Origin of the sequence: Domibacillus epiphyticus (assembly GCF_001975785.1) — a bacterium.
Taxonomy (GTDB): Bacteria; Bacillota; Bacilli; order Bacillales; family Domibacillaceae; genus Domibacillus; species Domibacillus epiphyticus.
In genome coordinates, this window is the sequence record NZ_MSFI01000019.1 from 171,947 (window position 1) to 224,761 (window position 52,815).

Genomic DNA, 52,815 nt, shown 5'->3' on the forward strand with positions numbered 1-52,815 from the left:
TAAAGCATCTAATCCAGTTTTTTCAATTGCAGATCCTGAGAATATAACGTATATAAGCGGATATGATGGAACTACAGGTATACAGTTGGCTAATGTGGCGGAGAAAAAGACGATTACAGCGCTAATGTCAGCTCTTGAAAAAGACGCTCTCACAAGAGAAGCCGATATGTTCAGCCCATATTACTATAATTCAAGCACTCTTGAAATTTGGCTTGGCAAACAAGGAATGACATTCGTTTCCGCAAATGTGAGTCTTGATGATGAACAGAGCATTCGCGCTATTCGAGATTACATCCCCGGCGCTGAATCATTTGCATCTGTAAAAAATGTAGAGAAAGCCTTTGTTGTCACCGCAAAAACAGAAGAACAAAAAGAAGAGCTGATAGATTTTGTTTTCAATGAAGAAGGAGAAGAACCGGAATGGGAGGACATGCCGATCCCTTTTAAAGAGATAAAAGGGGAGGGTGAAATTGCGGAGCTCCTTAATCCAGCTGGTTTAACAGAAGAGAGCAGCCGATTGCTCGTGTTAAAATGGAAATATAGCGGCGGCGTTTCTTTTACTGTAAATGGATTGAAAAAGTGAAAAAACAGCTCAAACGTAACCGTGTTTGAGCTGTTTTTCTTTTAAATAATTCCTTTATTTACTGGATTTACCTGTTATAATAGAAAATGAAAGTGGAGGGGTATGATGTTTACACCGGAACATACTGGAATAATGGTAAGCAATATGGATGAATCCATCGCCTTTTATGAGGAAATATTGGGCTTTACACTTCGCGTAAAATCAAAAACGGCCACAAAAGAAATTGCTTTTTTATCGCATGATCGACTTCCTGGATTTGAAGTTGAACTGCTTCTCGATTTAGACCCAAAACACTCCTACGCAGAACAGGGAATTGTAAATCATCTGGCTTTCTCAGTAGATGATTATGATCAAGCAATGGCTGAACTGCAACGGAAAGGCATTCCTTTTTTAGCGGATCAGCCAACAATCGGTGAAGGAGGCCGCCGGGCGATCAGGTTCGCCGGACCGAATAAAGAAGTACTGCAAATAGTCGAAAAGAAAGATTAAGTTGTATACACTAGAAAAATAATAAAGTTTAATTTCTGCCCCGTTTCAGACTAGTACGTAAGAATGAAGAACCTTTTTCGGGTTCTTTTTTATTGGAGTAATGGTCTTTTTTTCTCTGTTTTCTATTCATTTTTCCGCTATAATAGAAAAGGTGCTTTTCCGTTTAAAACGGACAATTGAAAACTCATATGATATGATAAAATCTACGAATTTGGAAGGAAAGAGGACTTTTCAACATGAAGAACGAGAAGACATTTTGGCTGCTTGCCCTGGCTTTTGTCATTTGGCAGCCTGTTATAGATGTGCTCACTAGCGCGTCATTGCTTCTATTAAATGTGAACTTGACAGTCGGAGTTATTGCCCGCGTGCTGTTTATGGCCGCTTTAGTGGTAATGCTTTTACTGATGGCCCGCAGAAACCGTCTCGCAAGAAGATACACCTTGTATTTAATCGGTCTGGCGATCCTAATTATCGTGAATTTGGCCTTAAATATGAACATAAAGGACCCATATTATTTAGCCAGTGAATTAAAGTATTTTAATAAAGTCGTCTATTTTCCAATTATGTTTGTCGGTTTTAGCGTGCTGTACCTTTATTTGAAAAGAGAAAACGAACCATACAAAGAAAAAACAACCACGTATTTTCTTTACTCCTCACTCATTATTAGTGCCGTTTTCATCGTGTCATTCATAACTGGAACCAGCATGGCGAACTATTCCCATACCAAAATTGGATTTTCAGGATGGTTTTTTGCCGGCAATGAAATCGGAGCCATTATGGCGATTATTTTGCCAATTACGGCTGTATATGCAATCGAACGTACAGAGCGTTTAAAGGAATGGCGACACTGGATTCCATTTATCCTTCTGGCGTTTTCAATGCAGTTTCTTGGAACAAAAGTGGGCTATGGCGGGGTTGTCGTTGTATTAATTGCAGCTTTTTTATCGACGCTCATTCTGTATTTCACGAAAAACCGCTCAGAAAAAATGCGTTCAAACATGCTCATTTCTCTTATTTTAACAGCGGTACTGGCTGTGGCGACACCATTCACACCTATTTTCCACAATATGTTCGCGCATTTAAGCTTGTTGAACATAGATTTTTCGAATGAAGATGAAACGATCGATCCGGAAACGGGTGAAGAAGTGAACCCTGCGGATGAAGATTCTGAAATTACGGATGAGCAGATTCAAAACCTTGTTTTTAGCAGCCGGGAAAAATATTTAGCAGAAATGAAAAATGAGTTTGCGGATGCCCCAATCGAACAGAAATTGTTTGGGATGGGTTTTGCCGGGAATTATGAAGAGCCGGAGCCTGGGAAAGGTCCACGAATGATCGAAATGGACTTCTTTGACCTCTTTTTCTCCCTTGGGATTGTCGGGTTTCTTTATTTGATATCTGTTCCGCTTTACTATGTTGTTAAATTCATTATTCACTTCGTTCGTAATATTAAAGATACGTTTACACCAGTCAATGTCATGTACGGTGTATCCTTTATTCTCGGAATCGGTATTGCAGCAACAGCCGGCCACGTCTTAACAGCACCAGCTGTCTCTATTTACGTGGCAGTTGTCATGGCAATGCTTATGGTACGTGAAGGGATTATAAAAGAATAATTGAAGCCGCTCTGCAGATTGCAGGGCGGTTTTTTGTGTTTTTTCTCTATTTATGAAGCTATTGTAAGAGTTATTTTAAAGTTTGTTCATTTTATTGTTTTTTACATTTATCTGGAATATGCTTTTGGTGTGTAACCACTTTTCTGGAGGAGGAATTTTTATGAAAAAAAATTGGTTTAAGTTTATCGCAGCTGCTGCAACAGCGGCAATAAGCTTTTTATCGGCAACCGCTTCTGCTTCATCATCGTTTACAGATGTACCTGCTCAATATGCAGACGCTGTGCAGTACCTAGTGGACCAGCAAATTACCTCTGGCGTTAAAACGGGCACGTTTGGTACGGCAATGCCAATTACACGTCTAGATGCAGCGATTCAACTTGCAAAAGCACTTGGGCTTCAACCTGAAGATACATATAAAGATGCTGGTTTTATTGATGTTCCAAAACGGGGTCAGTGGGCTGTTAATGCGCTTGCTGCAGCAAAAGTAACAGAAGGAAAAAAGGATAACTATTTTGGTGCATATGACTATATTACACGGGGGGAAGCAATCAAATGGCTTGTTTCTGCGTATGAACTTCCTGTGGATGTAAAGGTAAAAGAGACCGTTTTTACAGATGTAAATGAACGGTGGGCGCCATACGTCGATGCCCTTGTGAAGGCTGGTTTAACAGACGGGAAAACACACGGCAAATTTGGTGCTGCAGATAGGTTAATCCGCGGGGAGTGGGCACTATTTTTACATCGTGGTACTCATCTTCCGTCAACATTTGAACTTTCTGTCATCCACACGAATGATACGCATGCGCACATTGAGAACGTGGCACGTAAAGCGACAGTTGTCAAAGAACTTCGTGAGCAACATCCCTCTTCTTTATTACTCGATGCAGGGGATGTTTTCTCCGGTACACTTTACTTCAATGAGTATAAAGGACAGGCCGACCTGGAATTCATGAATTTGCTTGGCTATGACGCGATGACATTTGGAAATCATGAATTTGATCTCGGTACAGAATCCCTTGCATCGTTTATTAAAAACGCAAAATTTCCGTTTGTTTCGGCGAATATAAATGCTTCAGCGGATAAAAATTTAACATCGCTAATGAATGAAACCGTCACAGACAAGCCGGCAGAGGGGAAGATCTATAACGGAATCATTAAAGAAGCAGGAGGAGAAAAAGTTGGTATTTTCGGTTTAACAACGGCGGAAACCAAAACGATTTCGTCACCGGGCGATCAAGTCGTGTTTGAAGATTATGTTGCGGAAGCAGAAAAAGCCGTCTCCTCATTTCAAGCAGCAGGTGTAAATAAAATTATTGCCCTAACCCATATCGGTTTCCAAGATGGCGGCGGCGACAACGATGTCACGCTCGCAAAAGAAGTAGAAGGAATTGATGTGATTGTCGGCGGTCACTCCCATGACCAATTAAAGGATCCATACATTGACGAGACGGGTAGAGAAGCAACCGTTATTGTACAAGCAAACGAGTATAATAAATTCGTCGGTATACTGGAAGTTGTATTTGATGAAACAGGTGCTGTTACCGAATACGCCGGGGAATTAATCGAGGTAGATGCGAAAAATGAAGACAAGAGCTATGTATATGAAGAAGATGCTTCGGTGAAAAAGATTCTTGCAGAAAAATACACGCCGGCCATTAAAGGCATAAAAGCACAAGTTGTCGGTTCAACGTCTGTTGCGCTTGATGGTGAGCGTGCCAATGTACGGACGAGAGAAACAAATCTCGGAAACTTGATGACAGATAGCATGCTTACAAAGGCAAAGTCAATTGATGCTGACACTGTCATCGCCATGCAGAATGGGGGCGGTATCCGCGCGTCAATCGATCAAGGAGATATTACGATGGAAGAAGTATTGACCGTAATGCCATTTGGAAATGCTTTGGCGATTATGGATTTAACGGGTGCTGAAATTAAAGCAGCGCTTGAACATAGTGTCAGTATGGCACCGGAGGCATCGGGCGGATTCATGCAAGTATCGGGATTGAAATTTACCTATGATTCATCCAAGCCAGCTGGTGACCGTGTAACAGCTGTGGAAGTATATGAAAATGGCGCGTTTGCTCCGCTGGATCCAGCGAAAACATATGCTGTTGCAACAAATACGTTTACAGCGAAAGGCGGAGACGGGTACACGATGTTTAAAACCGCGTATGACTCTGGCCGTGTAAGTGAACCAGGCTTTGCAGACTGGGAAATATTCACTGATTATGTGAAAGCAAATCCGGGTGCTGAACCGAAAGTGGAAGGACGCATTACAAAACAGCAGTAAAAGAAACGTAATAGCTGTCAGCCTTTTCGTGTGAGGATGAAGAGGCTGACTTTTTTATTTTCGTTAATTCCGGTTCAGAATCATATGATATATAAAACAAAACCGGGGAGGGAGAAAATGAAACATGTGTTATTGGTTTTGCTTGCTGCGGGTATAATTTATATTTTCTCGTCACAAACGTATGAGCAGCAATCTATCATTCCTATTCTTCGCATTGTGCTGCCAGGTGAACCGCTAAAAGAGCTCCTGTCTAATTTGGAACTTACATACTGGGGACGGGTGATCTCAGTGGAAACGAGAGGATATTATTATTTTCTGGAGTTTCTTATTCGAAAGTTTGCCCACCTTTTCTTGTTTGGTGTACTGGCTGTATCGTTAACATGCCTGCTCACGACGGCACGGCTCCGTTTTATCACGGCGGCATTCATCGCGCTCATCTTGACAGCTCTTTATGCAGCTTTTGATGAATATCATCAATGGCAGACTGGCGGACGGACTCCGCTTATAAACGATGTAATGCTGGATGTAGCTGGTGCTATGATTGCACTTGTCCTATTCACTCCATTTTATTGCAGGCTGCGGAAACAATGGAGAAGTTAATTAAATGACGATGATATAGATTGATTCAAAAGGAATGGTTAGTTTCTTCTTGTTTGGCATACAAAGCAGCAGTGAATCTTTCGTAACCTCTTCAACAGTACCCTGGACTACATTGTCTAGAAGTTTGATCTTTACTTTTTTATCTAATAGATCCAAGAAAAAAATAGACAGCGTCATTTTGAAGAAGATATGAAGCAGCTCGGGAGAAGAAGCCACTGTTTCCCCAAAGTTAAATGTAAGTGATCTTCTGAGGCAGGGATCAATATCGATCAATTCTGGTTCGTTAACAGGCTGGACAAAACGGCTGCGAAGTTTAATGGAAGCGACCTTTGAAAATGGAATAATAATTTCCAATTCTCTTTTTCTTAAAAGAACAAAATCACGTCCAACGATGTGAACACGTCCTGTGAGGGATTTTCTTTTTTGAACTTTCTTCTTTTTAATCACTAGTTTGCTGCTTTTAAGGGGAGTACGCACATTCCTAGCCTTCATTCTCTTGTTATATACCAGTTTTCGCCGATTTGATCTTTTCTTTCTTTTTCTTTTCTTTTTTTCTGAACTCCCTGAAGTAGTATATGAGTCGTTAAAAAGCGTTTTATCGTTTATTTTTGACTGAGCAGCCTCTTTGTCTTTGTATGTTATGAACACTTCCACCCATTGATTTATTAAACCTTCAAAAGATTCTGCTCGTCCTTCAGCGGGACGCTCATTTGATAAAGCTAAATTCAGCAGAAGCACATTCGCAGCTTCAATCTTTTCTTCAAGATCTTGAAGCGCTTCTTCTGGGAGACAAGAAGAAGGAGAGGGGAATTTCTGGGTTTCCAGCTGTTTCGGACAACAATTTTCCGGGGAGCAAAAATCATCAGCTATACCTGGAGGGACAAACTCTGGACAACAAAAATCAGCGGATTTGCGTTTTTTCTTCACTCTTTATTCCGTCCTTTCTCATTTTAAGCGATACCTATTAGTATTTTATGTGACAGGCTCGCTGGTGGTTCTCTAAAGTGAGACTATAAAGCTAAAGGTTTATAACCAAGTTTTTCATGTTGAAAAGGGGCTTTGGCTTATCCACATTAGTAAAACATACATAAAATGGTAGTAGGCTTATAAGCTGACGGAAAATAAGGAATTTTCTACGTGGTTCGCTGCAGAAGAGTATTTTTATATTAGTCAGATATAGGCAGGATTTAAATAGAAAGGAGGAAGAGAATGAGTATTCATCACCAGTGTCATTGTTTTGGCGATAATTCTCATCACCAAGATCATACGTGTGGATGCAAAGGGACTGATGGCATTAAATTTCATCACCATGATCATTCATGCGGATGCAAGGGATTTGAAGGAGTCAAATTTCAGCAGCACAACCCATCATGCGGGTGTAAAGGTTTTAGGGACAATGATTTCCCGCGAAACGACCACCACTCTTTTCATCTAAACAACCATCATGTTTGTTCGAATCATTTTCATAATAGATTTAATTCTCATTTTGGGAAACGGTGTTTGTGCGATGACCGTTTCAGTGTCCGGTTAGGTGGATTACGAAACGGGATGGCTTTTCGCCTTCGTCAATTGCTCGGATGCAACGTTAAAGTGACGTTTGATGAAGGGCAGGCGATCCGGGGGAGAATTGCTTTCGTTGGTACGGAGTTTGTAGAGATTATGGCTCTGGAAAAAAGAACGAAAGAGAATAATTGTCCGCGCAGAAAAAAATTTTTTATTATTCAATTCGATAAGATAAAAATGGTGGAAATGATAGAGAAATAAGTGTAACGTCAAAACAAAACGATGTTCAGTCTAGAACATCGCTTTGTTTTTTTTATTGGAATAAAATCAAATCTTAACGTTCAAGAATCGGTAAATGGGGCATTACTTTATCGTGTACCCGGAAGATTCCCCACATGCCTTGCTCGATGTCCCAGCGGATGTTGCCGGATCGATACATATAGTCACCTGGAATGTTAAATATTCCACCTGCACCACCGATCAAAAGTAAATCTTCCGTCACGCCCGGCACCAAATGACCGACATAAGAGTCAATTCTTGAATCAATGTCTCTAGGATCGAATTTCCAATTGTGTCCGTGCAGGTGGAAAGTGTGCGATCTTCTTCGTTCTGATGGATTTGTGAGGCGGACAACGACAGGATCACTCGGATAAGCTTCGAAAACTGGTGTTGCTGGATCGCCGAATACTTTTGAACTAAATAAGTCGCTTAAAACAGGATGTTTCCTGTAGCGGTTAATCAGTCTTTCTGTTCGGTAGTTGAAACCGCGCGAGCCAAAATCGTACGTATCCACTTCATCGTCCGGATCCGCTTCAGGAATCACACCCGCCAGTGGATCGATAATTAACTGGTCTTGCTTATCCACGAGCCGGACCCCATCGTGCATAATTAAGACAAATTCTCTAAAATCACCATTAAACGGGTGTCTTAAAATGACATTTGCACCGGTTTTGACAGGCTTTAATGTTCTTGGGTCAAGGTAAGTCGTAAACCGCGGCTCTGCAATAAACGCTCCGAAGGTTCCGAACGAACGATGGTTCCTCAAATCGGCCATATCCCACATCGCACACGTTCCTATATTCTCCTGGACATGCCATCGGTACGTAATTGTTTCTCCAGGTCCGACAGTCTGATCTGGATTAAACCCGACGGTGTCACCGCTTGATGTAGTGACATCATAGTCAAGCATGTTAACGTGCAGAGAGATACGCAAGGAAGGCGGATAAACTGCCTGTTCCTTTACCGGCGGATACGGATGAATCCCGTCTGGGAACGGAAACAAATCAAATTTCAGCCGGCTGGTCAAGGTTACTTCGACTAAATCACCGGAATTCCCTCTTAACACGAGCGGCTCTGGATTCTTTTTGCCGCAAAGAATATCTTCCACATCTTCTTCCAGGGCAAAAATAATGCCAAATGGGTCGTGATCACCAAAGGAATTATAAACAATTGGTGTTTGAAACGCGACAACACGATACCTCCTGATCGGCGGGTTATGCGCCACTTCAGGCGGCAGTGAGCACTGTGGATCGGCGGGCGCTGGTGGTTTTCCAGTTGCTTTTGGCAGCGGCTTCGTCCTTGGCGGAGGCAGCGGCCGGTCAGGCAGCGGAATCAAATTATTCACTTCTTGATCAAATGCGCGAATTAATCCCCACGTACCATTCCATACATCCTCTTCATCGCCAAAAGCCCATAAATAATCTCCCGCTCTCGGAATGTCCATTTCCAGTGTAAACGATTCTGAAATGCCGATATGCTGCTGCGAGCGGAGTTGCGAATCGTTGCTGGGACGCTCTGCTTTCCATTTCAGCCCATGCACATTAAAACTGTGCGACTCTTCGTGGGCTCCTTGCAGCAGACGGATGCGGATCGGATCCCCTTTGTAGGCCCGTAAAATAGGGGTGATCGGATCACCATTGACATAGGAGCTGAAAGAATAAGCGGGATCGCAGTTTTTTCCAAGCCGAAACTGCAGCGGTTCATTCTTGTAATTGACCGCAAAAATACCCGGATCATCCTGTGAGCCTGGAAATGGAGGGGGCTGGATCGGACAGCCGTCTTTATCAAATAGCAAAGCAAAATCCTGGACAAACAAGGCAAAATCCCGATAATCAGGAATAATAGGATGGACAACGGTTATTTCTGTACCGTGATCTACCTCTTCACCGGTTTTCGAATCGTAAAATTCGGAAAAACGGGGCTGGATAACGCAGGAGCCAAAAATGCCATGCTGCTGATGTGAAACCGGAAATAAATGGTCATGAAAGAAAAAAGCTTTTAATTCCGTGTCGGCAAACCACTCATATCGAATGGTCTCGCCCGGCAAGACGGAACTGTCATAATTCCAGCCCACATTTGCTCCATCAGAAACCAAAACATCAAATTTGACAAAATGGACGTGAAAGCCTACTTCATAGGTTCGCGTAACAAGCTGAAAAGCGTCTCCGTCGAGCAAATGAGGCATTCGATTTGTAAAATTCATTCGAATGCATGACCCGGCTGGTGCGTATAAGACAAGCGGTTCGGGCTCCTTTTTTCCAGACAGCACATCATCGAGGTGCTCATCTAAAACATAAATTCTTCCTTTCGGATCGTTCCAGCCCTGTTTATTATAAACAAGCGGCAGTTCAATGACGGATACGTTAAATTCCAAAACAACCGGGTTTCCGAGGCATGAATCAGCAAATACAGCCCCGGGTCTTGCATTTGGCACTGCAGCATTTTTTTCGAGTTCGGTCATTTCCCTGCCGCCAACAATGCCCAGCGGAGGCCTTGGCGCTTTGCAGCCAACTTTTCCCGGGATAAAGTTAGGGAAACCTGGTCTTGCTTTCGTTGGTTCCGGTGGACAAGGGCGGTCCGGCAACGGCTGAAGGGGAGCAATCGGCTTTCCGTTTGGATAACATTGGCTTCCATCTTGAAGCGTATCAAATATGCGGTTCATCCCCCACATTCCGACTTCAAAATGTGGATAGAGATGGCAATGTACAACGACATCCCCAATGGCCCCATGTAAGCTGCCGAGGCCGTATAAAGGTTGAACAGTATAGTGAGACTGGGGACTGATCGCTTGCGCGTCAACAATTTCTGAGTTCATGTTAGTTGAATCCCTCAGCCATTGATGAACATGGTAATGAAATACATGTGTTTCTTTTACACCGGCGTGAATCAGGCGGATAATGGCCGGATCGTCCCGGTAGCCGCACATGATGGGGGTGGCTGGATCGCCAAACACCCACGAATCATGATGAACTTCTTCGCCATCGCTCTCGGGAGCCACTACGCCTTCTTCAATTAATTTAATTCGATTGTGAAGCGGTTCATATCGATAATTAACACCGTGAAAAGACTCTGCTTCTTGATTGGTCAATGGATTTAGCGGACGGTTGCCGGTTAAGTCGTCCACTTCCATCTCATCGCTAAAAAACCATGCATATTCCCGGAACGAAGGAAGGAAAGGGTTATGAATATCAGCAAAAACGCCGCTGTTTAACGGTCCACCTGTTACCGGGTCCGTCCACCAGGAACCTCTTTTTTCAACGAGCAATGTACCGAAAAGACCCTGAATGCTGGAACCATCTTCCGTACTGGATACATTGCCAAGATCGGTAAAAAAACAAATTCCTTCATGCGTAGCATTTACACGATAAAGAATGGTTTCACCGCATTCCGCTAATGAACTTGGATTAAAGCCTGCATTCGTCCCATCTGACGTTAATACGTTATAATCAAGATCCTGAAAATGCATCCCTGTCGCAAACGGCAGCTGATTTTCAAACAGGATTTCGACAGTATCACCTTCATTTGCCCTGATAGTGAGGGGCTGCACGAGTTCCACTTGAGTAAACGGATTTTTACGGACAAGCTCTTTCACTTTTGATTCGTTTTCTTTTAGGACATACATCATTCCATCCGGATTGTGGTCGCCAAAATTGTTGACAACAATCCGGATCGGAATGGCCACAACGTGAAAACGCCGTATCATCACATTCCCTCCTTGTTACGCTATATCATTTAACTCGGGAATACATGGTTCACCGGGAAACTCTATATAAAACACTTCGATGTTATGAACGTGGATCAGCCACGTTCGGTTTTCTAATTGAGCAAAATGCGTTGTTTGGACCATTAGCTCTATGTGATCTTCAATGAGCGATAGTATTTCACCAATAAAAAGAAATGGATAAGATGGGGTCAGGATAAGTGCTTTATATCCGATCCCTGCCCGAAAATAATCTTCGAGTGCCTGGTCATGAATAGTGTTATAGGAATCCGAATTGCTAAATTTATGGATCATCCTTTAACTTCCTTTCTTACGGGGTTTTTAAGTGAGCGGAAATCTAGTATTGCAATCGAAACATGGTGTTAACTGAGCAATTTTTTCTAATGGGATGGATAGTGGTGTTGGGAATTGAAAAAAAGGAGCATTCAAAATTTTAATCGTAACTGGATAGATCGTCAGATGGCCAGCGTCCACCTCGATAATGGGTCCGCAAAAAATGGGTCTAAAAGTCTGCCCTAACAAATTTAATTGTGCCGCTTCGGTTATAACTAATACATTTTCTCCCATAAGCCTGTTTAATTCCCTAACTAAATCATCAACCTCGTCCTCGTCCTCGTCCTCCTCGTCCTCGTCATTCTCGTCATCCTCGTCCTCGTCGTCCTCGTCATTGTCCCCAACGTCATCGCCTCTGTCGTCGGTGTCATCAATGCCCGCGTCATCCCCGTCATTCGGTTTCTCAGTTTCTTCATCTTCATTTTGTTTTTCTGTTTCATGTGGTTTAATGTTTTTTTCTAGTGTTTCGTTTTCATCTAATATCTCGTCGATTTCGTGTTTTTCGTCGCCATCTAGTTTGTTGTCATCTACTGGTTTCTCGTTCTCTTTTGCTTTCTTGTCTTGTTTCTGTTTTTTCATCATCTCTCTCCTTTTCTGCAGAAGTGATTTCATTTAAATAACAGCTTAAGAAACCTCCTTGAAAATAATGGGATCAGACTAAGGAAACGTATGCTGTGAATGGATGTAATATTCTCTATTTTCACTTCCATTTTTTCATTAAAGAAGGAAATACGGAGTTTTTGCGGGTCTGCACCATGTACTTTTCCGTGTACGTTTTCCTTAACCGTTTGGACTTCTAACCAGAGGGATTTCCATGATTGTAAATTAGTGAATAGAGGTTCTTCATAAAAAAGCTGAATTAATGTATCCCGTTTTGATACCGTTTCACCAAAGTTAGAAAGCAGCTTTTGTTTTAAATTGTTGTCATAAATAAAATGCTGGTGAGTATTTGAAAAATTCGGTACTCCTGTTGGAATGTTTGCTGACTCAATGGCGTGATAAGGAATCCAAATCCGTTCTTTCAAGTTGGTAATCATGACAAAATCACGGCCAATCGCACTTACTTTGCCGAGCGTCTGAATGGTTCTGTTCCCATTTTTGGAATAAATGATGACTTGCTGGTTCCGCTTCATTTTAAAAAACCTTTTCAGCATTAACGGTTTTCGTTTTTCAGGAGCCGCATTCGTTATATTCAAAAGATTCGCCTGCTCCATATATTCGTTAAAAATCCTTATTTCTTCAGTAGGGCCGGCCCCTGTTGGAGAGGTGATTCCATCACTCGTTTCAAAAATTTCATTTTGGCTTTTGTCTTCATTCCGCCTTTTTTCCAGTAAAACGGGAATATACTCATCAAGTCTCATTCGAGTTTTCATCGGATTCCTCCTCATGTAAAACGTCAGGTCAATATATGCGCGGAAAAGATTTCATTATTCGTAAATAGATATATTCACGTTGTCTCATTGAGTAGCCGAATGATACAGCACAAGCGTCTTAATGAGGTGATTTTTTGTAATAATTTGAAATTGTTTTTCCGAATCTAGTCGAACTAACCATACGCTTTAAATGGTGAAATCATACCTTGTAATAACCAAGTACTTTATGACTTGGAAATTATTAAGAAAAGGGGAAATACCGTATGACTAATTGGAAGTGCAGCCACTGTAAGCACGACAACGACAAGAATACGAAGAACTGCAAACGCTGCAATTCTTATCATTCCTGGAAGGGGGATAAGCACGATGATGACAAGCACAAAAAACCAAAAAAACGTAAAAGAGTCTATACATCCGGTGTTATTGCGAATACCGATCTAGGTGGTGATCCAGCTGCTCAAAGTTTATATGTAGCGGTTACCAACTTTAGTGAGCACCCGATTACAGCAAAAGTTGAAGTGTTTAACTGGGGTGATCCGAATATTTCTGCAGGTTTGCCGCCAACTGCTATTCCTGGACTGCCTATGCCAATGGGGGAAACGAGAGTAATGGTAGCACCAGGAGAACGACTTAAAGTTCCAGATTGTAAAACACAACATTTTCATGCGGACTTAGTTGCATGTGTCGCTCCAGCCCTTTCATTTGAAGTGCGTGTCACCATCATAACGAAAGACGATGATGCCAAATTTGTATTTAACGCGGTTACTTACAGTAACGCGGATGCGGATGCGGATGCGGATGCGGAATTGCCAGTAGAGGATATTCTCGATCCAGCAGACCCGGGAGATCCGGAACCGGCAGGTGGAGCACCTCGTACAGAAGCTCTCGTCATGTTCAAAGACTTTGTACTAATGGATGATTCTAAAGACGATAAAAACTGCTGCATCTAAGAATTTAACACTACGCTAAGACCCTTTAAATAAAGGGTCTCATTTGTTTCAAATAAAGAGGAGCAGGGGCTTCCTGATTTACTCTTGGAGAGGGGATAAGACAGGTGAAAGCCATTATCGTCGGTACTTTGGTGAGTGTATGTATTATGGCTTTGTTTTTCTTCTGGTCCACAGCTTTGGAATTGCCCAAGCTTGGAACTGTGAAGGAACCATCGCTTGCAGAAGTAAGCGGAAAAGAACTTTCGATAGAGGGAAAGCCAATGCTCGTTACGTTCTTTTATACAGAATGTCCGAATGTTTGCCCGTTTACATTCCAGGATTTGAAAAAGCTGCAAAAGGTGTTAAACGATAAAAACGTCACAGAAGATCAATATCAAATTTTATCCGTCACTCTTGATCCAGAAAATGATACAAGAGAAAACATTTTACAGTATAAACAGGCGTTCGACATTTCATCTTCCAATTGGTTGTTTCTGCGGGGATCTAAAGAAGAAACGGAAGCATTCGCAAAGAATTTTCAAATGTATTACGAAAAAAGTGAAGATGGGTTTATCACGCATTCAACGACGATGTTTGTCGTGGATTCAAATCGGCAAATTAGAGCACGCCACGATATGGCCGCCGGCAGGAATAGAGTGGATGTCGAAAAAGTGGCCGACCATCTCATGCAGCTAACTCAATAACCTGTCAGTCTTGCAGACTGAACATGAAAAGGTGACTGTCATTGACAATCCCCTTTTTTTATCGACCATCAACTATTGCTTTTTTTTAAGTTTAAATGCTTTTACCAATTCTACATGCCCGCGTGCAGCATATTAGGCCACTATGATGGATCTGCTTGCTGCGTTGCTCTTAATCTTAATAATCCATTTTTCGTTATAATTGCGCTCATATTCGTTTCACATGGAAGTTTGCCTTCTTTTTTCCTCGATCTACAAGGTTATTAACCTTCAAAATTTCCTGATTCGTCCAATTTTGTCTTGCTGCTGTAACGGATGAGTTTGATAAACTAGTATGAATGAAATCTTCCTAACCATGAGTTTGCTCTTCGGTAAAAGAATTTACATGGATCGAAAGAAAGTAAGTCGCGGACCACCGATGTCCTTCGTTGGTACAAACGTTCATTTTATCTTTTACTATATAATATTCAAAAACTATTGTTTGTAGGATGAATAACCTTTTTGATTGAAACTATACTGAAAAAATTTGTTTTGCTGAGAAATGAGCAAAGCTATTTGAACGATTTAACGATAGCTTTGGTAAATGTCTTCATTCTCCAATATTTGAACAAACTTAATTCTGATTATTTCTTCTTTTTTTATGTGAACGGTGGTATAATTTTTCAGATAAAGCGGCAATTCCGCAAACATTCAGCTTAGAATGTAAACAAGCAAGGAGTGGCAAACATGATCGTATGTAAATTTGGTGGAACATCGGTTGCAAGCGCGGAACAAATTAAAAAAGTGGCTGCAATCGTTAAAGATGAACCGAAACGGAAAGCGGTTGTCGTATCGGCACCTGGCAAGCGATTCGGTGATGATATAAAAGTAACTGATTTATTAATTGCCCTTGCCCACGCTTCATTGCGTAATCAAGACGCAGAAAACGAATTGAAAGCCGTTGTTGATCGTTATGAGGATATTGCGCAAGGTCTAGGTCTTGATGATACAATTGTCAACGTAATTGAACAGGACTTGCGTGGACGTTTGCAAGAAAACCGCGACAATCCGCCATTATTTATGGATCAGCTGAAAGCAAGCGGTGAAGATAATAATGCAAAACTGATCGCAGCGTACTTTACAAGTATTGGTCTTGATGCTGAATACGTGAATCCAAAAGAAGCAGGTTTAGTTGTCAGCGATGAACCAGGCCGTGCACGCGCTCTTCCAGAAGCATATGAAAACTTGTCGAAGCTTCGTGAAAACGGGAAAATCGTTGTATTCCCAGGCTTCTTTGGCTATACAAAAGAAGGCGTCATGATGACGTTTGCCCGCGGCGGTTCCGATATTACCGGTTCCATCTTAGCCGCTTCTTTAAAAGCAGAGCTATACGAAAACTTTACAGATGTCGATTCTGTCTTTGCAGCGAATCCAAATGTTGTGGACAACCCTGCTGAGATTAAACGAATGACGTACCGTGAAATGCGTGAACTGTCTTATGCAGGTTTCTCTGTATTTCATGATGAGGCATTAATGCCGGCATTCCAGCATTCCGTTCCGGTTTGCATTAAAAATACAAACAATCCGTCAGCGCCGGGTACAATGATCGTCGCAGAACGCGAATATACGAAAAGCCCAGTCATCGGTATCGCAGCAGATGCCGGATTCTCAGCGCTTTATGTAAGCAAATATTTAATGAATCGTGAACTCGGTTTCGGCCGCCGTCTTCTGCAGATACTGGAAGAAGAGGAAGTGTCATATGAGCATATCCCATCCGGCATTGATGATCTGTCTGTTATCGTTCGCAGTCATCAATTAACAGCGGAAAAAGAAGAGCGCATTTTAGAGCGGTGCCGTGAAGAGCTGCACGTCGATAATGCCCATATTGAACACGGATTCGCGATGATCGTGCTTGTTGGTGAAGGCATGCACAACACACTTGGGCTCTCTGCGCGTGCAACTGCAGCAATTTCCCGTGTGGGTGCCAATATTGAAATGATCAATCAGGGATCATCAGAAGTCAGCCTTGTTTTCGGAATTCAAGAAAAAGATACAGACAACGTTTTACGTGAATTGTACGAAGAATTTTTCAGCAAAAGCGCTGTTCTTCAATAATTACGACTAAACCCCGTGCGAATGTGCGGGGTTTTTACCCGCAAAATAGAAAATGTCCCTGATATTGATCAGGGACATGAAAAATCAGTTTTTTAATTCATCGAGAATACTTTTGCCGGACATGCGCGTTCTGTGTGAATCGCTGTATGATTTACGCAAATTGCGTGTACTTACGCGTTCCTTTACTTTCGGGTAAACGATTGGAGCGATAATAGCACCGTACTTAATCAGCTTCTTTAAATTCATTCTCGTCATCTCCGTTCTAAAGTTCTTCATCGTACTGTCTATACCCGTCATGACATTCAATAAAACATTATGAATAGTATACCACATCTTTTAAAAATTTTTCCAATGACAAAGCGTGGTGGAAGGTCGTTTTATCCAAAAGTTGGAGGAGTTCTTCCGCTGAATGGGCGTCTATTTATCAGTATTGTTCAGTCAACAAGACATGGTTCTTCCGGATTTAATGCTGTACATCAAGAATACAATATGTTAGTCTTTAAAAGGATTAAAAACACAATATATAGTATTGCGATGAAAAATAGGTACCAGCAATGGTTTAATAGGGAATCCGGTTGAATGCCGGAGCTGTCCCCGCAACTGTAAGTGCAGACGAATGCCACGCCACTGTGAAAACGGGAAGGCGGCAGGAGGATGACGCACGAGCCAGGAGACCTGCCCGTTTTTCAGAAAGCGACACTTTCTTCGGGGGTTGAGAGGTGGAAGCGGCGGATTCCGTTTGTTTCCTCAATTTTTACCCATTCAGAGCGATAGCTCAGCCGAAGAGGCTGCACCTATCGCTCTTTTATTTTGTACATAACAGGAGGAAATCACATGACAATCACAACTATTCCAGAAATCGACCATATCCTTCACAGCCTGACAAACGAATTTGGACAGGAAAAAATCGGCCCTCTTCTCCGCGTCAGTGAACGATGGACTCAGAAGCATCCTGAAAGCGGCGTCTCCGCCTGGTCAAAAGCAATGGTGCTCGAATCGCTCAGCTTTATGGACGAAGAAGAGCCTTATTGGACATTCGTTGCCGCTCGCATTCAGCTTCGGGAAGCATACCGCGAACAGGCAGAAAAGCGGAAGACTGCGGTTGATGAAGTATACGGACATTTTACAACCCATGTTAAGAATCTAACGGAAAAAGGCTTATACGATCCGCGTTTAACGGCTTCTTATACACCATCTGAACTTGATGAAATTGGGAAGCTGATCCAGCCGGAACGGGATCAACTCTTTACATATATCGGTTTGAAAATGTTAATGGACCGCTACGTTGCACGGGATTTTGACAAAACACCAGCTGAACTTCCTCAAGAGCGCTGGCTCATTATTGCGATGACACTCATGCAAAATGAGAGCGGAAACCGTCTGGAGAAAATTGCCGAATCGTACTGGGCAATGAGCAATTTGTATATGACTGTCGCAACACCGACGTTGTCGAATGCCGGAAAACCATATGGTCAGCTGTCGAGCTGCTTTATCGACACAGTCGACGATAGTTTACAGGGAATTTACGACAGCAACACAGACGTTGCGACATTGTCGAAATATGGCGGCGGAATTGGTGTTTATATGGGGAAAGTGCGAAGCCGCGGTTCATCCATTCGCGGATTTAAAGGAGCGTCAAGCGGTGTATTGCCGTGGATCAAACAGCTGAACAATACAGCGGTCAGCGTCGACCAGCTCGGCCAGCGCCAGGGTGCAATTGCGGTATATCTCGATGTGTGGCATAAAGATATTTTTGCGTTTTTAGATTTGAAATTAAATAACGGCGACGAGCGTCTTCGCGCGCATGATATTTTTACAGGTGTGTGCCTGCCGGATGTGTTTATGGAGCAGGTTGATGCGCGTGGCGACTGGCATCTATTTGACCCGCATGAAGTGCGCACGATTATGGGCTTTTCACTTGAAGATTATTACGATGAAAAACGAGGCGCTGGTTCATTCCGCGAAAAATATGAGCAATGTGTGAACGATGATCGATTGACGCGTGAAACAGTACCGGCGATTGATATTATGAAACGCATTATGCGCAGTCAGCTGGAAACAGGCGTGCCGTTCATGTTTTACCGTGATGAAGTGAACCGCCGCAATGCGAATAAACATGAAGGCATGATTTACTCGAGCAATCTTTGCACCGAAATTGCTCAAAATATGAGTGCGACGGAATTTGAATCCGTTCATCTTGAGGATGACATCATTGTAACTCGCAAAAAACCAGGTGATTTTGTTGTTTGCAACCTGTCATCGATTAACCTGGGAAAAGCAGTACCGGCAGATGTACTGGACCGTCTTATCCGTATTCAAGTGCGTATGCTCGATAACGTGATTGATTTAAATATGATTCCAGTTCCACAAGCGGAGCGGACGAATAGCCGTTACCGCGGTATCGGACTCGGTACATTCGGCTGGCATCATTTGCTCGCCTTGAAAGGCATCCGCTGGGAAGCTGATGAAGCGGTTGAATATGCGGACGCACTTTATGAAAACATTGCGCGCCTGACAATTGAAGCATCTATGGAACTCGCAAAAGAAAAAGGGTCTTATCCTTTGTTTGCCGGATCTGACTGGGAAACAGGCGTCTATTTTGACGACCGCGGATACGTTGGTTCTGAGTGGGACAAGCTTCGTGCTAATGTACGTGAAAATGGAATGCGTAACGGCTATTTAATGGCGGTTGCACCGAATTCTTCTACATCTATTATCGCGGGCAGTACGGCAAGTATCGATCCTATTTTCCAGAAGAGCTACTCGGAAGAAAAGAAAGATTACAAAATTCCAGTGACGGTTCCTGACTTGAATACGGAGACGACATGGTTCTATAAGTCAGCGTATTTTATCGACCAGCAGTGGACGATTCGTCAAAACGCAGCACGCCAGCGTCATATTGACCAAGGTGTATCACTGAATTTATACGTTCAAAACACAATTAAAGCGAAAGAATTACTCGATTTACATTTAGCTGCGTGGGAAAACGGATTGAAGACGACATATTATGTCCGTTCCACATCGGTTGAACTGTTAGAATGTGAATCTTGCTCTAGTTAAGGAGGATGGATTATGACAATTATTGAGAAGCGTAAATTAATGGATAAAGAAGCGCCAAACCGTTCGACGGCCATTGTCAATGGGAGGTCATCCAATGTGCTGAACTGGGATGATGTGAAGTTTGATTGGGCATACCCAAAATATAAGCGGATGCTCGGCAATTTTTGGACGCCGTTTGAAATTAATATGGGGACAGACGTAAAGCAGTTTCCTAATTTGACGGATGCAGAGCGGGAAGCATTTTTGAAAACGATCGGTCTGCTGGCGCTTTTAGACAGTATTCAAACCGATTATGCGGGGAAAGTGGCGGATTACTTAACCGACTCAAGCTTGCAGGCGCTCATGATTATTCTTGCGCAGCAGGAAGTGATTCACAATCACAGCTACTCATATGTATTGTCAAGCTTAGTCCCAAAAGATGAGCAGGATCGCGTGTTTGATTACTGGCGCAGTGAGCCGGTGCTGGAGAAGCGGAATGATTTTGTCATGAAGGGCTATGAGTCGTTCGCGGAAAAACCCACTGTCGAAAATATGCTGCAGTCCATTGTGTATGACGTCATTTTAGAAGGGCTGTTCTTTTATTCAGGGTTTGCCTTCTTTTATCATCTTGCACGCCACCAAAAAATGGTCGCATCGAGCACGATGATTAATTACATTAACCGCGACGAGCAGCTGCATGTCGATTTATTTGTCAAAATTTATCGCGAACTCTTAACGGAATATCCTGAACTTGACACAGCCGAACGGGCAGCAGAAGTGGAAGCGATATTCCGTGAAGCAGCTGCTCTTGAAGTGGAGTGGGCGCGTGACGTGATCGGGGATAAAATTGATGGCTTGGATGTTGAAGATTTGGAGGCGTACATTTACTTTTACGCAAACGTACGCTGTCAGCAGCTTGGTTACGATCGCCCTTTCCCGGATTACCGGAAAAATCCATTAAAATGGATTAAAGCATATGAAGACGTTGACCTCGGCAAAACGGACTTTTTTGAACAGCGTTCACGTCAATATGTAAAAGTAAATGTGCAGGATAATGGGTTTGACGAATTATAATAAAATGGACCGGCTTCCAATGTGGAAGCCGGTTATTTTTTGTCCTCTTTCATTTTAGGATGGCGAATAAGGAAACGGAAATCGGGTATAATTTACTTGATCAAAAGAATCATTATTCCTCATTCACACACTCTTCATTGTGGACGCGGCTATAGAGGAGGAAAAATTATTTTTTATGTACAGAAAATTATTTTATTCACTTATAGCAGGCTGCGGTTTGCTTTTCTTTTTCATTGTTTTCTCTGTTCTGATCGTTAAGGCGGAAGATACAGCAGCACCGATTATCACGCATACACCGGTAGAATCGGTGTCATCTGGAACTGATGTGACGATTCGAGCAGCTGTCAAAGATGAAACGAAGATTGATAGTGTAAAAATCTATTATAGAATGACAGCAGATGGAAGCTGGCTTGAAAAAGAGATGGCAGCCGGAAATGAAGAAGGTTTCTTTGAAGCAGTGATTGCTGCATCTGAGTTTTTATCCGGACAAATAACATACAGAATAGAAGCGTTTGACGGCCAGAATACAGCCAAAACCGAAGAGTATACCGTTGTTCTTGAGGGAATGGAATATGAACCGCAGGATGTCCCAGAGCTTCTTGTAACAGAACTAGTTCCGGACTCAGCAAACGTCGGCCGTTTCGACGGGTATGAGTTTATTGAAGTGTATAATAACACCGATCAAGATATTAATTTAAATGACTATACGCTCCGTTACCGCTATCCAATGGAAGGTCCTGAAGCCGATTTGATCTGGAAATCGGATCAGAAAGATCTTATTTTGCCGTCGGGAGAAACGATGGTGTACTGGATTATAAATGCGGGCAACGAGGATAAAACGATTGATGATTTTAACAAGGTGTACGGGAGCGCCCTAGAGGAAAATGCTGCGATCGTTAAATTACGTTCAGACGGAATGGCCAATTTAAGCCATCGCGGTGTTGCCATTGCAACGAATACCGGAGAAGATATTTCGACTGCATTTTATCACGATCAGCCGAATGTGGATGATACAGAAGAGAATAAAGCCATTTTGTACACGTTCCCCCGGGGATCGGGCAACAATGAAATGAAAAAATATAGCAGTACGAAAGCAAAAGCAACGCCTGGTGTTGTCTCAAGCATGCAAGTACCTGCAATAAAAAGAAAAGCAATCGTGGATGCGCAGGCACCGACTGTAACGGATTTGACGAAAATGGCTCCGATTTCAGCCCGGCAAAATGTATCATTGTCATTTGACGTAAAAGATGATCAGTCTGTTAAAACGGTTCGTTTATTTTATAAAACAGATAAAGCGGAATTGTTCACGTACGTTGATTTGACGAAACAGGAAGAGACGGGTCTTTATTCGCATACCGTGTTTTCGCCTGATTTACTCGGGAAAATGAATCTTCAATATTATGTAAGAGTGTCTGATGGAACAAATGAAGTGGAAACCGACCAAACAGGCATTTCCATTTTAAGCGACAGCATAGAAAAAACTGGATTGAACGTAGAAAATGGCTCGCTGTTAAGCAAAACGGCTGTCATAAAATCGTTTGGATCAGACTCACGGCTTTCAATTGACGGGAAAGACGTAACGGAAAAAACGAAGCCGTCGATCCCATCACAGGCATACTTTGCTTTTGACGTGAAAAAAGTGAATTTGTATTTTAAAAACGGTGTGACAATTGATGACAAGACACTGCACATGTTTGATGACACGATCAATGCGTATACAACGATGACAGTCCCTGTTGACCCCAGCCAATTTACAAAGGACAAAGAGACAAAAATATCAATCCGTGCAGGCACGAAGGTATCGCCTTTTGATACGAACTCAGAAGAAAACCGCGACGATTTTTATGTAAAAAATATTCGGCTTGTGCTGGAAGACGGTACAACACTATACGATCCTTTCTACCGCGGCACCGATCAGGAAATAAGGGTCGGTGATACCAGCAGTGCGGAGCCAGTTCTAGACTTTCGCTTCACTCTTCCAGATAAAGCTTTCACTGCAAAAGCCTATTCATGGGATACTCTGCAGGCGGAAGAAGGAAATTACTTGATTAAAGCAGACGGTCTTGTACAAGCGAAAGCAAATGTCATTGTGGACAATAGTGCACCCGTTATTACACCTTCAGTTAAAGAAGGGAAAGAATATAAAGGAAACTTTACTATAGAAGCGGAAGTGGAGGACAACTTTTCAGATATTAAGAGCTTAACGGCAAAGCTGGATGGAGAACAGATCAAGCTCCCGTTTGAAACGTCTTCCGCAAAAATCGCGGCGGGTGGTCATGCAGTTGAATTTACCGCTGTCGACCGTGCGGGGAACTCGGCAAAAAAATCCGTGCTCTTTACGGTAGTCGAGGAGGAGCCATACGCACCGGAACTGGTAATGCCTGAAGATGGAGCCGAAGGCATACATCCGAATAAGGCAAATCTTCAGGTGAAAGTGACCGACCCGACAAAAGACAGGCTTAAGGTTACTTTTTTCCGTGGTTATAAATACAGGGCGAGTGATCGGGAAATAAGGATCTTTGAAAACAGTGCCAGACGTGAACCGCCAAAGGAATTGCTGCCAGCGGGTGAAAAAGCCGTGAAAGAGAAAGATAAAATGGCAAAAGCGGATGGAGAGTATATTGAAACGTCATCAGTTGATGGATTTCCCTACCATCGCTTTGAAGTAGCAATTGATGAAAAAACAGATGAACTTGATGAAATTGTATTGAGTTGGGAAGGGAAATCACTGATTGGACGTAAGGTTTCAATGTATATATGGAATTATACATTAACCAAATGGGAGCGGCATGAATGGAAAGTGGCCGTAAATAGTGAAAATTTTACATTGACCGGACGAGTAAAGGGAAAGGATTACGTAAAAAACAGGAAAGTCCAAGTGATGATTCAAGATGAAATTGCCTCAACACCGGAGTTTAACTATTCATTTATCTGGATGTCGGATACACAGTATTATTCTGAAAGCTATCCGCATATCTTTGATCGAATGACGACATGGGCGGCCGAACAAAAAGATGAGATGAATGTAAAATATGTATTTCATACAGGTGACCTGGTAGATGAAGCAGACCAGCCCATTCAGTGGGGACGTGCCGATCAGTATATGGAAACGCTCGACATTGCACAAATACCATACGGTGTACTCGCCGGAAATCATGATGTTGATCATAAAACAGGTGATTATAAAGAATTCAGCAAGTACTTTGGGGAACATCGTTTTGCTGGAAAAGAGCATTATGGGGCATCGTACAAAGATAACAGAGGCCACTATGATGTCATCAGTTCAAATGGAAATGATTTTATCATGCTGTACATGGGCTGGGGTGTAAACGAGGAGGATATTGCCTGGATGAATAACGTGCTTGCGGAACATCCAGACAGAAAAGCAATCTTATGCTTCCATGAATATTTACTCGTTTCAGGGAACCGAAGCCCGATCGGAGATAAAATCTTTCATGAAGTGATCAAGAAGAATAAAAATGTCATTGCTGTTTTATCCGGCCATTATCATGACAGTGAAACGCTCATTGATGAAATAGACGATGATGGAGATGGAAGGACAGACCGAAAAGTGTATCAAATGCTTGCGGATTATCAAGGAGGTCCGGAAGGTGGACAGGGATTTCTCCGCTTGATGAAAGTGAATCCTATTGAAAATAAAATCTACATGCAGACGTATTCACCCTATCTAAATCAATACAATTATTACAATCCGGTTGATTATCCGGGTAAAGATGAATTTGTTTTTGAACTCGATTTAACCCCGAAAGAAAAAGTGGTGGCAACCGATTTATTTAAAGCGGAAGTCTTCACAGATGAGCAAATCGGCTCGAAAGCTGATGTAGGAGATGACGAATTTGCATCGGCAGAGTGGGTAAATTTAGAGAAAAATATGCGCCACTCCTGGTATGTTCAAGTGAATGATTCGTATGGCGGTAAAGTACGATCAGATGTATGGTCTTTTACAGCCAGTGATTAACATACAGTCGTAAAACCAACAAAATAAGACAATAAAAAAACGCCGGGAGCCTCCGGCGTTTTTTATCTTGGTCGATACACTTTAGATGCTTTTCGTTTTTTCAAATATTTCATAACGAACGGGTAAATAACTGGTCCATACTTCATGCCTAGTTTTACAAGGTTTTTTAAACCGCCTGAACGTGCCATACTATTCTCACCCTTCAGTTTATAATGATAGTGGAAGTTTACCCGGACCGTTGGAATGTTAAACATGATCACGGGAAAGCTGATATAATGAGGAGCAATGAGAACTTTTTGAAAGGACGTGCGTTATGGAATTGCAAGCAGGAACAATTGTAACATTAACCGTGAAAAATGAACAGGAATATGGATGGTTCTTAATGGATGAAGAAGAGAATTCTGTTCTTTTGCATAAAAGTGAAGTGAGAGAGGGTTTTGACCCGAATGAACCGGTTGAAGTTTTTCTATATCAGGATCATTCTGGACGGCTGGCAGCGACGATGGATAAGCCGCTCGTGACGCTCGGAGAATATGCGTGGACAGAAGTTGTCGGCGAAGAAATAAAATTAGGCGTTTTTGTCGACATTGGCATTTCAAAAGACGCACTCGTATCGGAAGATGACCTGCCGTATAAATATGAAGTACGCCCGATTGAAGGCGATAAATTATATTGCACGTTGAAACTAGATAAAAATGGGCGTCTGTTTGCAAAGCCGGCAACAGAAGAAAAGATTTGGGAGATCGCAAAACGTGCGAACAAAACCGATTTAAACAAGGGTTTCTCTGGTATTGTGTATCGGACGGGAAAAGCAGGATCGTGGATCATTACAGACGATCAATACCGTGCATTTTTGCATCCAACGCAGCGTGAAGACGAACCGCGTGTTGGACAAACGGTAACTGGCCGCATTATTGATGTCCATGATGATGGGTCAGTGAACGTGTCACTGCTTGGACGACGTCACGAACGCCAGCTGGAAGACTCAGAAGAAGTGTATGACTATTTAATGACCCGGGGCGGACAAATGCCCTATTCGGATAAAAGTCTTCCTGAAGAAATTGAAAAGCGGTTTGGTTTGAGCAAAGGCGCGTTTAAACGGGCGCTCGGCAAATTAATGAAGGAAGGAAAAGCCTATCAGGAAGATGGCTGGACATATGCCGGCTCAAAACCAAAAAGTGGAGAATAATGAAGAAACGGAAATCCCCGCCAGGCTGGCGGGGATTTTTTTATTCATGATCATTTGAGAGTTTTAATTTATCAATTAACGTGAAGAACAGGCTTAAGAAGATAGCCAATACAGTGGCGAGCGCCATCCCTTTCAGCTGTAGGTAGCCCCATGTGAATGTGGCTCCAGATAACCCGATGACGAGAACCACGGTTGTTAAAATCATGTTCGTCGTTTTCGAATAATCGACTTTTGATTCAACGAGCATCCGCAGACCGGAAACAGCAATGATACCGAACAGAAGCAATGAAATACCTCCCATAACGGCTGTTGGAATAGTCGAAATAAGAGCCGCCAGCTTTCCGAAAAATGATAGAAAAATCGCCATAACGGCTGCTCCACCGATCACCCAGACCGAGTATACTTTTGACAAGGCAAGTACACCTATATTTTCCCCGTATGTTGTATTCGGTGTAGAACCGACAAATCCAGAAATAACGGTTGAAATCCCGTTGCCAAATAATGAAATGCCAAGGCCTGGTTTTTTCATTAAATCACGGTCAACAATGTTTTGTGTAACAACGAGATGGCCAATATGTTCTGCGATCACGACAAGTGCTGCAGGAGCAATAATGGCAATGCTCGTCCAGTCAAACTCAGGCCGGTAATAGTCGGGAAGGGCGAACCATTTTGCGTCGTGAACGGGCTGCATGTCAACCATTCCAAACAAAGCTGCAATGATATAACCAGCTACAATCCCGATTAGAATAGGTATGATCTTTAAAAAGCCGCGGAACATGACGTTGCCGACAATCGTAATAGCAAGAGTCAGCATCGATACAATAATGGTGTTCCGATCCGGTTTCCATTCGGGTGACCCGTCCGAAATGATGCCTGCCATTTGGGCAGCAACCGGAACGAGTTCCAGACCGATTACCGCAACAATGGCACCCATCGCGGCAGGAGGAAATACTACATCAATCCAGCCTGTGCCTGCCACTTTTATAATGCCAGCCACCACGATAAAAATAACACCGACAACGATAAATCCTCCGAGTGCCTGGCTGTAACTGCCATCGGCAAGAACCAAAAAGACCGGTGACAAGAACGCAAAACTTGAACCAAGATAAGCCGGGATTTGTCCTTTACATAAAAAAATGTAAAGAAGCGTCCCGATCCCATTCATTAATAAAATTGTCGCCGGGTTTACACCGAACAAAATCGGTACAAGGACTGTGGATCCGAACATCGCGAATAAATGCTGAAGACTGAGCGGTATAAGTGCCGGTATCGGCGGCCGTTCATCAACTTGATAAGTACGCAAAATGATTCCTCCTAAAATAACACACAAATTGTAGTCATTATACTTCAAAAAAAGTCATCTGACCACATTAATATGACAGAACCTGTCACAGGTTCTGTCCCTTGTTATTGCATCATCAATAATTCATCGAGGTCGAGTTCGTCGATGACGCCGTCCATATTTATATCTTCTGTCACATCGTTCACATCAATCAAGCCGTCGCCGTTTATATCTTCGAGGTAAGGATCCGGAGCCGTGTCAGGCATTGGTTCTTCTTCAATTAGGGGAAGCTCTTCAATAGGCTCTTCTTCTATTGTCTCTTCTTCATAATCATCAGGCTCTGTGGATGGAATTTCTTCTTCAGGCACTTCTTCGATGTACTCATCCTCATAAGTGTCTTCTTCATACCACCAATCGGCCGGAATGTCATAGAAGTCATAAGAGGCGTCATCACTGTATTCTCCACCGTCAAAATACGCATCTTCATTCCAATATTCTTCAAAAAATAATGAACCGTCTTCTGTGTAAAATAAGTCGTTTACCTCTTCTTCTGAAAGAGGGGAGCGGCTCCATTTTTTCAGCATGTCGTCCACGTCTTTGTATGGAATACTAAATCCAATTGCATCTTCACCAGTCAACTTCGCGGAATTTATAGCGATTACACGTCCCGTATTTTTAGAAACGAGCGGTCCGCCGCTGCTGCCGGGTGCAATGGCTGCTGATGTTTGGTAAATATTGTCGTATGAATGGGGTTCAATAATAAAACTGCGGTCGACACCTGTAATGTAGCCAAATGTCGCCGTGTTTTCTAGAGCAAGAGGACTGCCAAGGGCAATGACTTCATCCCCTACCTGCGCTTTTTTATTTGTTTCCAAATTCAGCGGCGAATAATCAGCAAAGTCAGGCACGCGAATAAGCGCCACATCTGTTTTGTTGGAATAGCCAATGACCGTTCCTTCGTGCTCAACGCCGTCAATGTCTTTTACAATGACAGATACACTGCCTTCTACAACGTGCGCATTGGTCGCTACGTCTCCACGGTCATTAATCAGAAAGCCGGATCCTTGCCCGGAATCGGTGAAAATGGTATATACATTTTGCTGCGCAGCAGCAATGATCTCCGTCAAGGATTGCTGGTCTTCGGCCGATAGCTCTTCAGGCGGTGCGACTGTTTTGCGTGTGTCGGCCGATTGTTCTGTCGGTGTTTTGATGGCTGTTTGTGAAGCCGTTTGTGTCTTTTCGTCGTTGCTTAGCAAATAATAAATCGTTCCGGCAAAAGCCAGAACAGAAGCGATGCATAAAAAGGCAATTAATTTAACGTACGAAAAACGTCTGCCGCGCTTTGAACCGCATCCAGGACAATAGCGGGAACTTCTGCCTAAATTCGTGCCGCATGTTGAACAATACAAAACGATCACTCCAATACATCTATGTTATGATCATTATATATCATTTGTCCTGAAGGAAGGGGTGACAAATTAACTGATAACGAAACAAAAACTAATATTATGCAATAAAGGGGAATGGCAATACCGTATTTTTTTCATTTCCTTTATTAAAATTGTTATTGCGGTACAAAAAAACGAATAAAAAAAAGGAAATGTAACAAAATGTTCGTAAACGCAAACAGCTTTCAGGATAGCTATTGTAAGCGGTTCCAATAAGGATTTCATTATAAAGAAACGTCTGCCGCTCTTGATATGTACGGCATGTTATTTTATAATTCGGGTATCGATTAAAGCAAAAATTTTCAGATTATCAAAAATAACACGAATAAAGGAGAAAATGATGACACGAGTGTATAATTTTTCAGCTGGTCCATCCATGCTGCCTCTTGAAGTGCTTGAAAAAGCACAGTCTGAACTGACAAATTACGCAGGGTCAGGCATGTCGGTGATGGAGTTAAGCCATCGTTCGAAATGGTTTACTGATATCATTGAAACAGCGGAAGCGGTTCTTCGAAAATTAATGAACATTCCCGATAATTACAAAGTGTTATTTATTCAAGGCGGTGCATCACAACAGTTCGCGATGGTGCCGATGAATTTGTTTGGCGGAAGCAAAAAAGCTGATTATGTAAATACAGGATCCTGGTCAAAGAAAGCAATTAAAGAAGCGAAAAAATATGGTGAAGTGCGTGTGATTGCATCATCAGAAGATAAAAACTTCAGCTATATTCCAGAAATCACAGCAGATATGATTGATCCTGAAGCAGACTACGTACATATTACGACAAACAATACGATCGAAGGCACGGTTTTCAACAAGATTCCGGATACAGGAAATGTGCCGCTTGTTGCGGATATGTCATCGAACATTTTGTCGGAAGAGTTCGATGTGTCAAAATTTGGCCTTATTTATGCAGGAGCGCAAAAAAACATTGGTCCTGCTGGATTGACACTGGTTATTATCCGGGACGATTTAATTGGCAAAGCAGGAGAATCTGTACCGGTAATGCTTGACTACAAAACCCATTCAGAAAGCGGATCACTTTATAATACTCCGCCAACATTTGGCATCTACATGGCGAAGCTTGTGTTTGAATGGCTTAAGGAGCTAGGCGGAATCGTTGCTATGGAAAAAATTAACCGTGAAAAAGCAGGTCTTCTTTATGATTTCCTTGAAGAATCTTCAATGTTCAGTTCACCTGTCCAAAAAGAAGACCGCTCATTGATGAACATTCCATTTGTATCACCAAGTGATGAACTCGATGCGTTATTTGTAAAAGAAGCGAAAGCGGCTGGTCTTGAGACGTTGAAGGGGCACCGTTCTGTCGGCGGCATGCGTGCAAGTGTGTACAATGCGATGCCGGTGGATGGCGTAAAAGCACTAGTTGCATTTATGAAAGAATTTGAACAGACTCATTCAACAGGAGAAGGGAAGTAAAAACGTGTATACGATTAAATCAATGAACAATATTGCCGCTGTTGGCTTAAATGTATTTGAAAACGCGGAAAACTTTCAAGTGAACGACGAAGCAGTCAGCCCGGATGGCATTATCCTCCGCAGTGCAAACTTGCATGATACAGAGTTTGACAGCAATGTAAAAGCGATCGCACGTGCTGGTGCTGGTGTCAACAACATTCCCGTTCAAGCTTGTACAGAGCGCGGAATCGTCGTGTTTAACACGCCTGGCGCGAATGCGAATGCAGTGAAAGAATTAATTTTAACAACAATCATGGCTGTATCCCGTAATTTATTCGAGGGTGTTAAATGGACGAACGAACTAAAAGGACAAGGCGATATGATTCCGAAGCTTGTTGAGGCAGGCAAAAAGCAGTTTGTCGGCCGTGAAGTAAAAGGAAAAACACTCGGTGTAATTGGTCTTGGCCACATTGGTGCGCTTGTGGCAAACAACGCCCTTGATCTTGACATGGATGTCATCGGTTTTGACCCTTTCATTTCAGTTGATACAGCATGGAACTTGTCACGAAATGTACAGCGTGCACTGACAATCGAGCAATTATTTGCAGCGAGTGACTATATTACGGTTCACGTGCCACTGACGGACAATACACGTAATATGTTTAATAAAGAAGCGTTTTCCGTTATGAAAAATGGTGCGGTTATTTTGAACTTCTCACGCGGTGAGCTCGTGAATGAAGAAGATATGCGTGCCGCGCTGGAAAACGGCAAAATCGGAAAATATGTAACAGATTTCCCGAATGAAAATGTCATTGGCATGAAAAACGTCATTCCAATTCCACACCTAGGCGCATCAACGTCAGAATCAGAAGAAAATTGTGCGTTGATGGCAGCACGCCAAATGAAAGAATACCTGGAAACGGGCAACATTAAAAACTCGGTGAACTTTGGAAATGTTGAAATTCCATTTACAGGTAAACGCCGTGTGACGGTGGCGCATAAAAATGTGCCGAACATGGTTGGTCAAATTACAGCAGCATTGTCTGAGTACAGCTTGAACATTGCGGATATGGTAAATCGCAGTAAAGGAGACTATGCCTATACATTGATTGATATTGACAATCAATTTAACGGAGACGTCATCCCTGGTTTAACAGAAAAACTAAGCAGCATTCCTGATGTTATTTTAGCCCGCATTATCTGATGAAAAAAAGGTTCTGAATTCACTTTCAGAACCTTTTTTGTTTGGATACAAAAAGAAAAATATTGAGAATGTTTCAAAAAAATTGAAACTACTTTCATTGTTTTGATGTATGATAGATGGAGAAAGAGCGAATGGAGGATGTAACGTGAAAAACTGGAAAAAGATCATGGCTACCGTTGTAAGCGCAGCTATTGTTATTCCGGGCGCAGCCCTTGCAGAAACGCCTGCTGAGAAAAAAGAAACACAGTATCAATCAGCAATGAAAGCACAGCAAATGACAGATTCACAGATACTTGTTATTAAATATTCGAAAGCGCTGCCGCATAGTGTACATAAAAAAGCGGGTGTGACTGTCTTGAAACGTCTTCCCTCGTTGGGGTACGATGTCATTCAAATTCCAAAGTCGAAGAAACGAAGTGACGTGATCGGCGTATATAAAACGCGTTCTGAAATTATCGCTATTACACCGAGCGTTCAATATAAACGGTTTGCGGCGACACCGGATGCGAAAAAAAGCAAAATGGATCATCTGTCCCTTTTGAATATAGATAAAGCGCTGGCGTATGCTGGAAAAAACGATGTGACAGTAGCTGTAGTTGATGGAGGTGTTGATTACAAGCATCCGGACTTAAAAGCCAATATACTTCCGCCATACAACGCGGTACAACCAGCAAGAAATCCAGTTCGTGATTTACATGGGACACACGTTGCCGGGATCATTGCCTCAGTAAAAGATAACGGAATCGGTGGATATGGCGTGTTTCCCAATGCAAAAATTTTACCGATCGACGTTTTTAATGGCGAGCTTGGCGCATCAGATTATTCTATAGCAGAAGGAATAACATTCGCAGTGGATCATGGAGCTGATGTAATCAATTTAAGCCTGGGTGGTTTTATGCCTGCACCGGTTGTGGAAGAGGCTATTCAGTATGCAAATGATGCCGGCGTCATTGTTGTGTCAGCAGCAGGAAACGAAGCATCGGATCAATACTCATATCCGGCTTCCTATCCAGGTGTCATCAGTGTTGGGAATGTTAATAATGCTAAAAGGCTATCGGATAGTTCAAACTACGGCGCTTCGGTGGATGTAACGGCTCCGGGTGAAAATATTTACAGCACGTCTTACGATTCAGAAGGCGGTTCAAAATATGAGCGGTTAACCGGTACATCGATGGCGTCTCCGATGGTTGCAGCAGCAGCAGGTCTGCTTAAATCGAAATATCCGGATTTAACCCCTTTTGAAATCGAATATATTTTAGAGCAGACCGCAACAGATCTTGGTGAAAAAGGCTATGATTTAACGTATGGAAATGGGTTAATTAACCCGCTCAATGCTTTGAAATTCGATATGAAAAAACTCCCGGAACGTCCTGAAGAATTAGGGGAAGGGCTAATGAAAACGGCAGTCGAAGTAAAGGCAGGAAAAAATACATTTACCGGTTCGTTTAAATCCCCGGAGAAGATGAACTGGTACAAAGCGGATCTTACAGAAGGTGAGCACGTTCAAACCGTCCTTAATGGAAGCGATAGATACGATTATGCGATGGAATTGTACTTTGTGACGGAAGACGGAGAACCAGAATACGTGCGTGACGTTGATCAGACACTTGTCGGTAAACAGGAGGCGTACTTGTACACAGCAGCGGAAGCGGGCACGCTTTTAATTGGTGTCAAAGATACGAACGGCAATTACAGTGCAGCAGGCACGTCAACATTTACATTGGAGACCGAAAAAGTTGCACCGATTACACCGGATGAAACATCCATTGACAATCCTGTAAACATTACGTCGTTCCCGTTTGTGAAAAATGATTTCACGTTGTTTGCTTCAGCAGAAGAAGCACCGGACACGGATTATTTTTCATTTGCTGTGAATGAGCCGAAATTATTGTCCATATCCCTTTCTGCATTGCCAGGAGTTAATTCCGCTGTCAACGTTTTCGTTAAGGATGAAAGTGGGGATGAATACACGGTTGTCGATGGGAATAGCAATGGAATTAATGAAGGTGAAACCATCTCATTTCAGGCGGTTCCAGGCATTGACTACCGAGTAGAAGTAACGAATGACCCGTTCAGCGGAGATATGTTTATGGACTCTCCGATGGACTTGTTATCCATTGACTTACTAGAGAGCTCTTTTGGTGCATCTTCACACCCTTATAACATAAAGTTTGAGGAACGTGAAATTCCAGCAGATGAAGATGGACTTCCAACAGAAGAAACGCTCGAAGATGCACTTGTGAATGAGGAGCTTTCTTCTGAAGAATATGGTCAGATGAAAGAAGATTCATTGATTGACGAAGAAGAAGGGGAGAATGCTTATGATGCGACCATCCTCCAAAAAGCAATCCCGTATGCTCTAGGGAAGGATAAAAATGGATATTTCCAAACAGAAGCAGATGAAGATTATTATCGTTTTACAGCTTCTGCGGATGGAATTTATAAATTTAACGTTGAAAAAGGCAGCAGTCAGCTTCCTGTGATGACTTTAATGGAATATGATGAAGAGGAAGGTATGCTCATTCCGATAGCTGGAAACGGCGAGATGGATGTATTATCAATCATTCTTGGTGGAGCGGAACAATCTGACCGGTTACATGCCGCGCTAAAAAAAGGAAATACCTACGTTATGCAGATTAGTAATGAAAATTATGCGATTTCAGCTGATCCTTATACGTTAACATCAAAAAAAGTCGCAAGTCTTCCAGCGGAAATAGATAATGATCAAAACTTGCCGGAAGAAGGATTAGATATAACAGCTGGAAAATCTTATAAAAATTACTTCATTGAAGCCGGTGATAGTGATTTCTATTACTTTATGAATAACGGGAAATCCCGCATTCATACGCTTGATCTTGTGCCGTCTGTCATGACATCTGCACAAAAGGCGGGCATCCCGTTTGAATTGCGTTATCCGCATATTTTTAGCGGTGCTATTATTGAAGATACGAATGGAGATAAAGTACTTGATCCGGATGAGATGGAGCGTTCTGTTCCATTCGGGCCTGACCTGATTGACATACTCTCTGCAAATGTTGAATCGGAATTACACACATCCTTTGCTGCAAAAGAAGAAACCGGCTATTTCATCAATGTAATGCCGACATTGCCGTCTGGTCCAAGTTTACAGCCGTATGAATTAAAGGTGGGCGCAACCCATAACCATTTAGCTGATGGTGATGGGAAAGTCGTCAATCATGTTCCAGCGAAGCCGAATGGTTTAAAAACAGTTAACGGTAAATACGGAGCACGTGGTTACTTTAATGCCGGTGTCCCATTTGGCGATACAGACCATTTCTTGCTTAATGTAACAAAAACTGGGACGGTATCCCTTACATTTAATGCTGGACAGAATTTGGATGGTGTGATGGAAGTCTACAACGCAAAAGGAAAACTTGTCGCTTCATTAGATCGCTATGGCAAAAATGATGAAGAATTAGCTTCCTTAAAACTTGCTAAAGGAAAGTATTACATTGAATTGAGTGAGGCTAACGGCACAGCCTCGACAATGCCGTATGAATTAATTGTAAAAAAATAAAACGAAAACCGCTGATCCTAGAACCAGCGGTTTTTTTTCGATCATTTAATTGTTTCGTTAGCGAGAAGAAGACCAACAGAGTTGTTTTGTTTCCATATCGTTGAGAAGTAAATGATCGGGACCGGACGGTTGCCGACATATGGTGATACTTCAATGGTCAATCCCGGTTTTTTCTCAGATTGAATAAACCAGTCTGTAAATCCGCCGCCACTAGGATTTGATCTCGGTGCGACGAGACTGTAGCCTGTTTTCCTGCTTATTTTTCTAGCAACATTGTAATCTCTTGTTTTCCGGGCGCCGGATTGATGGAAATGCCAGAAAATAATCTGTCCGGAGCTATGATAGGATGCACTCGCTTTAAAGGAATGATTCAAAGTAAAATTATACATTGCTTTTGCTTCTGGTTCACTCAATGGTTTTGGTCCTTTAAAGTTTTGCGGTGAAGGTTTCCCGGGATCACAGCAAATTTTCGGCCAGTTTGCCGGGTATTGACGGTTTAGATCCACTCCACGTACATTTGATTTCCATGCGGAAAAGTTTGTTTTCCCGCCGTTCATTTTAATGACAGATGCTTTGTTCTTTGCACTGTTCGCACCAAGTTGGACAAGTGATACACCATCCGGATTTACCATTGGTACGAAATAAATAGTCGTTTTTTTCAAAATGGATTGTACAGCCGCGCCGTTCATTTTCCCATTTGTTTTATACAAATGAGCATATTGATCAGCCATTTCCATGACTACATTTGTTGTAATATATTCACGCGCATGGTGTGAAGCGTTAATTAAAATTTCTTCTTTCCCTGTTCCGAGCTTTAATGCATATAAATCACGGCCATCGACGGATTTACCGATTGTCTCCAATGAGGCAATATCGGGATGCCATAAAACAAGTTCTTTTAAATCTTTCACCATTTGACTGTATGTAATGGCTTTAAATGGGTTCACATAGTTGCCACTGTAAATCGTGACATCTGTTTTGCGAATATAAGCCGTTCGCCCGCCGATATCGATAATATAGTAATCGCGGTAGGCAGCCCGCGTTTCAAATGCTGCACCGGATTGCAATCTGGCCATTGGTGTTAATTTCCCGTTTTTTGAATAAAGCAAGTCTGCTGTTTTACGAGTGATCGCCCTGTTTTTATACTTTCCACCTGGCTGCACACCGGCAGCTAGTTTTGCTGAGCTTAAATATGTGATATTTGTCTCTTTCACATAACCGATTGTACTGCCAAAGTTAAAAGAAACATAGCCATTTTCAGTGCCGTTTTTTTTCCACACTTCACCTGTTAGAAGGCGTCCGATTTTGACGAAACGGCCGTTTTGTTTTTCGAATAACTCTGCATCCGTATTCAGCTGAAAATATTCACCGGCTGGCTGCGCTTCAACAGAGGCTTCTGAAACACTATCAGATGTGTTCGCGTCTGGTTCTTTTCCTTCAGCACCGCCTGTTAAAAATTCAGGGTCAATGATTCCGTTTACGCCTTGCCATTCTACCCGTATTCCGTCAACTTCCTCACTGATGACACGGACATTTGTATTGGCAGGGATTGGCGTTAATATAGCTTCCTGTCCACTTGAGGACGGTGAATAAATATTTGTTTCTTCCGTTGTCAGCATGTATGTAGCTGAGCGGGCCGCAAGCGGCATGATGGAAGCTGCGATTAACACAGCACTTATAAGCAAAAATGTCCACTTTTTCATATTATCCTCCAGTAACGGCATATTTATTACTATTTTACCAGAATAATAGAAAGGGGTGGTGAGGAAATTAAAAAACACGCATTCTGTCGTAAAAAAACAGAATGCGTGTCGATCATGATAAAACGCCCATTAAAATATATTTAACTTTTTCTGAACGGGACAGTTCATTAAACGGTCGCTTTTTAACATTTTCGGCATCAATTGGCGTTATAAATGGTCCGCGCTTCATAATTAAATCATGCGGATTAATAACAATTGCTTCACCGGCTTCAATCCCATCGGTTACGACATATACACCATCAACAGTCAAACCAGTTTCAATTGGACGCCGTTCAAGGATTCCCTTCGTATTCATAATCACGGCATATTCTTTTTTGTTCTTCTTCAAGATAGCTGATCCTGGTATCGTAACGGCTCCGGGAACTTCATCTGTAACGACCTTTACGTTTGCTTTCAATCCTGGGTAAAGATCGGCTGATTCAACACCGCTCAGCTGTGCGGAAAATGGATATAAACTCTTTCTGTTAACTGACGGCTCACCTTCTGGATGCTGGCTGACAACGGCAATTGATCCTTCATATTGCTCCAGCGTTGTATCGACGGACACTTCTACGCGCTGCCCTGCTTCTGCTTGTGCTACTTGTTTTTCGTCAAAAACACCTTCAACTGCAGGAACAGAGGAATTGACAATAAGAAGAGGATTGTTAAGGCTCGTGTCAATTTTTTTCACGTATCCTTCGTTTGTGCTTTTTACGGTTAAATCGGCTTTTTTCGCTTCCTGTGAGGCAATTAATTTATCGTGTTTTTTGACTTCTTCCTGCAGCTTTTGTTTTTCTGTTTCCTGCTGCAAAATTTCATTTTCAATGGTTGTACTGCCGTCACCTGAATGAATCACTGTTGTGTCTTTATCCATTGACGTTTGTGTGCTGCTTTCTTCTCTCTCTGTCTGAGACAGTAAGACACGCAGCTGGCTTAACTGATTATCAATTAGTGAAATTTGCTGTTCAGTCTGTTCTTTTTCAGCAGTCAAATCAGCTATTTTATCATCGATTTTTTCAGATGAATACTCAAATAGCGCTGTTCCGGGCTGAATTGAATCGCCTTCATTGACAAGTACTTGTTTAAGGGACCCTTTAGAAGAATCAAAGTAAATTGGGTATTCATCTGATGGGACAACGACGCCCTCAGTTGAAAACGACTGAATGACATCGCCAGTTGCGGATCGATCCCAATTTGTCAGCCACTCTGTGCGGTCTGCTTTGCTGTCTTCTTTAAATAGTAAATACAAGTTGCCAGCGATGACGACAGCACTTGCCGCCAGCCACACTTGTTTTTTTATTTGTTTCAATGTATTCACCTCTTTTAATTAAAACAAGCGCTCGACATGAATCGATGTAAATAGTGTTGATAGAATCCAGAATGCGAGTCCAACCAAGAAGACCATTAGAAAAACGAACCGGGCTCCTTTTGCTTCAGAGGTACGTAAAAAACGATATTGGATGAAGAGTATCCATACTTGAAAAATCGTAATAAAGCTAAAAAATCGGATCGCAATGACATTCTCCGTTGCATACTGTGCGACAACGCCAAGTGAAAAAGGAGACGAGTCACGGGGAATCGAGAAAAATACATTCCACGCAATTAAAAGCGCAAATTCAATTAAATAAATGGTCAATACGATACATTGCAGACCAATTAATTTTTTAAAGTCAATTTCAAGAAATATCCAGAATAACAACGCCGGAATGAAAATAAAGAACAATGGAAACAACAGCCCCCATATAGCAGAACCTGCTGTGAAAAGAACTTTTAGCCATTCATATGTAAATGTATCGGACTCTGACATGTAAGTGGAAATGCTTTCACCTTGTATACCAAGATAACCGGCGAGCAAAGACAAGAGAATACTGCATAACAGCAACAGTGAAAACTTTGTCCATAAGCCGCGGATTTTCTCGGCTTGGGACAGCTGATAAAGTTGATCATTGGAACGAAACAGCCCTTTAAAAAGCTGAAGCCGGTAAGCCATCATAAAATCTCCCATCAAAATAAAATAAATAAATATCATTCTTCATTATATACAACTATGAACAGATGAACCAATATATTTTGTTAAAAAAGGTATATTTAAAAGTTATCAGAATTATTATTCATCTGAAATACGAATGTAATATAACGAACATCCTAGTGTAATAATGTTGAAATAGAAGAGTGCTACAATGAATCTCGTGTTACAACACTAGGAGGTTATTATTCGTGAAAAAAATGGCAATGTCTATTCTGGCTGCATTAATGATCTTTTCAGCTACTGCGGCTCAAGCAGCGGCCGCTACTCACACAGTTCAAAAAGGAGAGACGCTTTATAAAATCTCTCGTCAATACAAAACATCAGTTGATCAGGTTAAGAAGTGGAACAACTTATCTTCTAACACTATAAAAATAGGACAAAAGCTAAAAATTGGCGGAACAGCAGCAGCTTCAATCAAACCGGCTTCTGCTAAAGAAGACAGAGAAACTAATGTTTCAAAAGAAATTACAGTGAAAGCAACAGCATATACAGCATATTGCAAAGGATGCTCAGGCATTACTGCAACAGGCATTAACCTAAAGAGAAACCCGGATGCGAAAGTGATCGCGGTGGATCCGAAAGTCATTCCACTTGGTACGAAAGTATATGTGGAAGGATATGGTGAAGCTATTGCCGGAGATAAAGGCGGCGCAATTAAAGGAAACAAAATTGATGTTCATATGCCGACGAAACAAAAAGCAAAAAACTGGGGCGTTCGCACAGTGAAAGTACAAATTTTAAAATAAGAAATCTGTAAGGAGACTGGTAGACAGTCTCCTTTTTTGTTGTATTCGGTCGATTTTATTTCATTTATATTACGAATTCGAGATAAACGCTTTTTTGTAACATTTATGACACAATGGCACATATAACCGTAATCTCCATTTAAAAAGATTACACCCTTGGACGTGTTACAATAAATCTCGTTAGCGGAAAACGCAGGAAAGCGTTGGGCGCTTTTATATATATGCAGTCGTCCCTAAAGTCACGGAGAAGTTTCAAACACTTTCCGCGTACGCATGTTGATCATGCCGGCGGGAATAATTCAGGAGGTTTTCTTATTATGAAGAAACAAATGATGGCACTTGCAGCAACGACAGTAATTGGCGGAGGTTTATTCGGCACTGCTGCATCAGCTCAAACATATACAGTACAACCAGGTGATACACTCTGGAGCATTTCACAAAAAAGTGGTACAACTGTTGAACAATTAAAAGCAGCGAACGGTCTTTCATCAAATATGATCTACGCAGGCGAAACAATCTCTACATCTGGATCAAGTAAAACAGTTTCAGCCTCATCTAATGGTACATATACAGTTAAAGCAGGCGATACTTTGTTCAAAATTGCAACAGCTCATGGCATTTCAGTTGGATCATTGAAATCAATTAACGGTCTTTCATCAGATATGATCTATCCTGGAGACAAGCTTTCAACAAGTGGAAGTGCAAAAGCTGCAACTACAGCTTCTGCGGCACCAGCGGCTCAATCTGTTGAGCCTGCTCAAACAACATCAGCACCACAAGGGAAAACATTGACAATGACAGCGACAGCGTATACAGCTGACTGTGCAGGATGCTCAGGAGTTACAGCGACAGGCATCGACCTTCGCAATGACCGCAGCAAGAAGGTAATCGCAGTTGACCCGAACGTTATTCCGCTAGGTTCACGTGTATACGTTGAAGGATACGGTGAAGCTATTGCGGGTGATACAGGCGGTGCTATTAAAGGAAACAAAATTGACCTTCATGTTCCATCAACAGATGCAGCGTACAGCTGGGGTGTACGTACAGTTAACGTAACAATTTTGAACTAACATATGGAAAAACACCGTCTTCCCTCTATGGGAAGGCGTTTTTTGTCATGCAAATTCATCGATTTTATTGAGTGGGCTGTATATAATAGTAGAAAGAAGAAAAGAGGAATGATGTTGAAACGATATAAAACATTAGCAGAAAGCGTCCGATTTCGAAGAGAACTTGGCATATGGAAACCGGTTGCTCACGATGAACGCCTTATCTTTGGAGGTGAAGGGCGGAGTGCCGTTGTTTATCGCATTCAAGGAACAGATAAAGCGTTAAAAGTCTTTTATCCCGATAAAGTACACATAGCTAAAGAAGAGGCAGATATATATAAACAGTTGTCCGGTATTCCGAGTTTTCCATCGCTTCACGAATCTGGAGGCACATATATTGTGATTGACTGGATTAATGGAAAAACATTGTTTGAATGTCTTGAAGAAGGAATAGACATCCCTGGTGAACTTGTAGATGAAGCAGACCGGGCATTGGCTGCAGCGCGTAAAAGAGGCTTAAATCCATCTGACGTACACTTGCGGAATATCATGATATCAGACAAAGGAAGAATCGTACTGATTGACGTGGCAAGGTTCCGGCAGACGAAAGACTGCATGAATTGGGAAGACTTAAAAACAGCGTATACACAGTTCTATACCAAACGTTTTTTTCCAAAACGTATTCCGAAGCGGCTGCTTAATATGATCGGCGTAATGTATAAGAAAAAGCTGCTGCCTATCTACCGGCGGAAAGCAAACGGGGTCACAGAGCATCCGTAAAAACCCGCAGAGACGAGTGTGTCACTGCGGGTCTTCATTATGGCTATTTACTTCGGCAAGTGCATATTTGACACTGGCTGTCAAAGCATCAGTGCCAATTTTGATAATTCGCCGGTCAAATGTCATATTTGGATGGTGCAGCCCCGGGGCAAGATCAGAGCCAAGTCCCATCATTGCTGCTTTTATATGAGGCCGTTTAATCGTGTAAAAATGAAAATCATCACTCCCTGGTGTAATGAGTGGTTCAGCGAGTCCATTTTCACCAACTGTTTCGATAATTCCTTTTTTAAGAAATGCTTCTGCATCTTTTGATACTTCCGCTGCCGGTGTGAAATCCATCCATTCGTAATCAATTTTCACTTCATACAGCATACTGATCTGCTCTATTTTATGCTCAACTGCTTTTTGAAGTTCTAGTAGTACTTTATTTCTTTGAGCCCTTACATCGAGCCCGAATGTACCTGAACCAGGAATTATATTTAAGCTTTGTCCGCCTGCTTCAAGACGGGTCATTTTTGCTGAATATGGTTCAAAAGGGGAAAAACAAATCGTATTCAACTGTCTGCTTAATGATGACAACACTTCAATGGCATTCACCGCTTGATGAGGACGTGCCCCATGTGCGTCATCTCCAATTACTTTCCCGTTTAAGAACGCAACGGCTCCATGATGGACGGACGGGGTTATTTTTCCGAAAGGCAACTCTTCAATTGGGCGAAGATGGATGCCGAATAAGTAATCGACATCATCGACGATGCCTTTATCAACCATTTTTAATGCACCGGTGCCTGTCTCTTCTGCCGGTTGAAAAATAAAACGGACAGTACCATTTGTTACTTCATCCTTCAATTTCAAAAGAGCTCCGATGACGATTGACATGTGGGCATCGTGCCCGCACGAATGATTAGCCTGGAATGTGCCGTTTACCTGCTGCCATAGCGCATCAATGTCAGCGCGAACCGCCACAACCGGTGATCCGGTTCCGATTTCGGCAATTAAACCGGTACAGTCATCGAATGTGAATGTTCGGACTCCTTCACTTTGCAAAAGACGTAAAATATACGCCGTCGTTTCAGTTTCTTTCCAGCTTAACTCTGGATGTGCATGCAAATGTTCGAAAATCTCAAGAAGTCTATTTTCAAATGTTGTTTCCGTTTGAGCCATTGGCAAGCCCTCCCCGATAGTTCTTTCTATATAGTATAAGCGAAAACAACTTGTTTGGGTTGGAAAATGACTGAAAATTCTTATCATTTCTCCTTTAACAAGCAAAAACAAATAAATAACGCTGGTAAAGCTACGAACCCCATTCCTAAAAACGAAAGTTCAGGCGACATTTCATATAAATAACCAGCTCCGAATGTCAACACTGCTGTACTTAGCCCCATTCCAAGTGAAGAATATATACCCTGTGCCGCAGGAATTTCAGAGGAATCAAATTCTTCATATAAAAGACGGATAAATGCGTAATGGGCGAGCCCGAACGTCAAGGCATGAAACAGTTGTGCGAACATATACACACCTACAGATGGAAATAAAAACATAAGAGTCCACCGTACAACCGCTGCAATGGAGGCGCATAAGAACATGACCGGAACATTCGTATGAGACAAAAAACGGTCTGCCACAACGAAAAAGAGTATTTCCGCAGCAACAGCAATATTTAAAATGACGCCGATCCATACACTGCTTACACCGAGGTACTGCAAATAAAGGACACCATAATTGTAATAAGCAGCATGGGCGCCTTGAATGAAGACACAAATAATGAGCGCGGTAACAAATCGTTTCGATCGAAATAACTGAGAGAAAGGGACACGATGCAAGTCACGGGGTTCACGAAGAGCAGAAGGTGTATGATAAAAGGCCGCTGCGATCATAAACAAAGTACTTGCAATAAAAACGTATAAAATCGCTGCATCTGAAAAGATCGACGTTGCCACACCAATGAACAGAACAGATACAGTATATCCAATTGATCCCCACGACCGGCTTTTTCCGTAATGAATCCGGTCGGTTTTCATTAACAATGCACCCATGCTGTCTCCCATCGGCATAATAATCGGATAAATGAAGTTAAATAAAATCATGACGACAAACAGCGCCGTATAACCGGAAGCAGGAATGAACAACAACGCCATCAGGGCAGTGATAACAGTAAACCATTTCAACAATGTACCAGCAGGATACTTTGCGCTTAGTATCGGATAGGCGAACAAAGTTGAAGCTGACCGAACAAAAAGACCGGCTGCAATTATGGAAGACGCAGCTTCAACGGTCATGTCTTTTTCTGAAATGAGCCATGCATTCCAGTAAGGCATAAAGATGCCCCAAGAGAAGTAAAAAGAAAAAAACGTAATGGAAAGCCAGAATTGAGCTTTATAAATCATCATATCTTCCTTTGTCTGTTGTAATCTAACCATTATAGCGAAAAAGTACTCGATTCGAGGGAATAAACAGCTCTGGCCGCGTTAGACAGAGCTGTTTTCGTTTATAGATAAGAGAGCTTTAATCATCTCTGTAATAGCTTTCGCATGTTGGCCGCGGTCTTTTTTATTCATATAGGACAAGCGGTATAATTCCTTTTTTAATTTTGGATACTCACAAAAAAGCTCTTCAAAAAAAAGTAAATCTTCTTCGAGAATGGATCGTTTATGCTCACGAATAGATATGCTATCGCAGCTGTTTTTTTCGAACAGCGTTTGAATAAATAGGGATTGTGGAATTTGATATGCATTCATCATTCTTACAAGCATACTGCTCTCAATACCGGAACTATCCTGCTCGTATTTGGAAATGCTCGACTGTGAAATATTTAGCCGTTTGGCCATTTCCTGTTGGGAAATATTCAGCACATTTTTTCGATAACTCCTCAGCAATTCATTCAGTTTCATAGGAAACTCCTAAAATTTATTTGTGTTTATACCATTATATTCTAAATTAAGATAAAAATAAATATTCCTAAATGGGATAGGTGAATGAAAGGAAAATGGAAGAAATTGTCGAAATGATTAAGTGTTATGAATAAAATGGAAATAGGGGGCTGGAAATGGAAGGGTCAAAAAGGCGCATAAACGGCTCGCTTGTTTTTTTAGTCGAACGAAATGCAGAATGCTCGATTCGTATGATGACGATGTATCAGGAGGATCTCATTGTCGATGCGGAATTTATGAAGCAATCTCCTATTATGGATGAAGAGTGGGTACTCGGTGAAAAAGGCACAATTAAGATCACAGCTGTTGAAAGTGGAGCGTGGAAAGAGATGCTGATCGACTATTGTTTAAAAGAAGGGTACATTCGCTTAACCGCTCTTTCACCGTCTTATTTATCTGCCATAACAGTCTCTTCTATCGCCAATCAATTTTTTATTCGAAAGGGAAACAGTATGAAATTTCTATCAGCACGAACAATTTTGGACATTGTTCAATTCGAAAAAGAGCCAGTCAGCAGGATCACAATCCCGACAAAATAATCAAAATTTTTTTTCTGATATAATTGTCATGACAGGGAGGGTGGATACAATGAAACAATTGCCTATTATTTTTATATTATTTTCAGTGATGCTGCTCAGTAGCTGTGGAGGGCCGGAAGCACCGGAAGACCGTTTTGCTGCCTATGCAAATGCATGGAGCAAAGGGGATGTTGAGGAAATGTACACATATTTTACAAAAGAAACGAAGCAGAACATGGATCGAAAGACATTCGTTGAACGCTATGAAAAATTGATGAACGACCTGCAGATGGATCCATCAAGTATTGAATTGCCAGAAGAAGGCGACGTTCAAAATGATAATGAAAAAACAGCAAGGCTCCCATTTTCAGTGAAAATGAGTACACTTGCCGGCGATATTTCGTTTGAAAAAGAAGCGGTCATGAAGCTCGAAGAAACGGAGGATGGAAACGAGTGGTATATTGACTGGGACCCGTCTTATTTTTTACCCGAGCTTGAAGAAGGAGATAAGGTGCGCATTCAAACGCTGGAAGGAGAGCGAGGGCGTATTTTTGACCGTGATGGCAACTCGCTTGCCATGAATGGAACAGCGGTTCAGATTGGCGCCAAAGCCGGTGAAATAGATGATAAGGGGAAACAGCAGGTCGCTGAAGTTCTTGACTTGTCTATGGAAGAAGTAAATAAACAATTGTCGCAAAGCTGGGTGCAGGAGGGTTACTTCGTGCCACTTAAAACGGTGGCTTCCACTGAAGAAGCACTTGTTAAAAAAGCAACGGCGATTCCAGGAGCTGCGGCTTCTTCTAAAGCGGTGCGCGTGTATCCATACGGAGAATCTGCCGCGCATTTAACAGGGTACGTCGGAGATATAAACGCTGAAGAATTAAAAGAAAACAAAGGGTATAAAGAAGGCGATCAAATTGGCAAGCGCGGTCTTGAACAGTTATTTGAAAAAAAGCTGAAAGAAAAAGACGGCGTGCAAATTTTTATTGATAAAGAAAAGCAGGAGCCTGTTATTATCGCGAAGACCAACCCGAAAAATGGCCAGGATGTACAAGTGACAATCAATGCGGAATTGCAAAAGTTACTATATGGAGAAATGAAAGGAAAGGCAGGAACAGCGTCGGCTGTTAATCCGAAAACCGGTGAAGTACTTGCCGCACTGTCATCCCCATCGTTTAATCCGAATGAGTTTACGCTTGGGATGACTGGAGAGAGGTATGCACAGCTGCAGGACAACCCGCTCCAGCCGCTTTTAAATCGATTTGCAGCCGCGTATTCACCAGGTTCAACAATTAAACCGATTACCGCAGCGGTCGCAATGAAAACAGGGAAGCTCGACCCAGCAGCTGGTAAAGAGATTGAAGGAACAAAGTGGAAAAAAGATGCGTCGTGGGGGAATTACAGTGTTACACGTGTCACTCCAAGCAGGGATCCAGTCACACTTGAGTCCGCATTTGTAGCATCAGATAATATTTATTTTGCGATGTCCGCACTTGATACAGGTGCTGAGCAGATGAAAAAAGGGTTAGAATCATTCGGATTTGGTGAAAAATTCCCATTCACCTATCCATTACGTGCACCGCAGCTGTCAAACAGCGGTCAATTAGAAAGTGATATTTTGCTTGCTGACACAGGGTACGGCCAGGGCGAAGTATTAACAAGCATGACCCATCTTGCTTCTGCGTATGGAGCGTTTTTAAATGAAGGAAATATGATGAAACCGATCCTTTTGTTAAACGAGAAGCCTTCTGTCTGGAAAAAAGAACTTGTAACGGAAGAGCAAGCGGCGATTATACAAAAAGGGCTGCGCGGTGTTGTCGAAAAAGGGACTGCGAAAGCCGCAAATGTAGAAGGTATGAAAATTTCAGGGAAGACCGGTACTGCCGAAATCAAAGCCGAACAGGGAACAACAGGGAAAGAAAATGGACTATTTGTCGCTTATAACGCCAATCAGCCAGATTTCATCATCGCTTTACTGGTAGAAGATGCTGAGAAACAGGGCGGGAGTAAATTGGCTGTCGAAAAAACCGGTAATTTCTTTTTAAAATGGAAAGGGTATAAATAATAGAAAATAAAGGATAATATATATAACTATTTTCCTGATTTCGTTAAATTAAAAGCATTTTCCTGAATAAAAACGAAATCATGTCGATAATTGTTAAAGAAATGGTTAATAAAGAGGGGAGCGATTGAATGAATAAAATGGTTGTTTCGCTAACAGCTGCAGCCTTCATTTCAACAGGAGCGGCAGCCGCTGCGGATGCTTCGGAACTGTATACAGTAAAAGAAGGAGATACCTTATTCAGTATCGCCAATAGGTACAAAATTAGCGTCGTGCAACTAATGGATATGAATGATTTACAGTCTGATCGTCTTTCCATTCATGACGAACTCATAGTATCAATAGAAGATCATGTTAAACTAGAAACTGAGGCAATAAAGACAGCTCCTGAAAAAAAACAGGAAGGTGAGACTGCCATTTTATCATCTGCCACAGTTTCCACATACACTGTGAAGAGTGGGGATTCACTAGGCACAATCGCTTCCCGTTATAAAACAACGGTTGCGTCGTTAAAACAAATGAACGGTTTGACGTCAGATGTTATTTATGTCGGTCAAAAGTTAAAAGTGAGCGGAAAAGCGCCAGCAACGACAGCTGCTCCAACGACAAGTAAACCGGCGTTAACGACACCCGGCACTTATACTGTGAAAAGCGGAGACTCTCTGGGAGCAATCGCTTCCCGCTATAAAACAACGGTTGCGTCATTAAAACAAATGAACGGGTTACAATCGGACGTGATCTATGTTGGTCAAAAGCTTAAAGTTAGTGGGAAAGAAGCGCCAACGGCAAAGAGACCAGCGACAACCACGACGAGCGGAACATATATTGTTAAAAGCGGCGACTCACTCAGCTCAATTGCTTCCCGATACGGCATAACAGCTGCATCATTAAAGCAAATAAATAATTTAACGTCAGATACTATTTTCGTCGGCCAAAAATTAAAAGTTGGAGCTGGATCAAAAGGCGGGACAATGCCATCCACACCGGTGAAAGTGAACAATCCATCTTCTGGTTCTTATTCTAGCTCCAGCTTGCTTAGCATCGCTAATTCGCTGCTGGGCATTCCATATGTTTGGGGCGGTTCATCACCGGCTGGTTTTGACTGCAGCGGATTTATTTATTATGCTCATAAAATGGCGGGGAAAAGTATAAGCAGGACGAATACAGAAGGGTTTTATCATCGCTCCTATGAGATTTCAAGTCCAAAAGCAGGCGATCTCGTTTTCTTCAGCAACACATATAAAAAAGGAATTTCTCACATGGGTATATACATTGGGGGAAATCAATTTATTCATGCAAGCTCCTCGAACGGGATTACAGTTTCAAGTTTGGATAATTTATATTTCGCTTCGAAATTCGACAGCTTTAAACGATTTTATTAATAAAAACAGCCCTTGGTTGGGCTGTTTTTCTATACATAGATTCCAATTTAAATAGAAACGGTTTATCACGCAGCTAAAGAAAATAGCAACTTTTATTCGTTGTTTTGGCATTGCTGCATAGGTGATCGATATTATAAGGAAAATAACAGTTGTAAGTAAGGAAAGATATGATAAAATGTACATATAGTTTCCGTTTTGGATATAAATAACTCGTTTTATGAACGTGGTTGGTAAAAAAGCTGTGAGCATCTGTCCATATGACGGATGCTTTTTCTTATACAAAAAAACTGGCGGGTATCACTCGCCAGTTTTTTTATTATTGTGCAAGACGGACGCTCCACTTTGTAAGATCCGGATTTTCTTTCAGGATGAGAGAAGCGGGAAAAACAAACGTCCATGGCTTGGTTGTATTCGCACGGATTTCAAGCTGGCCAACATGAAATTGACCTTCTGCGACCGTATCACCAGATGCATCGATGAGCTGAAGAGGCAACTGCTCAATGTTGACATTGCGTTTGTAACCGTTGCGGATAAACAGAGCGACTGTAAGATTGCCGTTTTCAAGCATAGTGGCGCTTAAACCGGTAAAATTTAGTTCATCCTTTTGTGGAGCGCCTAGTTGTTCAACAATTTTTTCAAGCTTTTCTTTTTCCTCTTCAGGGAGTGACTTTTCCCACTTTGGATCAAGCTCCAGCATATGGGTGTGCGAGGTTACATCAAAAGCAATCGACCAGTTTTCTTTACCGAGTTCGACATGATCATTGATAGTAGAATCAGGGAAAATAAATGTCCACGGCCTGCTTGAATCGGCTGGAATTTCGCCGAGTTCATTTAACTGAAACGTATGGCGCGCCTTCAGCTCGTTTTTTTCGTTCATTAAAAGCAAAGGAACTTCGCCAAGTGACATCTCGCGCTCTACCGTATTACGGACAAAAGCCGATACGGCAAGTCCCTCCGAATGTTCATTCCATTCAATGCCGGACAAAGAAAGCTGATTGCGTTTCAATGGCGGTAATTCATTATTTAAAAATCGGAGCACATACATTTGTTCCTTAGGCACAGTAAGCGACGGGTGAAGGGAAAGGGAAGTGGTCACTTCTTCATCGCTTGACGAAGCTGTATCACCTGTTATATCACCAGCGGATACAGTGCTTTCCCGTCCATCACTTTTCAACTCTGTATCGGACTTTCCTTTTCGTTTAAAAAAAGACAACATATGCGTTAATTCTCCTTCTTGGTTAATTCGTTTATAAGCGCAGCCGTTTTTATAGAAATATCACGCAGCAGGTCACGGTACATATTTTGGAACAGCTGCAGGCCTTCACGTGCGTATATACGCATTGGGTCTTCCTGCTGATAATGGCGGAGGCCAATTCCTTCTTTCAGACGTGTCATTTGTTCCAGGTGATCCACCCAGACTTTGTCGATATCGCTGATCATAATGCGTTTCACGTAATCATCCCATTCGGGACCGTACTGTTCCTCGATCCATTTAATATATGGCATGATAACCGTCTCAATGGGGGCGATAATGTCTTTTAGATTCGATGGTTCGTCTGGAAGCTCTACTTCCCGCCCGCCAAACATGGCTTGCAGATGACCCGATAAAACATCAATTTGCCATTCTTCAGCCGGCATTTCTTCGTTGCAATAAAAGTCAATCTCCTCGCGTGCCGCCCGTTTGATCATGTCAATCAGACGCTCCTGCTGTGAATCATCCTCAATAATGGCGTTTCGCAGACCGAAAATAACACCGCGCTGTTCATTAATAACGTCGTCAAGTTTCAAATTGTACTCACGCATGGCAAAGTTGGCGCCTTCGACAATGCGCTGCACACGATCAACAAATTCATGCATTTTTTTGTTTTGCACTTGTCCGTTTTCATCGGTGACCAATTTTTTCTCTAGCTTTTCAAGGTCGTCTTTTGCAAACCGGCGGAACATGTCGTCTTCAAGTGAAATCATAAATTGGCTTGACCCAGGATCACCCTGTCGTCCGGCACGGCCTTTCAACTGATTGTCGATACGGCGGCTTTCATGTCTCTCTGTCCCAAGCACATGGAGCCCGCCTAGTTCCGGCACCCCTTCACCGAGTAATATATCGGTGCCGCGTCCGGCCATATTCGTAGCAATCGTAATGTGGCCACGCTGTCCGGAGCGGGAAATAAGTTCTACCTCTTGTTCAACACTTTTCGCATTTAAAATTTCAAATGAAAGACCCGCTTCTTTAAAGTATTCAGCAATCTTTTCCGACTGCAGAATGGATGTAGTCCCAACGAGAACAGGCTGTCCTTTATCATGACGTGAAACCACTTCTGCTGTCACGGCTTCGTATTTCTCTTTTTTGGTCCGATAAATTCGGTCAGGCATATCAACTCGTTGAACAGGGCGGTTGGCCGGTACTTTAAGCACCTTCATATTGTAAACTTCGAGCAATTCTTTTTCTTCTGTTTTTGCCGTTCCGGTCATTCCGGATAAAAACGGATACATACGGAAGTAATTTTGGATGGTGATCGATGCTTGTGTTTTATTTTCATCCGTAATTTCGAGGTTTTCTTTCGCTTCAATCGCCTGGTGAAGCCCGTCACTCAAGTTGCGTCCTTCCATCGTACGGCCGGTAAACATATCGACAAGTAAAATCGCTCCGTCTTTAATAATGTAATCCACATCCCGCTCAAACATGACATGCGCGCGAACTGCCTGAATCATGTAATGATAAAGTGTCTGATGTTCAATTTCGTACAAATTATCAACACCGAACGCTTTTTCCACTTTTTCAATCCCTTGTTCTGTTAAACTGACGGCTTTCGTTTCGTCATCGAGCTGGTAATCTTCATCGCGGACAAATCGTTTTGCGACGCGTGCTCCGATATAATGAAGATCAGCCGCCGGCGGCATTTTTCCAGCGATAATAAGCGGTGTTTTCGCTTCGTCGATTAATACGCTGTCCACTTCATCAATGATGGCGAAGTGATAGGGACGCTGGACGCGCTGTGATGGAACCCATGCCATGTTGTCACGCAGATAATCGAAACCGAATTCTGTACCGACACCATATGTAATATCTGCACGGTACGCTTTCTGTTTTTCTTCGGGATCCATCATCGGCAAGTTCAATCCGACCGTTAATCCGAGGAATTCATGAAGCGGTCCAATCGTATTGCGGTCACGCTTTGCCAAATATTCATTCACGGTAATCACGTGAACCCCTTTTCCTTCAAGTGCGCGTAAATAACTAGGCAATGAAGCAACGAGTGTTTTACCTTCACCTGTTGCCATCTCCGAAATATTTGCATCTGTCAGGACAAGTCCGCCAATGAGCTGGACATCGTAATGGCGCATGCCTAGGACACGCTTTGCAGCTTCACGGACGACCGCAAAAGCTTCAGGTTTAATGTCGTCAATGGTTTCCCCGTTGGACAGCCTTTCTTTAAACTCAGCTGTTTTCCCGCGCAGCTGATCATCTGTTAATGCTTCGATGCCAGCTTCCAGTCCGTTAATAACATCTACTATTTTTTTGTATTCTTTAATGTGCCGATCACCGGCATCTTTTTTACGAAATAAAGAGACCATCTTTTTTTCACTCCCCGGAATACTTCCATCATCTTATCTTATCAAAAGACGGGCTGAAAGAAAATATAACGTTCTTCACGGTTTTTTGTGGATATAAAACGATTTTGCCTTTATAATATGGAAGTTGATAAGAATTTGTAAAAAATACGATTTGCAATATAGATAAAAAACATGCTTCTGATTTAACTGAGGGAGGACAACATGGTTTTACTTGCTTTTATCATTTGTGTGCTGGCTTCGATTGCCATCACGCCGTTCGTGAAGAAGTTTGCCTTTGCCATTGGAGCTGTTGACAAGCCAAATTATCGAAAGGTACATCAGCGGATTATGCCTCGTATGGGCGGACTTGCTATTTTCATTAGCTTTTTAATCGGCATGATCGTTCTGCGGCCTGACTCTTATGAACAGCCGCTGCTTACCCCTGCCATCATCATTGGAAGCTTTGTTATTATTTTAACGGGCGTGCTGGATGATCGGTTTGAACTTTCCGCTAAAGTGAAATTAGCCGGCCAAATTATGGCTGCTCTTGTCGTCGTCGTGTACGGTGGTGTTCAAATCAATTTTGTTAATTTGCCATTTGGTGGAGCGATTGAATTTGGTTTCTTGAGCATTCCGCTAACTATTTTATGGATTGTCGCGATTACAAATGCGATTAATTTAATTGATGGTCTTGATGGTCTCGCAGCAGGCGTTTCCACCATTGCACTGTTAACAATTAGCTTAATGGCCTATATGAAAGGCGATATGTATGTAATGAGTGTGGCATTAATTGTCGCAGCAAGTGCTATCGGCTTTTTAAAATATAATTTTCACCCAGCGAAAATTTTCATGGGGGACACAGGAGCGCTGTTTCTTGGCTTTATTATTGGTGTTCTTTCACTTTTAGGCTTTAAAAATGTTACGGTGGTCTCATTGATTATTCCGATCATCATTCTTGGGGTGCCGATTTCTGATACGATCTTTGCGATTATCCGCAGGAAGCTGAACAATCAGCCAATATCTGCGCCAGATAAATCTCATTTACATCACTGTCTGCTCCGCACGGGGTATACTCATAAACAGACCGTTTTAATTATTTATGCCATTGCAATGATGTTTGGTCTTGCGGCTGTTATTTTCTCGATGGCAAAAGTATGGGGCGCGATCATATTGATTGCCGTCATTACGATTGCGATTGAATTGTTTGTTGAAAGTGTCGGCTTGATCAGCAATGATTACAAACCTCTTTTGAACTTTGTCAAAAGTGGAACGAAAAAGAACCTATAGAAAAAACCCGCTGAATGAACTGCACCCCAATTGTTAGACACCATCTGACAATTGGAG

Annotated in this window: 40 protein-coding genes and 1 riboswitch (1 of these 41 running past the window's edge); of the genes, 23 read left to right on the forward strand and 17 right to left on the reverse strand. The window is 42.2% G+C overall.

Annotated elements, in window-relative coordinates; genetic code table 11:
• The 5 genes from BTO28_RS11595 to BTO28_RS11615 all read left to right on the forward strand — a co-directional run.
• Positions 1-583: the 3' end of a hypothetical protein gene (locus BTO28_RS11595; protein ID WP_076766409.1), read on the forward strand. Its footprint begins 1,400 nt before the window's first position; 583 of the gene's 1,983 nt are visible here — the last part of the coding sequence; its start codon lies beyond the left edge, outside the window; its stop codon occupies positions 581-583.
• Between the two features lie 105 nt (positions 584-688).
• On the forward strand, positions 689-1,072 hold the full coding sequence (locus tag BTO28_RS11600; RefSeq protein WP_158068819.1) for a VOC family protein: 384 nt from the start codon (positions 689-691) through the stop codon (positions 1,070-1,072).
• Positions 1,073-1,308: 236 nt separating this feature from the next.
• A complete protein-coding gene (locus BTO28_RS11605) occupies positions 1,309-2,688 on the forward strand; it encodes an O-antigen ligase family protein (protein WP_076766413.1) in 1,380 nt (459 codons plus the stop codon).
• A 160-nt stretch (positions 2,689-2,848) separates the two neighbouring features.
• Positions 2,849-4,978, forward strand: a complete 2,130-nt coding sequence (locus tag BTO28_RS11610; protein WP_076766415.1) for a 5'-nucleotidase C-terminal domain-containing protein — start codon at positions 2,849-2,851, stop codon at positions 4,976-4,978.
• 117 nt (positions 4,979-5,095) lie between these two features.
• Positions 5,096-5,578 carry a VanZ family protein gene (locus tag BTO28_RS11615; RefSeq protein WP_076766417.1) on the forward strand — a complete coding sequence of 161 codons (483 nt, stop codon included), beginning with the start codon at positions 5,096-5,098 and terminating at the stop codon, positions 5,576-5,578.
• Here BTO28_RS11615 and BTO28_RS11620 read toward each other — a convergent pair whose 3' ends face one another.
• Positions 5,579-6,505 (reverse strand): hypothetical protein, encoded by a 927-nt coding sequence (locus tag BTO28_RS11620; protein WP_076766419.1) that lies wholly within the window; start codon positions 6,503-6,505, stop codon positions 5,579-5,581.
• Positions 6,506-6,787: 282 nt separating this feature from the next.
• Between BTO28_RS11620 and BTO28_RS16985 the strand changes: the two genes are divergently transcribed.
• A complete protein-coding gene (locus tag BTO28_RS16985) occupies positions 6,788-7,342 on the forward strand; it encodes a hypothetical protein (RefSeq protein ID WP_144289481.1) in 555 nt (184 codons plus the stop codon).
• 73 nt (positions 7,343-7,415) lie between these two features.
• Here the strand turns inward: BTO28_RS16985 and BTO28_RS11635 are convergent, their stop codons facing one another.
• From BTO28_RS11635 to BTO28_RS11650, 4 genes are read right to left on the reverse strand one after another with little or no spacing between them, the layout of a single operon-like run.
• The gene (locus BTO28_RS11635; protein WP_076766425.1) at positions 7,416-11,063 is read right to left on the reverse strand and encodes a multicopper oxidase domain-containing protein; all 3,648 of its coding nucleotides are present in this window, start codon (positions 11,061-11,063) and stop codon (positions 7,416-7,418) included.
• A gap of 15 nt (positions 11,064-11,078) precedes the next feature.
• On the reverse strand, positions 11,079-11,375 hold the full coding sequence (locus BTO28_RS11640; RefSeq protein ID WP_076766427.1) for a hypothetical protein: 297 nt from the start codon (positions 11,373-11,375) through the stop codon (positions 11,079-11,081).
• A 27-nt stretch (positions 11,376-11,402) separates the two neighbouring features.
• Positions 11,403-11,993, reverse strand: a complete 591-nt coding sequence (locus tag BTO28_RS17510; RefSeq protein ID WP_233129872.1) for a hypothetical protein — start codon at positions 11,991-11,993, stop codon at positions 11,403-11,405.
• A 29-nt stretch (positions 11,994-12,022) separates the two neighbouring features.
• Entirely contained in the window at positions 12,023-12,787 is a 765-nt protein-coding gene (locus tag BTO28_RS11650; RefSeq protein WP_076766429.1) for a hypothetical protein, read from the reverse strand.
• A gap of 263 nt (positions 12,788-13,050) precedes the next feature.
• Between BTO28_RS11650 and BTO28_RS11655 the strand changes: the two genes are divergently transcribed.
• From BTO28_RS11655 to BTO28_RS11670, 3 genes are all read left to right on the forward strand, one after another.
• The gene (locus tag BTO28_RS11655; RefSeq protein WP_076766431.1) at positions 13,051-13,737 is read left to right on the forward strand and encodes a hypothetical protein; all 687 of its coding nucleotides are present in this window, start codon (positions 13,051-13,053) and stop codon (positions 13,735-13,737) included.
• Between the two features lie 104 nt (positions 13,738-13,841).
• On the forward strand, positions 13,842-14,420 hold the full coding sequence (locus BTO28_RS11660; protein ID WP_233129873.1) for an SCO family protein: 579 nt from the start codon (positions 13,842-13,844) through the stop codon (positions 14,418-14,420).
• Positions 14,421-15,143: 723 nt separating this feature from the next.
• Positions 15,144-16,511 (forward strand): aspartate kinase, encoded by a 1,368-nt coding sequence (locus BTO28_RS11670; RefSeq protein ID WP_076766435.1) that lies wholly within the window; start codon positions 15,144-15,146, stop codon positions 16,509-16,511.
• Between the two features lie 84 nt (positions 16,512-16,595).
• On the opposite strand, the gene BTO28_RS17165 is transcribed toward BTO28_RS11670, so the two are convergent.
• Entirely contained in the window at positions 16,596-16,757 is a 162-nt protein-coding gene (locus BTO28_RS17165) for a hypothetical protein (RefSeq protein ID WP_158068820.1), read from the reverse strand.
• A 280-nt stretch (positions 16,758-17,037) separates the two neighbouring features.
• Positions 17,038-17,208, forward strand: a riboswitch (cobalamin riboswitch).
• 137 nt (positions 17,209-17,345) lie between these two features.
• Between BTO28_RS17165 and BTO28_RS11675 the strand changes: the two genes are divergently transcribed.
• From BTO28_RS11675 to BTO28_RS11685, 3 genes are all read left to right on the forward strand, one after another.
• Positions 17,346-19,571: a ribonucleoside-diphosphate reductase subunit alpha gene (locus tag BTO28_RS11675; protein ID WP_076766437.1), complete on the forward strand. Its 2,226-nt coding sequence runs from the start codon at positions 17,346-17,348 to the stop codon at positions 19,569-19,571.
• Positions 19,572-19,583: 12 nt separating this feature from the next.
• On the forward strand, positions 19,584-20,624 hold the full coding sequence (locus BTO28_RS11680; protein WP_076766439.1) for a ribonucleotide-diphosphate reductase subunit beta: 1,041 nt from the start codon (positions 19,584-19,586) through the stop codon (positions 20,622-20,624).
• 175 nt (positions 20,625-20,799) lie between these two features.
• Positions 20,800-24,603, forward strand: coding sequence for a metallophosphoesterase (locus BTO28_RS11685; RefSeq protein ID WP_083711522.1), 3,804 nt, complete (start codon positions 20,800-20,802; stop codon positions 24,601-24,603).
• A gap of 62 nt (positions 24,604-24,665) precedes the next feature.
• On the opposite strand, the gene BTO28_RS17690 is transcribed toward BTO28_RS11685, so the two are convergent.
• Positions 24,666-24,791 (reverse strand): hypothetical protein, encoded by a 126-nt coding sequence (locus BTO28_RS17690; RefSeq protein ID WP_269843870.1) that lies wholly within the window; start codon positions 24,789-24,791, stop codon positions 24,666-24,668.
• A 125-nt stretch (positions 24,792-24,916) separates the two neighbouring features.
• Between BTO28_RS17690 and BTO28_RS11690 the strand changes: the two genes are divergently transcribed.
• The gene (locus tag BTO28_RS11690) at positions 24,917-25,792 is read left to right on the forward strand and encodes a CvfB family protein (RefSeq protein WP_076766441.1); all 876 of its coding nucleotides are present in this window, start codon (positions 24,917-24,919) and stop codon (positions 25,790-25,792) included.
• A 40-nt stretch (positions 25,793-25,832) separates the two neighbouring features.
• Here the strand turns inward: BTO28_RS11690 and uraA are convergent, their stop codons facing one another.
• On the reverse strand, positions 25,833-27,095 hold the full coding sequence (gene uraA, locus BTO28_RS11695) for a uracil permease (RefSeq protein ID WP_083711524.1): 1,263 nt from the start codon (positions 27,093-27,095) through the stop codon (positions 25,833-25,835).
• Between the two features lie 104 nt (positions 27,096-27,199).
• Positions 27,200-28,483 (reverse strand): trypsin-like peptidase domain-containing protein, encoded by a 1,284-nt coding sequence (locus BTO28_RS11700; RefSeq protein WP_076766443.1) that lies wholly within the window; start codon positions 28,481-28,483, stop codon positions 27,200-27,202.
• Between the two features lie 379 nt (positions 28,484-28,862).
• On the opposite strand from BTO28_RS11700, the gene serC reads away from it, so the two are divergent.
• From serC to BTO28_RS11715, 3 genes are all read left to right on the forward strand, one after another.
• Complete coding sequence (gene serC / locus BTO28_RS11705) at positions 28,863-29,960, forward strand: 3-phosphoserine/phosphohydroxythreonine transaminase (RefSeq protein ID WP_076766445.1); 1,098 nt, start codon at positions 28,863-28,865, stop codon at positions 29,958-29,960.
• Between the two features lie 22 nt (positions 29,961-29,982).
• Positions 29,983-31,143, forward strand: a complete 1,161-nt coding sequence (locus BTO28_RS11710) for a phosphoglycerate dehydrogenase (protein ID WP_076766509.1) — start codon at positions 29,983-29,985, stop codon at positions 31,141-31,143.
• A 145-nt stretch (positions 31,144-31,288) separates the two neighbouring features.
• On the forward strand, positions 31,289-34,681 hold the full coding sequence (locus tag BTO28_RS11715) for a S8 family serine peptidase (RefSeq protein ID WP_076766447.1): 3,393 nt from the start codon (positions 31,289-31,291) through the stop codon (positions 34,679-34,681).
• Between the two features lie 41 nt (positions 34,682-34,722).
• On the opposite strand, the gene BTO28_RS16815 is transcribed toward BTO28_RS11715, so the two are convergent.
• The 3 genes from BTO28_RS16815 to BTO28_RS11730 all read right to left on the reverse strand — a co-directional run bounded on the left by BTO28_RS16815 (position 34,723) and on the right by BTO28_RS11730 (position 38,413).
• Entirely contained in the window at positions 34,723-36,384 is a 1,662-nt protein-coding gene (locus BTO28_RS16815) for a M14 family metallopeptidase (RefSeq protein WP_158068821.1), read from the reverse strand.
• A gap of 112 nt (positions 36,385-36,496) precedes the next feature.
• On the reverse strand, positions 36,497-37,732 hold the full coding sequence (locus BTO28_RS11725; protein WP_076766449.1) for an efflux RND transporter periplasmic adaptor subunit: 1,236 nt from the start codon (positions 37,730-37,732) through the stop codon (positions 36,497-36,499).
• 18 nt (positions 37,733-37,750) lie between these two features.
• A complete protein-coding gene (locus BTO28_RS11730) occupies positions 37,751-38,413 on the reverse strand; it encodes a hypothetical protein (protein ID WP_076766451.1) in 663 nt (220 codons plus the stop codon).
• Between the two features lie 227 nt (positions 38,414-38,640).
• Between BTO28_RS11730 and BTO28_RS11735 the strand changes: the two genes are divergently transcribed.
• The 3 genes from BTO28_RS11735 to BTO28_RS11745 all read left to right on the forward strand — a co-directional run bounded on the left by BTO28_RS11735 (position 38,641) and on the right by BTO28_RS11745 (position 41,027).
• Positions 38,641-39,198, forward strand: coding sequence for a 3D domain-containing protein (locus BTO28_RS11735; RefSeq protein ID WP_076766453.1), 558 nt, complete (start codon positions 38,641-38,643; stop codon positions 39,196-39,198).
• A gap of 317 nt (positions 39,199-39,515) precedes the next feature.
• A complete protein-coding gene (locus tag BTO28_RS11740; RefSeq protein WP_076766455.1) occupies positions 39,516-40,268 on the forward strand; it encodes a LysM peptidoglycan-binding and 3D domain-containing protein in 753 nt (250 codons plus the stop codon).
• 42 nt (positions 40,269-40,310) lie between these two features.
• A complete protein-coding gene (locus tag BTO28_RS11745) occupies positions 40,311-41,027 on the forward strand; it encodes a protein kinase family protein (protein WP_332888724.1) in 717 nt (238 codons plus the stop codon).
• A 21-nt stretch (positions 41,028-41,048) separates the two neighbouring features.
• On the opposite strand, the gene BTO28_RS11750 is transcribed toward BTO28_RS11745, so the two are convergent.
• The 3 genes from BTO28_RS11750 to BTO28_RS11760 all read right to left on the reverse strand — a co-directional run bounded on the left by BTO28_RS11750 (position 41,049) and on the right by BTO28_RS11760 (position 43,918).
• Positions 41,049-42,191 carry a M20 peptidase aminoacylase family protein gene (locus BTO28_RS11750; protein ID WP_076766459.1) on the reverse strand — a complete coding sequence of 381 codons (1,143 nt, stop codon included), beginning with the start codon at positions 42,189-42,191 and terminating at the stop codon, positions 41,049-41,051.
• 83 nt (positions 42,192-42,274) lie between these two features.
• Entirely contained in the window at positions 42,275-43,447 is a 1,173-nt protein-coding gene (locus tag BTO28_RS11755; protein WP_332888725.1) for an MFS transporter, read from the reverse strand.
• 48 nt (positions 43,448-43,495) lie between these two features.
• Entirely contained in the window at positions 43,496-43,918 is a 423-nt protein-coding gene (locus BTO28_RS11760) for a helix-turn-helix domain-containing protein (RefSeq protein ID WP_076766463.1), read from the reverse strand.
• 155 nt (positions 43,919-44,073) lie between these two features.
• Here BTO28_RS11760 and BTO28_RS11765 point away from each other — a divergent pair, with 155 nt between their 5' ends.
• From BTO28_RS11765 to BTO28_RS11775, 3 genes are all read left to right on the forward strand, one after another.
• Positions 44,074-44,496 carry a hypothetical protein gene (locus BTO28_RS11765; protein ID WP_076766465.1) on the forward strand — a complete coding sequence of 141 codons (423 nt, stop codon included), beginning with the start codon at positions 44,074-44,076 and terminating at the stop codon, positions 44,494-44,496.
• A 49-nt stretch (positions 44,497-44,545) separates the two neighbouring features.
• The gene (locus BTO28_RS11770) at positions 44,546-46,540 is read left to right on the forward strand and encodes a penicillin-binding transpeptidase domain-containing protein (protein WP_076766467.1); all 1,995 of its coding nucleotides are present in this window, start codon (positions 44,546-44,548) and stop codon (positions 46,538-46,540) included.
• Between the two features lie 128 nt (positions 46,541-46,668).
• Entirely contained in the window at positions 46,669-47,919 is a 1,251-nt protein-coding gene (locus tag BTO28_RS11775) for a C40 family peptidase (protein ID WP_076766469.1), read from the forward strand.
• A gap of 316 nt (positions 47,920-48,235) precedes the next feature.
• Here the strand turns inward: BTO28_RS11775 and BTO28_RS11780 are convergent, their stop codons facing one another.
• Entirely contained in the window at positions 48,236-49,135 is a 900-nt protein-coding gene (locus BTO28_RS11780; protein ID WP_076766470.1) for an accessory Sec system S-layer assembly protein, read from the reverse strand.
• A gap of 5 nt (positions 49,136-49,140) precedes the next feature.
• Positions 49,141-51,492: an accessory Sec system translocase SecA2 gene (secA2, locus tag BTO28_RS11785; protein WP_076766472.1), complete on the reverse strand. Its 2,352-nt coding sequence runs from the start codon at positions 51,490-51,492 to the stop codon at positions 49,141-49,143.
• A 201-nt stretch (positions 51,493-51,693) separates the two neighbouring features.
• On the opposite strand from secA2, the gene BTO28_RS11790 reads away from it, so the two are divergent.
• Positions 51,694-52,758, forward strand: a complete 1,065-nt coding sequence (locus BTO28_RS11790; RefSeq protein ID WP_076766474.1) for a glycosyltransferase family 4 protein — start codon at positions 51,694-51,696, stop codon at positions 52,756-52,758.
• The last annotated feature ends 57 nt before the right edge of the window (positions 52,759-52,815 follow it).

Excerpts from the sequence above, each read along its gene's own strand:
- BTO28_RS11600 (WP_158068819.1), top strand. The coding sequence starts at position 689 with ATGTTTACACCGGAACATACTGGAATAATGGTAAGCAATATGGATGAA.
- BTO28_RS11605 (WP_076766413.1), top strand. The coding sequence starts at position 1,309 with ATGAAGAACGAGAAGACATTTTGGCTGCTTGCCCTGGCTTTTGTCATT.
- BTO28_RS11610 (WP_076766415.1), top strand. The coding sequence starts at position 2,849 with ATGAAAAAAAATTGGTTTAAGTTTATCGCAGCTGCTGCAACAGCGGCA.
- BTO28_RS11615 (WP_076766417.1), top strand. The coding sequence starts at position 5,096 with ATGAAACATGTGTTATTGGTTTTGCTTGCTGCGGGTATAATTTATATT.
- BTO28_RS16985 (WP_144289481.1), top strand. The coding sequence starts at position 6,788 with ATGAGTATTCATCACCAGTGTCATTGTTTTGGCGATAATTCTCATCAC.
- BTO28_RS11635 (WP_076766425.1), bottom strand. The coding sequence starts at position 11,063 with ATGATACGGCGTTTTCACGTTGTGGCCATTCCGATCCGGATTGTTGTC.
- BTO28_RS11640 (WP_076766427.1), bottom strand. The coding sequence starts at position 11,375 with ATGATCCATAAATTTAGCAATTCGGATTCCTATAACACTATTCATGAC.
- BTO28_RS17510 (WP_233129872.1), bottom strand. The coding sequence starts at position 11,993 with ATGAAAAAACAGAAACAAGACAAGAAAGCAAAAGAGAACGAGAAACCA.
- BTO28_RS11650 (WP_076766429.1), bottom strand. The coding sequence starts at position 12,787 with ATGAAAACTCGAATGAGACTTGATGAGTATATTCCCGTTTTACTGGAA.
- BTO28_RS11655 (WP_076766431.1), top strand. The coding sequence starts at position 13,051 with ATGACTAATTGGAAGTGCAGCCACTGTAAGCACGACAACGACAAGAAT.
- BTO28_RS11670 (WP_076766435.1), top strand. The coding sequence starts at position 15,144 with ATGATCGTATGTAAATTTGGTGGAACATCGGTTGCAAGCGCGGAACAA.
- BTO28_RS17165 (WP_158068820.1), bottom strand. The coding sequence starts at position 16,757 with ATGAATTTAAAGAAGCTGATTAAGTACGGTGCTATTATCGCTCCAATC.
- BTO28_RS11675 (WP_076766437.1), top strand. The coding sequence starts at position 17,346 with ATGACAATCACAACTATTCCAGAAATCGACCATATCCTTCACAGCCTG.
- BTO28_RS11680 (WP_076766439.1), top strand. The coding sequence starts at position 19,584 with ATGACAATTATTGAGAAGCGTAAATTAATGGATAAAGAAGCGCCAAAC.
- BTO28_RS11685 (WP_083711522.1), top strand. The coding sequence starts at position 20,800 with ATGTACAGAAAATTATTTTATTCACTTATAGCAGGCTGCGGTTTGCTT.
- BTO28_RS17690 (WP_269843870.1), bottom strand. The coding sequence starts at position 24,791 with ATGGCACGTTCAGGCGGTTTAAAAAACCTTGTAAAACTAGGCATGAAG.
- BTO28_RS11690 (WP_076766441.1), top strand. The coding sequence starts at position 24,917 with ATGGAATTGCAAGCAGGAACAATTGTAACATTAACCGTGAAAAATGAA.
- serC (WP_076766445.1), top strand. The coding sequence starts at position 28,863 with ATGACACGAGTGTATAATTTTTCAGCTGGTCCATCCATGCTGCCTCTT.
- BTO28_RS11710 (WP_076766509.1), top strand. The coding sequence starts at position 29,983 with ATGAACAATATTGCCGCTGTTGGCTTAAATGTATTTGAAAACGCGGAA.
- BTO28_RS16815 (WP_158068821.1), bottom strand. The coding sequence starts at position 36,384 with ATGAAAAAGTGGACATTTTTGCTTATAAGTGCTGTGTTAATCGCAGCT.
- BTO28_RS11730 (WP_076766451.1), bottom strand. The coding sequence starts at position 38,413 with ATGGCTTACCGGCTTCAGCTTTTTAAAGGGCTGTTTCGTTCCAATGAT.
- BTO28_RS11740 (WP_076766455.1), top strand. The coding sequence starts at position 39,516 with ATGAAGAAACAAATGATGGCACTTGCAGCAACGACAGTAATTGGCGGA.
- BTO28_RS11750 (WP_076766459.1), bottom strand. The coding sequence starts at position 42,191 with ATGGCTCAAACGGAAACAACATTTGAAAATAGACTTCTTGAGATTTTC.
- BTO28_RS11755 (WP_332888725.1), bottom strand. The coding sequence starts at position 43,447 with ATGGTTAGATTACAACAGACAAAGGAAGATATGATGATTTATAAAGCT.
- BTO28_RS11760 (WP_076766463.1), bottom strand. The coding sequence starts at position 43,918 with ATGAAACTGAATGAATTGCTGAGGAGTTATCGAAAAAATGTGCTGAAT.
- BTO28_RS11765 (WP_076766465.1), top strand. The coding sequence starts at position 44,074 with ATGGAAGGGTCAAAAAGGCGCATAAACGGCTCGCTTGTTTTTTTAGTC.
- BTO28_RS11770 (WP_076766467.1), top strand. The coding sequence starts at position 44,546 with ATGAAACAATTGCCTATTATTTTTATATTATTTTCAGTGATGCTGCTC.
- BTO28_RS11775 (WP_076766469.1), top strand. The coding sequence starts at position 46,669 with ATGAATAAAATGGTTGTTTCGCTAACAGCTGCAGCCTTCATTTCAACA.
- BTO28_RS11780 (WP_076766470.1), bottom strand. The coding sequence starts at position 49,135 with ATGTTGTCTTTTTTTAAACGAAAAGGAAAGTCCGATACAGAGTTGAAA.
- secA2 (WP_076766472.1), bottom strand. The coding sequence starts at position 51,492 with ATGGTCTCTTTATTTCGTAAAAAAGATGCCGGTGATCGGCACATTAAA.
- BTO28_RS11790 (WP_076766474.1), top strand. The coding sequence starts at position 51,694 with ATGGTTTTACTTGCTTTTATCATTTGTGTGCTGGCTTCGATTGCCATC.